54 protein-coding genes, 4 tRNA genes and 1 pseudogene (1 of these 59 running past the window's edge) are annotated in these 55,121 nt (G+C 66.5%); 45 read left to right on the forward strand and 14 right to left on the reverse strand.

All coding sequences use genetic code 11. The features are described 5' to 3' along the window. Together ACYQ2W_RS04495 and nadS are read left to right on the forward strand one after the other, a co-directional pair. On the forward strand, positions 1-368 hold a 368-nt coding region (locus tag ACYQ2W_RS04495), incomplete at its 5' end, for a type II toxin-antitoxin system RelE/ParE family toxin (RefSeq protein WP_459863656.1). After that, positions 361-648 (forward strand): NadS family protein, encoded by a 288-nt coding sequence (nadS, locus tag ACYQ2W_RS04500; protein ID WP_459863658.1) that lies wholly within the window; start codon positions 361-363, stop codon positions 646-648. The genes ACYQ2W_RS04495 and nadS, both read left to right, overlap by 8 nt. Before the next feature lie 770 nt (positions 649-1,418). Here nadS and ACYQ2W_RS04505 read toward each other — a convergent pair. Beyond that, entirely contained in the window at positions 1,419-1,892 is a 474-nt protein-coding gene (locus tag ACYQ2W_RS04505) for an NUDIX hydrolase (RefSeq protein ID WP_459863660.1), read from the reverse strand. 133 nt (positions 1,893-2,025) lie between these two features. Between ACYQ2W_RS04505 and ACYQ2W_RS04510 the strand changes: the two genes are divergently transcribed. The 29 genes and pseudogenes from ACYQ2W_RS04510 (at position 2,026) to ACYQ2W_RS04650 (ending at position 25,706) form a co-directional block, all read left to right on the forward strand. Continuing rightward, positions 2,026-2,102: transfer RNA gene (locus tag ACYQ2W_RS04510), tRNA-Pro, on the forward strand. Positions 2,103-2,153: 51 nt separating this feature from the next. After that, positions 2,154-2,230, forward strand: a tRNA-Arg gene (locus ACYQ2W_RS04515). Between the two features lie 33 nt (positions 2,231-2,263). Then, positions 2,264-2,339: transfer RNA gene (locus ACYQ2W_RS04520), tRNA-His, on the forward strand. 55 nt (positions 2,340-2,394) lie between these two features. Beyond that, a tRNA-Lys gene (locus tag ACYQ2W_RS04525) sits at positions 2,395-2,470 on the forward strand. A gap of 232 nt (positions 2,471-2,702) precedes the next feature. Beyond that, positions 2,703-3,038 carry a PilZ domain-containing protein gene (locus ACYQ2W_RS04530; RefSeq protein WP_459863662.1) on the forward strand — a complete coding sequence of 112 codons (336 nt, stop codon included), beginning with the start codon at positions 2,703-2,705 and terminating at the stop codon, positions 3,036-3,038. Positions 3,039-3,122: 84 nt separating this feature from the next. Continuing rightward, the gene (locus ACYQ2W_RS04535; protein ID WP_459863664.1) at positions 3,123-4,862 is read left to right on the forward strand and encodes a methyl-accepting chemotaxis protein; all 1,740 of its coding nucleotides are present in this window, start codon (positions 3,123-3,125) and stop codon (positions 4,860-4,862) included. Positions 4,863-5,233: 371 nt separating this feature from the next. Then, complete coding sequence (locus ACYQ2W_RS04540; protein WP_459863667.1) at positions 5,234-5,746, forward strand: flagellar basal body-associated FliL family protein; 513 nt, start codon at positions 5,234-5,236, stop codon at positions 5,744-5,746. 16 nt (positions 5,747-5,762) lie between these two features. Continuing rightward, on the forward strand, positions 5,763-6,740 hold the full coding sequence (fliM, locus tag ACYQ2W_RS04545; RefSeq protein WP_459863669.1) for a flagellar motor switch protein FliM: 978 nt from the start codon (positions 5,763-5,765) through the stop codon (positions 6,738-6,740). Positions 6,741-6,759: 19 nt separating this feature from the next. Continuing rightward, positions 6,760-7,206, forward strand: a complete 447-nt coding sequence (fliN, locus tag ACYQ2W_RS04550) for a flagellar motor switch protein FliN (protein ID WP_459863671.1) — start codon at positions 6,760-6,762, stop codon at positions 7,204-7,206. An 8-nt stretch (positions 7,207-7,214) separates the two neighbouring features. Continuing rightward, complete coding sequence (fliO, locus tag ACYQ2W_RS04555; RefSeq protein ID WP_459863673.1) at positions 7,215-7,748, forward strand: flagellar biosynthetic protein FliO; 534 nt, start codon at positions 7,215-7,217, stop codon at positions 7,746-7,748. Next, on the forward strand, positions 7,748-8,488 hold the full coding sequence (gene fliP / locus ACYQ2W_RS04560) for a flagellar type III secretion system pore protein FliP (protein ID WP_459863676.1): 741 nt from the start codon (positions 7,748-7,750) through the stop codon (positions 8,486-8,488). Before fliO ends, fliP begins: the two co-directional genes overlap by 1 nt. Before the next feature lie 12 nt (positions 8,489-8,500). Beyond that, on the forward strand, positions 8,501-8,770 hold the full coding sequence (locus tag ACYQ2W_RS04565; RefSeq protein ID WP_459863679.1) for a flagellar biosynthetic protein FliQ: 270 nt from the start codon (positions 8,501-8,503) through the stop codon (positions 8,768-8,770). 199 nt (positions 8,771-8,969) lie between these two features. Continuing rightward, positions 8,970-9,749, forward strand: a complete 780-nt coding sequence (gene fliR / locus ACYQ2W_RS04570) for a flagellar biosynthetic protein FliR (protein WP_459863681.1) — start codon at positions 8,970-8,972, stop codon at positions 9,747-9,749. 41 nt (positions 9,750-9,790) lie between these two features. Continuing rightward, positions 9,791-10,963, forward strand: a complete 1,173-nt coding sequence (flhB, locus tag ACYQ2W_RS04575; protein WP_459863683.1) for a flagellar biosynthesis protein FlhB — start codon at positions 9,791-9,793, stop codon at positions 10,961-10,963. Between the two features lie 190 nt (positions 10,964-11,153). Then, complete coding sequence (gene flhA / locus ACYQ2W_RS04580) at positions 11,154-13,265, forward strand: flagellar biosynthesis protein FlhA (RefSeq protein WP_459863685.1); 2,112 nt, start codon at positions 11,154-11,156, stop codon at positions 13,263-13,265. A 30-nt stretch (positions 13,266-13,295) separates the two neighbouring features. Further along, positions 13,296-14,591 carry a flagellar biosynthesis GTPase FlhF gene (gene flhF, locus ACYQ2W_RS04585; protein WP_459863687.1) on the forward strand — a complete coding sequence of 432 codons (1,296 nt, stop codon included), beginning with the start codon at positions 13,296-13,298 and terminating at the stop codon, positions 14,589-14,591. Then, a complete protein-coding gene (locus ACYQ2W_RS04590; protein WP_459863689.1) occupies positions 14,584-15,468 on the forward strand; it encodes a MinD/ParA family protein in 885 nt (294 codons plus the stop codon). The genes flhF and ACYQ2W_RS04590 overlap by 8 nt, the downstream gene beginning before the upstream one ends. After that, entirely contained in the window at positions 15,465-16,208 is a 744-nt protein-coding gene (locus ACYQ2W_RS04595; protein WP_459863692.1) for an RNA polymerase sigma factor FliA, read from the forward strand. Before ACYQ2W_RS04590 ends, ACYQ2W_RS04595 begins: the two co-directional genes overlap by 4 nt. Positions 16,209-16,338: 130 nt before the next feature. After that, the gene (gene cheY, locus ACYQ2W_RS04600; protein WP_459863694.1) at positions 16,339-16,710 is read left to right on the forward strand and encodes a chemotaxis response regulator CheY; all 372 of its coding nucleotides are present in this window, start codon (positions 16,339-16,341) and stop codon (positions 16,708-16,710) included. 37 nt (positions 16,711-16,747) lie between these two features. Then, positions 16,748-17,524 carry a protein phosphatase CheZ gene (locus tag ACYQ2W_RS04605; protein ID WP_459863696.1) on the forward strand — a complete coding sequence of 259 codons (777 nt, stop codon included), beginning with the start codon at positions 16,748-16,750 and terminating at the stop codon, positions 17,522-17,524. A gap of 12 nt (positions 17,525-17,536) precedes the next feature. Further along, entirely contained in the window at positions 17,537-19,663 is a 2,127-nt protein-coding gene (locus tag ACYQ2W_RS04610) for a chemotaxis protein CheA (RefSeq protein WP_459863698.1), read from the forward strand. A 106-nt stretch (positions 19,664-19,769) separates the two neighbouring features. Then, entirely contained in the window at positions 19,770-20,858 is a 1,089-nt protein-coding gene (locus ACYQ2W_RS04615) for a protein-glutamate methylesterase/protein-glutamine glutaminase (RefSeq protein ID WP_459863700.1), read from the forward strand. Positions 20,859-20,947: 89 nt separating this feature from the next. After that, entirely contained in the window at positions 20,948-21,688 is a 741-nt protein-coding gene (locus ACYQ2W_RS04620; protein WP_459863702.1) for a flagellar motor protein, read from the forward strand. Between the two features lie 21 nt (positions 21,689-21,709). Beyond that, a pseudogene (gene motD, locus ACYQ2W_RS04625) lies at positions 21,710-22,456 on the forward strand (flagellar motor protein MotD); the annotation flags it as partial. A 291-nt stretch (positions 22,457-22,747) separates the two neighbouring features. After that, the gene (locus ACYQ2W_RS04630) at positions 22,748-23,560 is read left to right on the forward strand and encodes a ParA family protein (protein WP_459863704.1); all 813 of its coding nucleotides are present in this window, start codon (positions 22,748-22,750) and stop codon (positions 23,558-23,560) included. Continuing rightward, entirely contained in the window at positions 23,557-24,288 is a 732-nt protein-coding gene (locus ACYQ2W_RS04635; protein WP_459863706.1) for a chemotaxis protein CheW, read from the forward strand. Before ACYQ2W_RS04630 ends, ACYQ2W_RS04635 begins: the two co-directional genes overlap by 4 nt. A gap of 254 nt (positions 24,289-24,542) precedes the next feature. Further along, positions 24,543-25,022, forward strand: coding sequence for a chemotaxis protein CheW (locus tag ACYQ2W_RS04640; RefSeq protein ID WP_459863708.1), 480 nt, complete (start codon positions 24,543-24,545; stop codon positions 25,020-25,022). Positions 25,023-25,117: 95 nt separating this feature from the next. Then, on the forward strand, positions 25,118-25,309 hold the full coding sequence (locus ACYQ2W_RS04645) for a hypothetical protein (RefSeq protein WP_459863710.1): 192 nt from the start codon (positions 25,118-25,120) through the stop codon (positions 25,307-25,309). Positions 25,310-25,322: 13 nt separating this feature from the next. Beyond that, entirely contained in the window at positions 25,323-25,706 is a 384-nt protein-coding gene (locus tag ACYQ2W_RS04650) for a DUF2802 domain-containing protein (RefSeq protein ID WP_459863712.1), read from the forward strand. Between the two features lie 216 nt (positions 25,707-25,922). Here the strand turns inward: ACYQ2W_RS04650 and ACYQ2W_RS04655 are convergent, their stop codons facing one another. After that, on the reverse strand, positions 25,923-26,273 hold the full coding sequence (locus tag ACYQ2W_RS04655) for an EscU/YscU/HrcU family type III secretion system export apparatus switch protein (protein WP_459863715.1): 351 nt from the start codon (positions 26,271-26,273) through the stop codon (positions 25,923-25,925). Beyond that, positions 26,270-27,904 carry a flagellar hook-length control protein FliK gene (fliK, locus tag ACYQ2W_RS04660; protein ID WP_459863717.1) on the reverse strand — a complete coding sequence of 545 codons (1,635 nt, stop codon included), beginning with the start codon at positions 27,902-27,904 and terminating at the stop codon, positions 26,270-26,272. Before fliK ends, ACYQ2W_RS04655 begins: the two co-directional genes overlap by 4 nt. Before the next feature lie 293 nt (positions 27,905-28,197). On the opposite strand from fliK, the gene ACYQ2W_RS04665 reads away from it, so the two are divergent. Beyond that, positions 28,198-29,010, forward strand: coding sequence for a pentapeptide repeat-containing protein (locus ACYQ2W_RS04665; protein ID WP_459863718.1), 813 nt, complete (start codon positions 28,198-28,200; stop codon positions 29,008-29,010). Between the two features lie 208 nt (positions 29,011-29,218). Here ACYQ2W_RS04665 and amrA read toward each other — a convergent pair whose 3' ends face one another. Together amrA and amrB are read right to left on the reverse strand one after the other, a co-directional pair. Next, positions 29,219-29,812 (reverse strand): AmmeMemoRadiSam system protein A, encoded by a 594-nt coding sequence (amrA, locus tag ACYQ2W_RS04670; RefSeq protein ID WP_459863719.1) that lies wholly within the window; start codon positions 29,810-29,812, stop codon positions 29,219-29,221. Continuing rightward, positions 29,799-30,584 carry an AmmeMemoRadiSam system protein B gene (amrB, locus tag ACYQ2W_RS04675; protein ID WP_459863721.1) on the reverse strand — a complete coding sequence of 262 codons (786 nt, stop codon included), beginning with the start codon at positions 30,582-30,584 and terminating at the stop codon, positions 29,799-29,801. Before amrB ends, amrA begins: the two co-directional genes overlap by 14 nt. Before the next feature lie 350 nt (positions 30,585-30,934). Between amrB and amrS the strand changes: the two genes are divergently transcribed. Continuing rightward, a complete protein-coding gene (gene amrS / locus ACYQ2W_RS04680) occupies positions 30,935-32,023 on the forward strand; it encodes an AmmeMemoRadiSam system radical SAM enzyme (RefSeq protein ID WP_459863723.1) in 1,089 nt (362 codons plus the stop codon). Positions 32,024-32,185: 162 nt separating this feature from the next. Continuing rightward, entirely contained in the window at positions 32,186-34,210 is a 2,025-nt protein-coding gene (locus ACYQ2W_RS04685; protein ID WP_459863725.1) for a YgiQ family radical SAM protein, read from the forward strand. Positions 34,211-34,319: 109 nt separating this feature from the next. On the opposite strand, the gene ACYQ2W_RS04690 is transcribed toward ACYQ2W_RS04685, so the two are convergent. The 3 genes from ACYQ2W_RS04690 to ACYQ2W_RS04700 all read right to left on the reverse strand — a co-directional run bounded on the left by ACYQ2W_RS04690 (position 34,320) and on the right by ACYQ2W_RS04700 (position 36,907). Then, positions 34,320-35,300, reverse strand: a complete 981-nt coding sequence (locus ACYQ2W_RS04690) for a GGDEF domain-containing protein (RefSeq protein ID WP_459863727.1) — start codon at positions 35,298-35,300, stop codon at positions 34,320-34,322. A gap of 430 nt (positions 35,301-35,730) precedes the next feature. Continuing rightward, positions 35,731-36,180, reverse strand: coding sequence for a hypothetical protein (locus tag ACYQ2W_RS04695; protein ID WP_459863729.1), 450 nt, complete (start codon positions 36,178-36,180; stop codon positions 35,731-35,733). A gap of 25 nt (positions 36,181-36,205) precedes the next feature. Continuing rightward, complete coding sequence (locus ACYQ2W_RS04700; RefSeq protein ID WP_459863731.1) at positions 36,206-36,907, reverse strand: response regulator transcription factor; 702 nt, start codon at positions 36,905-36,907, stop codon at positions 36,206-36,208. Between the two features lie 216 nt (positions 36,908-37,123). Between ACYQ2W_RS04700 and mazG the strand changes: the two genes are divergently transcribed. From mazG to ACYQ2W_RS04725, 5 genes are all read left to right on the forward strand, one after another. After that, a complete protein-coding gene (gene mazG, locus ACYQ2W_RS04705) occupies positions 37,124-37,942 on the forward strand; it encodes a nucleoside triphosphate pyrophosphohydrolase (protein ID WP_459863733.1) in 819 nt (272 codons plus the stop codon). A 63-nt stretch (positions 37,943-38,005) separates the two neighbouring features. Then, a complete protein-coding gene (locus ACYQ2W_RS04710; RefSeq protein WP_459863735.1) occupies positions 38,006-39,226 on the forward strand; it encodes a glycerate kinase type-2 family protein in 1,221 nt (406 codons plus the stop codon). A gap of 52 nt (positions 39,227-39,278) precedes the next feature. Beyond that, a complete protein-coding gene (locus tag ACYQ2W_RS04715; RefSeq protein ID WP_459863737.1) occupies positions 39,279-39,845 on the forward strand; it encodes a Uma2 family endonuclease in 567 nt (188 codons plus the stop codon). 130 nt (positions 39,846-39,975) lie between these two features. Continuing rightward, entirely contained in the window at positions 39,976-40,773 is a 798-nt protein-coding gene (locus ACYQ2W_RS04720) for a ferritin-like domain-containing protein (RefSeq protein WP_459863739.1), read from the forward strand. A 91-nt stretch (positions 40,774-40,864) separates the two neighbouring features. Next, on the forward strand, positions 40,865-41,512 hold the full coding sequence (locus ACYQ2W_RS04725) for a hypothetical protein (protein ID WP_459863741.1): 648 nt from the start codon (positions 40,865-40,867) through the stop codon (positions 41,510-41,512). A 58-nt stretch (positions 41,513-41,570) separates the two neighbouring features. On the opposite strand, the gene ACYQ2W_RS04730 is transcribed toward ACYQ2W_RS04725, so the two are convergent. Together ACYQ2W_RS04730 and ACYQ2W_RS04735 are read right to left on the reverse strand one after the other, a co-directional pair. Continuing rightward, positions 41,571-42,287 (reverse strand): UDP-2,3-diacylglucosamine diphosphatase, encoded by a 717-nt coding sequence (locus tag ACYQ2W_RS04730; RefSeq protein WP_459863743.1) that lies wholly within the window; start codon positions 42,285-42,287, stop codon positions 41,571-41,573. Between the two features lie 80 nt (positions 42,288-42,367). Next, a complete protein-coding gene (locus ACYQ2W_RS04735; protein WP_459863745.1) occupies positions 42,368-42,991 on the reverse strand; it encodes a peptidylprolyl isomerase in 624 nt (207 codons plus the stop codon). Between the two features lie 312 nt (positions 42,992-43,303). Here ACYQ2W_RS04735 and carA point away from each other — a divergent pair, with 312 nt between their 5' ends. The 4 genes from carA to greA all read left to right on the forward strand — a co-directional run bounded on the left by carA (position 43,304) and on the right by greA (position 48,625). After that, a complete protein-coding gene (gene carA, locus ACYQ2W_RS04740; RefSeq protein WP_459863747.1) occupies positions 43,304-44,446 on the forward strand; it encodes a glutamine-hydrolyzing carbamoyl-phosphate synthase small subunit in 1,143 nt (380 codons plus the stop codon). A 23-nt stretch (positions 44,447-44,469) separates the two neighbouring features. Continuing rightward, complete coding sequence (locus ACYQ2W_RS04745; RefSeq protein WP_459863749.1) at positions 44,470-44,865, forward strand: GxxExxY protein; 396 nt, start codon at positions 44,470-44,472, stop codon at positions 44,863-44,865. A 64-nt stretch (positions 44,866-44,929) separates the two neighbouring features. Next, positions 44,930-48,148, forward strand: coding sequence for a carbamoyl-phosphate synthase large subunit (gene carB / locus ACYQ2W_RS04750; protein ID WP_459863751.1), 3,219 nt, complete (start codon positions 44,930-44,932; stop codon positions 48,146-48,148). Beyond that, positions 48,149-48,625, forward strand: coding sequence for a transcription elongation factor GreA (gene greA / locus ACYQ2W_RS04755; protein WP_459863753.1), 477 nt, complete (start codon positions 48,149-48,151; stop codon positions 48,623-48,625). A 190-nt stretch (positions 48,626-48,815) separates the two neighbouring features. Here the strand turns inward: greA and ACYQ2W_RS04760 are convergent, their stop codons facing one another. Continuing rightward, positions 48,816-49,214, reverse strand: coding sequence for a type II toxin-antitoxin system HicB family antitoxin (locus ACYQ2W_RS04760; protein ID WP_459863755.1), 399 nt, complete (start codon positions 49,212-49,214; stop codon positions 48,816-48,818). Beyond that, a complete protein-coding gene (locus ACYQ2W_RS04765; RefSeq protein WP_459863757.1) occupies positions 49,211-49,456 on the reverse strand; it encodes a type II toxin-antitoxin system HicA family toxin in 246 nt (81 codons plus the stop codon). Before ACYQ2W_RS04765 ends, ACYQ2W_RS04760 begins: the two co-directional genes overlap by 4 nt. Positions 49,457-49,704: 248 nt before the next feature. Between ACYQ2W_RS04765 and ACYQ2W_RS04770 the strand changes: the two genes are divergently transcribed. After that, the gene (locus ACYQ2W_RS04770; RefSeq protein ID WP_459863759.1) at positions 49,705-50,313 is read left to right on the forward strand and encodes a DNA-3-methyladenine glycosylase I; all 609 of its coding nucleotides are present in this window, start codon (positions 49,705-49,707) and stop codon (positions 50,311-50,313) included. Between the two features lie 503 nt (positions 50,314-50,816). Further along, complete coding sequence (locus ACYQ2W_RS04775) at positions 50,817-53,597, forward strand: TIR domain-containing protein (protein WP_459863762.1); 2,781 nt, start codon at positions 50,817-50,819, stop codon at positions 53,595-53,597. A 308-nt stretch (positions 53,598-53,905) separates the two neighbouring features. On the opposite strand, the gene ACYQ2W_RS04780 is transcribed toward ACYQ2W_RS04775, so the two are convergent. Together ACYQ2W_RS04780 and ACYQ2W_RS04785 are read right to left on the reverse strand one after the other, a co-directional pair. Beyond that, positions 53,906-54,601, reverse strand: coding sequence for a DUF4336 domain-containing protein (locus tag ACYQ2W_RS04780; RefSeq protein ID WP_459863764.1), 696 nt, complete (start codon positions 54,599-54,601; stop codon positions 53,906-53,908). Then, positions 54,598-55,121 carry the 3' portion of a DUF4276 family protein gene (locus ACYQ2W_RS04785; protein WP_459863817.1) on the reverse strand. Its footprint extends 103 nt past the window's final position, so only the last 524 of its 627 coding nucleotides appear in the window; its start codon lies off the right edge, out of view — the gene reads right to left on this strand; the stop codon is at positions 54,598-54,600. Before ACYQ2W_RS04785 ends, ACYQ2W_RS04780 begins: the two co-directional genes overlap by 4 nt.

Here is a 55,121-nt window from a genome sequence, read left to right on the forward strand (position 1 = left end):
ATAATCCAATGGATTACTATAATGGGCTACATACCGTTGTCGAATTGCCTGAGTTTCAGCGCAGGGCGAGCGACCTCCTGTCGGAAGGGGCACGGCAAGGAATTATCGACTACCTCGCGGCCCATCCCCACGCGGGCGTGGTGATGAGCGGCACTGGCGGTGTCCGCAAGCTCCGTTGGGCAACGGGCAATACCGGCAAGAGTGGTGGGGCACGGGTGATCTATTTTTTCCACAACGCCACCCGGCCCCTCTTTCTGCTCACCCTGTTCGGCAAGAGCGAAAAGGAAAACCTCTCCAAGGCCGAACGCAACGAACTGGCGAAACTCACCACGCTCCTGGTGAGGCATTACGGTGGTACCCATGTCTGAAATGTTCGAAAGCATCAAACAGGGCCTGGAGGAGGCGGTCGCCTTTTCCAAGGGCGAATGCCCCCGGGCGGTCGTCCACGAATTCACCCCGCTGGACGTAAAGAACCTCCGCACCCGTTTGGATATGAGCCAGACCGAGTTCGCCGCCGCCTTCGGCATCAGCGTCAGTACCCTGCGCCACTGGGAACGCGGCGACCGTGCGCCCCATGGCCCTGCCCTGGTGCTGCTCAACGTCGTCAGCAAGGAGCCGCAGGCGGTTCTGCGTGCGCTGGCGCGATGAGGGGAGAGGGGCTGGCGGAAGGCGTTCGCAAGGTTGCCGTGGCGCAGTTGGCGAAGAGCGTGGCGATAGAGGCGGTTGCGGAGGCCGCCGGACTCTCCGTTGAGGAGATCGGGGTGCTGGAATCCGGTCTCGCGGTGGGATCTGGCGGAGAACCCGTCCGTGGATTCTGACGGCGTATCGCGGCGTTCGCTCCGCTGCCTTCGTTTTCGTCGGCGAAGCATCGCCGACCTACGGGCTGTAGGAGCGGCCCCGAGGCCGCGATTCTTCCCGGCCATCGCGGCCTTGGGGCCGCTCCTACAGTGTCCGGTGGGGTCGATCTCGGGAGTGGGGAAGCGGTGCGTTTGGGCACGGCGCCGATAATGCGTTCGCCCCCTTCATGCCCTTCATGGTCTGTAGGTGGCGCGGGTCTTGTTGCCCATGGAGCGGCGGATCGCCTCCTCGATCTGTTCGGCCTCGTCGGCCTGCGCCCGGGCGTAGGGGCGGAGGTGGTCGGTGGGGTGCAGCGGTTTGATCGGGGCGCATCAACAGGGACACCCATCTCAACCCGAGCACCCCAATTGCCAATAACCGAGGCTGTAGGAAATTTCGGATAGCCTATCAGGCTGAAGAAGAATTTGACGATCGTCCCTTGAAATTCTTTCCAATTCCTCAATTGCCTGTGAAAAATGCACGATCATGTGGCCGGTGTTGACACCATGACCCGCGCCCGAAGAACGCTCGTCTCACCGGAGGATACGTCCTTCTCTTTTTCCGGGCGCGTGGGGCGCGGATTACTGCGGGGGCGCGTCCGGCAGGGGAGCAAGGCCGTCGTGGAGCAGGGAGAGGGGGTAGCGGTGGCCGGCCAGGTAGTCGTCGACGCAGCGCAGGACCATCGGGCTGCGCAGTTGCGGGCCGCGCTCGGCGATCTCCTCGCGGCTCAGCCAGAGGGTGCGCAGGATCCCGTCGTCGAGGGGGCGGTCCGCCTGGTGGTCGTGGAGCGCGCCGTAGAAGGTGGCGCGCAGGTAGGTGCGTCCGCGCGGGGTGGTCCAGCGATAGAAGCCCACCAGGCCGGCGGGTTTGAAGTGCCAGGCGCTCTCCTCCAGGGTCTCGCGGATCACCGCCTGGATCAGGGTCTCGCCCTCCTCCAGGTGGCCGGCGGGCTGGTTGAGTACCAGCCCGCCGCCGGTGGAGCGCTCCTCCACCAGCAGGAAACGGTGGTCGCGTTCGGCGATGGTGGCGACGGTGACATGGGGTTTCCAGACCATGGATGCGATGTTACAGCCTGATGAAGGGGGGCGGAAGCGGCCCCCGGAAGAGGTGAATTTTCCGTTTGACCGGGAAAAACGATGTTGGTAGTATTCCGCGCCTGCCGTGAAGGGCTTACCGGCTACGGATACCCGGGGTATAGCGCAGTCTGGTAGCGCACCTGCTTTGGGAGCAGGGTGTCGGGGGTTCGAATCCCTCTACCCCGACCACATACCCCGCGCGCGGAGGGCTGCGCCCTCCGGGGTGATGGGTCAGAACATGCGCCCGTAGCTCAACCGGATAGAGCATCGGCCTTCTAAGCCGAGGGTTGCAGGTTCGAGTCCTGCCGGGCGCGCCATCTCTCCGGCAGGCGACAGGATTGGTTTCTATGGTGGGCGTAGCTCAGCTGGTAGAGCTCCGGTTTGTGGTACCGGCGGTCGTGGGTTCGAAACCCATCGCTCACCCCATATTTGAAACGGTTGAGTTGGTCGGGCGCTTGCGCTAAACTCGCCGTCCTCTTTCGGGCTGTTAGCTCAGTTGGTAGAGCAGGTGACTCTTAATCACTAGGTCCGGGGTTCGAGTCCCTGACAGCCCACCATCCATGGAAAGGCCCGTACCCCTTCGGTACGGGCCTTTTTCTTTGGCGCTCCCCGGGCGCGCCTTTCTCACCTCCGCTCTTCGACCCTTGTTTGCGTCGAATATACGTAGATCGGCGGGGTTTCTATCCGTATAGTTACCGGCTGGTACCACACTGCTGCACGTTGTCAGGGATTGGCGAGGGTGGCGCGGGTGGTCGTTGTGGCGGATGGCATTCGAGGTTTGATCAAGCGATGAGTGAGCGCAGAGCGGCTCCGCGGGTGCCAATCGACCGGCGGGTGGGGATTGTCCAGAGCGACGGTGAGGTGGTCTACGGGCGTGCCTCCGATCTCTCCATGGGGGGGGTGTCGGTGAAGTGTCGGCATAGCGCCGACGTGGGGCGGGCCTTCGATATCTTCTTCCAGCTCGACCACGGCGTGCGTGCGAGGCGCTTCGAGGCGCGGGCCAAGGTGGTCTATGTCCACTACATCGGCAACGAGCACCTGCATCGGCTGGGTATGCAGTTCCTGGAGTTCAAGGGGGATAGCCGGGAGATCCTCTCGCAGTTCGTCAGCGATCGGTTGAGGTAGGGCCGCGTCCGTCGTGCGTCGGACGATATATGGTATAAGGGCCCGCGTATTCGAGGTCGCTCATTTCAGAAGGCGCTACAGATAATGAAGAAGGTCGATTCCGTCGGTTTCCGCATCATCACCATCGTCGCCGCGCTGACGGTGTTGCTGATCGCCGTGTTGTTCACCGCCTACATCAAGGTCCAACAGGAGAGCGTCGTCGACGGTGAGGTGAGGGGGGCGCGCAATCTGATCCTGATGGCCGAATCGGTGCGCGAGGGGATGGCCGGCAAGTGGCGCATGGGGCTCTTCTCCACTGAGAAGTTGCGCGATCTCCAGTACACCTCGGAGAAGGACCGGCGCAACAAGATCCTTGCCGCGGTGCCGGTGGTGGCGGCGTGGGAGGCGGCCAAGGCGAAGGCGGCGGAGGGGGGCTTCGAGTTTCGCACCCCGCGGGCCGGTGCGCGCAACTCCGACAACGAGCCCGACGCGGTGGAGGCGCGGGCGCTCAAGTATTTCGAGAGCAACCGTTCGGCTTCCGAATACTACGTGGTTGACGAAGGTATGAATGCGGTGCGCTATTTCCGGCCGGTGCGCCTGGAGAAGCAGTGCATGGTGTGCCACGGTGACCCCGCCACCGCGAAGACGCTGTGGGGGCGTGACGACGGCAAGGATATCCTCGGTTATCCGATGGAGAACAAGCGCCCGGGGGATCTGCATGGCTCCTTCGAGGTGATCCGCCCGCTGACCGATGCGGATGCGGCGTTGCGCTCCCATCTGATGCAGGGGACGGTGATCGTGGTGGTGCTGCTGGTGCTCACCTTGTCGGTGATCTGGCTGCTGCTCAACCGGCAGGTCTCGCGGCCGATCCGCGAGTCGGTGGAGCGGATGGTGCGCGCCCAGGACGAGGGGGATTTGGCGTTCCGTCTCGACGAGCGTTCGAAGGGGGAGCTGGGTGATCTGGCGCGCGGCTTCAACCGCTTCCTTGCCCGCGTGCAGGGGGTGATGGGGGAGGTGGTCGGTTCCTCGGCGCAATTGGCGGCGGCGGCGGACCAGCTCCATGCGGTGACCCGTCAGACCAGTGCCGGGCTGGAGCGTCAGCACTCCGAGACCGATCAGGTGGCCACCGCCATGACCGAGATGTCGGCCACCGTGCAGGAGGTGGCGCGCAACACCGGTTCGGCGGCGGAAGCGGCCCATCAGGCGGAGAGCGAGGCGCAGAACGGGCGCCAGGTGGTCGACCAGACCATCGAGGCGATCGACCGGTTGGCCACCGAGGTGGAGAAGGCGGCGGGGGTGATCCACCAGTTGGAGACCGACAGCGCGGAGATCGGCACCATCCTCGACGTGATCAAGGGGATTGCCGAGCAGACCAACCTGCTGGCGCTGAACGCGGCGATCGAGGCGGCGCGGGCCGGCGAGCAGGGGCGCGGTTTCGCGGTGGTGGCCGACGAGGTGCGCACGCTCGCTTCGCGCACCCAGAAGTCGACCGAAGAGATCCAGCAGATGATCGAGAAGCTGCAGGCCGGCGCGGGGCAGGCGGTGAAGGTGATGGAGGAGGGGCGCGCCCAGGCGGAGTCGAGCGTGCGCCAGGCGGCGGCGGCCGGCGAGTCGCTGCAGACGATCACCCGGGCGGTCTCCACGATCACCGACATGAACACCCAGATCGCCTCGGCGGCGGAGGAGCAGACGGCGGTCGCCGAGGAGATGAACCGCAACGTGGTCAACATCACCAGCGTCGCCGACGAGACCGCCAACGGCGCCAGCCAGACCGCCTCGGCCAGCGAGCAGTTGGCGGGGTTGGCGCACAAGCTCCAGTCGCTGGTCGGCCAGTTCAAGATCTGAATCCGGTAGCCCGTCATATTCGTTGACAGATTGCCAGGCGCCTGTCGGGCGCACTGATATGCGCGGACCCTCGCCTCGGCGGGGGTTCGTTGTTTTTCGTCCCCTTGCCATGCCCCCCCCGCTCACGGGAGAATGCCGCATTTCCGCCGTCCCCGACCGGATGGCGTCAAACCTTCGGCGCAGAAGGGTGTCGAAGGCGTAATCAAGACCCAACTCAATGACGGAATTTCTTTCCCGCCCCCCGGCCGCGGCCCGCAGGGCTCGCGGCCGGGGGGCGGGAAAGAAATTCCGTTTGGCGCGACCATTGCTTCGTGGGGTAAGGCGCTTGAACCACCGGCCCCGCGGGGCCGTCTACGAAGAGGATCGGGAAGATGGCGGAAGATGAGATCCAGCCGGAAGGCGGCGGCAAGAACAAGAAGAAGCTGATCATCATCATTGCCGTGGTGGCGGTGGTGCTGCTCGTCAACGTGGTGGCGATGTTCTTCATCGTCCAGGCGATGAAGGGGGATGAGAAGGCGGCGGTGGCGGCGGCGGAGGCGGCCAAGCAGGAGACGCCGGCCAACGCCAAGCCCCATTACGTCTCCCTCGACCCGCCCTTCGTGGTCAATTTCGAGGATCAGAGTCTGGTGCGCTTCCTCCAGGTGACCGTGGAGGTGATGACCCGGGATCCGGCGATGGTGGCGGAGATCGAGCACCACATGCCGCGCATCCGCAACTCCCTGGTGCTGCTCTTCAGCAGTCAGAACTACCAGACCCTGAGCACCCGCGAAGGGAAGATCCAGATTCGCAAGCAGGCACTTACCGAGGTCCAGAGCATCCTCAAGGAGCGCACCGGCAAGCCGGGTGTGGAGGCGATCTACTTCACCAGTTTCGTGATGCAGTAAGAGCGAAGTGCACTAAATGGCCGTCAACGACCTTCTGTCGCAGGAAGAGATCGATGCCCTGCTCCACGGCGTCGACAGCGGCGATGTGGAGACCGAGGCGGAGGAGGAGCTCGAAGGCGAGGTCCGTGCCTACGACTTCGCCAGCCAGGACCGCATCGTCCGCGGTCGCATGCCGACCCTGGAGATGATCAACGAGCGGTTCGCACGCCACTACCGCATCAGTCTGTTCAGCATGCTGCGCCGCTCCGCGGAGATTGCGGTGGGCGGCGTGCAGATGGTCAAGTTCTCGGAGTACGTCCACAGCCTCTACGTGCCGACCAGTCTCAACCTGGTGCGGATCAAGCCGTTGCGCGGCACCGCGCTGTTCGTCATCGACCCGAAGCTGGTCTTCGTGGTGGTGGACAATTTCTTCGGCGGCGACGGTCGTTTCCACGCCAAGATCGAGGGGCGCGAGTTCACCCCCACCGAGCTGCGGGTGGTGCAGATGATGCTCCGTGAGGTGTTCAAGGACCTCAAGGAGGCGTGGGCGCCGGTCATGGACGTGGACTTCGAGTACATCAACTCGGAGGTCAACCCCCAGTTCGCCAACATCGTCAGCCCTACCGAGGTGGTGGTGGTCTCCACTCTCCACGTGGAGCTGGAGGGGGGCGGTGGGGACATGCACATCACCATGCCCTACTCCATGGTGGAGCCGATCCGCGAGCTGCTCGACGCCGGCATCCAGTCCGACCGTACCGATACCGACGAGCGCTGGACCACCGCGCTGCAGGAGGAGATGAAGGAGGCGGAGGTGCGGCTCTCCAGCATGTTGACCGAGACCACCCTGCGGCTCGGCGACATGGTCAACATGAAGGCGGGCGACGTGATCCCCATCGAGATGCCGGAGACGGTCACCATCCGCGCCGAGAACATCCCGATCTTCCGTGGGCGGTTGGGTGTCTCGCGGGGCAACATGGCGATCAAGGTGACCGAACGGGTAAAACTTCGCGAGTGAGCGAGAGGTTAAGTGGACCATGAGTGAAGAGATCGACGACGCGGCTCTGGCCGACGAGTGGGCCGCGGCGCTGGCCGAGGCCGGCGAGGAGGGGGACCCGGCCGCCGCCGACGCGTTGGCCGACATGCAGGCGCCGGCCCCGGAGGTGCAGCGGGCCCCGTTCGATGACCTGGAGCCGGATCCCGGCGCGGGGATCCCGGAGAACGACGTCAATCTGGATGTGATCATGGACATCCCGGTGACCATCTCCATGGAGGTGGGTTCCACCCACATCCCGATCCGCAACCTGTTGCAGCTCAATCAGGGCTCGGTGGTCGAGCTGGATCGGTTGGCCGGCGAGCCGCTGGACGTCACGGTCAACGGGACCCTGATCGCCCATGGCGAGGTGGTGGTGGTCAACGAGAAGTACGGTATCCGCCTCACCGATGTGATCAGTCCGCAGGAGCGGATCAAGAAGCTCAAGTAGGGGGCGTGATGAGTCGTCGCGGTTGGGTTGGCAGGGTGGCGGTGGCTGCGGTCGGTTGGCTGCTGGTCGCCGTGTGTTTTGCCGCCGAGCCGGTTTCCACGCCCGCCGCCGTTCGATCCGATGCCCCGGTAGCCGCCGTTCACGGGGCTGCCGAGGGTCGGACGAAGGCCTCTCCGGCACCGGCCCGCGTTGCCGATCCGCTGGCGGCCGGCAGCGTCCTCAATGTGGTGCTCAGCCTGCTGATGGTGCTTGCCGCCATCTGGGGCGTTGCGTGGGTGGTCCGCCGGATGAGTCTGTTTCAGGCGCCGGCCGGGGGGGCGTTGCGTCTGCTCGGCGGTCTCGCCGTGGGGCAGCGCGAGCGGGTGGTGCTGGTGCAGGTGGGTGATACCCAACTGTTGATCGGGGTGGCCCCCGGGGAGGTGCGTGCCCTGCACGTACTGGAGAAGCCGGTGGAGGTTCCGCCGGTGGTCGGTGAGGGGTTCGCCGAGCGGCTCGCTCAGGTCATCGGCCAGCGCGCGGCGCAGCGGCGGGAGGCGGAGTGATGATCCGCTGGATTCTGCTCCTGTCGCTGCTGCTCCTGCCCGCGGAGTGGGCGTGGGCGCGGCCGGCGATCGATGCGGTGATGGTGACCACCGATCCCAACGGTGGCCAAACCTACTCGATGACCATCCAGGCCCTGGCGGTCCTCACCATCCTCGGCCTGCTGCCGTCGATCCTGATCATGATGACCGCCTTTACCCGGATCGTCATCGTGCTCGCGATCGTCCGCCAGGCGTCGGGGCTGAACAGCGCCCCCAACAATCAGGTGCTGGTGGGGATCGCCCTGTTTCTCACCTTCTTCGTCATGAGCCCGGTGTTCGATCAGGCCTATACCGATGGGGTGGCCCCCTACCTGGACGAGAAGATCGGGGTGGAGGAGGCGGTCAAGCGGGCGGCGGTGCCGTTCCGCGCCTTCATGCTGGGGCAGACCCGGGAGAAGGAGCTGGAGACCTTCGGTCGCATCTCCGGCCGCCAGGACATGAACGGCCCGGACGATGTTCCCTGGTCGGTGCTGATCCCGGCCTTCGTCACCAGCGAGATGAAGACCGCCTTCCAGATGGGTTTCATGATCTTCATCCCGTTCCTGGTGATCGACCTCGTGGTCGCCTCCACGCTGATGGCGATGGGCATGATGATGCTCTCGCCGATGATGATCTCGATCCCGTTCAAGATCATGCTGTTCGTGCTGGTGGACGGCTGGATGCTGATCGTCAGCACCCTGGCCCAGAGCTTCTACATCTAGGGAGCTGCCAGGATGACCCCCGAATCGGTGCTCGCGATCTTCCAGCAGACGATCCATCTGATCGCCCTGCTGCTGGCGATGATCCTGCTGCCGTCGCTGGTGGTCGGCATCCTCATCAGCATGTTCCAGGCGGCCACCCAGATCAATGAGATGACGCTGACCTTCATCCCCAAGCTGCTGGTGACCATGGCGGCGCTGAGTTACTTCGGTCCGCGGATGCTGCAGATGTTGACCGAATTCTTCCAGGGGCTGATCCAGAACCTGCTGTTCGTGATCCAGTAGGGCGGGGCGTGGTAACGGCTCACCCCATCAAGAGACTCAACCGCAGATTAACGCAGATTTCCGCAGATTGGGCCGAGAACACATCTGCGAAAATCTGCGTTAATCTGCGGTTCAATCAGAAGGGCGAGCCGTTACGCCGCGTGATGATGGATGGTCCCTTCCGCACCCCGTGGAGACGCCGGGACGGCGCGGCACACCGATGAACTTCAGTACCCCCGAGATCGCCGCCTGGGTCGGCTCCTTCATGTGGCCGTTCGCCCGGATCTCGGCGCTGGTGGCGACGATGCCGCTGTTCGGCACCGACTTCGCGCCGATGCGGGTGCGTCTCTACCTGGCCTTGGCGCTGACCCTGGGGATCGTTCCGACGCTGCCGCCGATGCCGCAGATCGACGCGTTGAGCGGCGAGGGGGTGATGGTGATCGCCCAGCAGTTGGTGATCGGCGTCAGCATGGGTTTCTTCTTCCAGCTGATCTTCGCCGGTTTCATCATCGGCGGCCAGACCATCGCGATGAAGATCGGCCTCGGCTTCTCCACCATGGTGGATCCGATCGCCGGCTCCCAGGTGCCGGTGCTGGGGATGCTCTACACCATCCTGGTGGGGCTGCTGTTTCTCGCCTTCGATGGCCACCTGATGGTCTTCGAACTGCTCGCCGACAGCTTCCGTCTCCTGCCGGTGGGTACCGAGGGGATCGGACGCGAGGGGTTCTGGGAGGTGGTGGCCTTCTCCGGGCGGATGTTCCGTATCGCCCTGATGATGGCGATCACCGTGATCGCCTCATTGTTGGTGGTGATGCTCGCCTTCGGTGTGGTGACCAAGGCCGCCCCCCAGTTCAACATCTTTTCGGTGGGCATGCCGATCTTCATGATGATCGGATTCGTGGTGATCACCATTACCCTGCCGGACGTGGTGCCCCACTTCGTCGAGGAGATGCGGGCGGCGCTGGAGACGGCGCGCAAGGTGGTCAGCGGGATTCCGTGAACGGCCGCCTGTCGGGGCCCCAACGTTGAGAGAGTGATGCTATGGCCGAGAACTCCGACGGCCAGGACAAATCAGAAGAGCCCACGGGAAAACGGCTTTCCGACTCCCGTTCCAAGGGGCAGGTGCCGCGCTCCAAGGAGCTTTCCACCATGGCGATGATGTTGGCCGGGGCCAGCGCCATGCTGCTGGTCGGCGACCAGATCATCGGCATGCTCACCGAGCTGATGCGCTGGGGGTTCCAGCCGGAGCGCGCCCAGCTGTTCAGCGAGGAGGCGATGGTCGGGGCGCTGATGGGGGCGCTGCTCAGGGCCCTCGAGGGGATGAGTCTGTTCTTCGTCCTGATGGCGGTGGTGGCGGTGATTTCCAGCATCGCCCTCAGCGGCTGGGTCTGGTCCACCCAGGCGCTGGGTTTCAAGTTCAGCAAGCTCAACCCGATCAGCGGCCTGAAACGGCTGTTCGGTGTCAATGGGTTGATGGAGCTGGGCAAGTCGATGATCAAGTTCGTCCTGATCATGTCCATCGCCGTTGCCTGGTTGTGGCACATCGAGCCGCAGGTCCTCGGTCTGGGGCGGGAGACGGTGGAGGGGGCGCTGGCCCATACCGCCGATCTGCTCTTCTGGAGCTTCCTGCTGTTCGCCTCGTCGCTGATCATCCTGGTGGTGGTGGATGTTCCCTACCAGCTGTGGAACCACAAGCGCCAGCTGAAGATGACCAAGCAGGAGGTGAAGGAGGAGCACAAGAACGCCGAGGGCAGCCCCGAGGTGAAGGGGCGGATCCGCCGGTTGCAGATGGAGGCGGCGATCCGCCGGATGATGGCGGCAGTGCCCGAGGCCGATGTGATAGTGACCAACCCGACCCACTATGCGGTGGCGCTCAAGTACGACCCGGACAAGATGCGTGCCCCGCTCCTGGTGGCCAAGGGGGCGGACCTGGTGGCCGCGCGTATCCGCGCCGAGGCGGAGGAGCACGGTGTGCCGATCCTGCAGGCCCCGCCGCTGGCCCGCGCGGTCTACTTCAGCACCGAGCTGGACCGCGAGATTCCGGTGGGGCTCTACATGGCGGTGGCCCAGATCCTCGCTTACGTCTTCCAACTGAAGAAGGGGGAGACCCCGGCGGACCCCCGCGAGTTCGTGCCCAACCTGCCGATCCCCGAGGAGTTTCTGCGCGACCGCCCCGGCCGCGAGCCCGGCCCCGGCGAGGAGCCGCTCCAGTGAAGCGCGGAAAGCAGATTGGTCCGCAAATGAACGCAAATGAACGCGAAATCGAGAGGCGGGATGGATCGTTGAGCTCACCCGGATCGCGTTGCCCTCGTGGCGATCGGTACGCGATGTGCATCTCCTCTCATTATTTGCGTTTATTCGCGTTCATTTGCGGACCCATCCTTAATAGAGGCGCGCTCGCGGGATGAATTTCAAGGAGATCATGCGGCGGATGATGGAGGCGGGGCGGGGCGGTCTGGCCGCGCCGTTGCTGGTGATCGCCATGCTGGCGATGGTCACCGTGCCGATGCCGCCGTTCCTGCTCGACCTCTTCTTCACCTTCAACATCATCTTCTCCCTGGTGGTGCTGTTGGTGGTGATCTATGTGCTGCGGCCGATGGAGTTCGAGGTCTTTCCCACCATCCTGCTGGTGGCGACGCTGCTGCGGCTGGCACTGAACGTCGCCTCCACCCGCGTCATCCTGCTGGAGGGCCACGCCGGCGGTGACGCGGCGGGCAAGGTGATCGAGTCCTTCGGCAATTTCGTCATGGGCGGCAACTTCGCCGTCGGCCTGGTGGTCTTCCTGATCCTCACCATCGTCAACTTCGTGGTGGTGACCAAGGGTGCCGGGCGCGTATCCGAGGTGACCGCGCGCTTCACCCTCGATGCCATGCCGGGCAAGCAGATGGCGATCGACGCCGACCTCAACTCCGGCTTCATCACCCAGGAGGAGGCGAAGGAGCGGCGTGAGGACATCGCCCGGGAATCCGACTTCTACGGTTCCATGGATGGCGCCTCCAAGTTCGTCCGCGGCGACGCGGTGGCCGGCATCCTGATCCTGGCGATCAATATCATCGGTGGTCTGGGGATCGGCATCATCCAGCATGACCTGCCCTTCTCCCAGGCGCTCCAGCTCTATGTGCTGCTGACCATCGGTGACGGTCTGGTGGCGCAGATCCCCTCGCTGATCCTCTCCATCGGCACCGCCATCGTCGTCACCCGCTCCACCGACAAGCAGGCGATGGGCGAGAAGGTGTTCGGCCAGATGTTCGCCAACCCGCGGGCGCTGGGGGTGGCGGCGGGGCTGATGGGGGTGATGGGCATCATTCCGGGCATGCCCAACGTCGCCTTCCTTACCATGGCGAGCGCCGCCGGTGGCGCGGCCTACATGATCCACAAGCGCAAGCGCGACGAGCAGATGTTGCTGGAGGCCCCGCAGGCCCAGGCGGCGCTGCCCGAGCCGGGCGCGGAGACGGCCCCGCGCGAGCTCTCCTGGGACGACGTGATGCCGGTGGACATCGTCGGCCTGGAGGTGGGCTACCGGCTGATCCCGCTGGTGGACAAGAGCCAGGGGGGCGAGCTGATGGCGCGGATCAAGGGGGTGCGCAAGAAGCTCTCCCAGGAGCTGGGTTTCCTGATCCAGCCAGTGCATATCCGCGACAATCTCGACCTCGCCCCCAACGCCTACCGGATCACCCTGATGGGGGTGCCGATGGGCGAGGCGGAGGTGCACCCGGATCGGGAGCTGGCCATCAATCCAGGTCAGGTGTTCGGCCAGGTCAATGGTATCGCCACCAAGGATCCGGCCTTCGGGCTGGACGCGGTGTGGATCGAGGCGGGGCAGAAGGACGACGCCCAGAGCATGGGCTACACCGTGGTCGATGCGGCCACCGTGGTCGCCACCCACCTCTCCCATGTGCTCCAGGAGCACGCCGCCGAGCTGCTTGGCCACGAGGAGGTGCAGCAACTGCTCGATGGGCTGGCCAAGTTGGCGCCGAAACTGGTGGAGGGGCTGGTGCCGAAGACGCTGCAGCTCGGCACGGTGGTCAAGGTGTTGCAGAACCTGCTGGCGGAGCGGGTGCCGATCCGCGATCTGCGCAGCATCGCCGAAACTTTGGCGGAACACGCCGGCAGGAGTCAGGATCCCGTCGCGCTGACCGGGGTGGTGCGCATTGCGCTGCGTCGGCAGATCGTCCAGGACATCGTCGGCATGGAGCCGGAGCTGCCGGTGATCACCCTCGACCCTACCCTGGAGCAGATCTTGCTCAAGGCGCTGCAAGGCTCCGGGGAGGGGATGGGGATCGAGCCGGGCCTGGCGGAGCGCATGCACAAGGCGTTGGCGGACGCCGCCCAGCGTCAGGAGGTGGCGGGGCAGCCCGCCGTCGCGCTGGTCGCCGGCGGTATCCGGTTGTGGATGGCCCGCTTCGTGCATCACTCCATCCCGAGTCTCGCCGTACTCGCCTACGAAGAGATTCCGGACAACAAACAGATCAAAGTGGTCGCCAACGTCGGACAGGCCGCCATCAACGGCGGTTGAAGCGCCACCGGGTAGAACGAGGACCGCCTCATGAAGATCAAGCGCTATTTCGCCCCCACCATGCGGGAGGCCATCCGTCTGGTTCGCCAGGAGCAGGGGGCCGATGCGGTGATTCTCTCCAACCGGCCGGTGTCCGGAGGGGTCGAGATCGTCGCCGCGGTGGATTATGATGAGGCGCTGCTCAATCCGCAGCCGGAGCAGGTCGCGGCCGAGGCGCCGCTGCTCGATTCGCCGGTGGCGAAGGTGCCGAGCACCCGGGAGAGCGGGGTGGCGGTCGACGGCAAGGCGCGGGCCCGGGTGTTGGCGGAACGGACCTTGCCGGAATCCCGTCCGCGGGCGGTCGCCGAGCCCGAGGCGCCGCGCGTCCCGGCCCCCGAGCGGGTAGAGTGGAGTCAGGAGCCGACCCTGGTGGAGATGCGCAAGGAGATGAAGAGTCTGCGCGGGATGCTGGAGAGCCAGCTTTCCGGTCTGGCATGGCGGGAGTTGAAGGAGGGGCAGCCGGTGCGTGCCGACCTCCTCCAGCGGCTGATGACCCTCGGTTTGGAGGTGCCGCTGAGCAAGCAGATTGCCGCAATGGTGCCTTCGGACGCCGATGCGGACCACGTCTGGCGTCAGGGGCTGGCCCGGTTGGCCGCGCAGCTCCAGGTGACCGGTGACGATATTTTGACAAATGGCGGTGTGGTGGCGCTGGTGGGTCCCACCGGCGTGGGCAAGACCACCACCGTCGCCAAGCTGGCGGCCCGTTTCGCCCTGCGTCACGGCCGCCGCCATGTGGCCCTGGTGACCACCGACAGCTACCGGATCGGTGCCCACGAGCAGCTGCGGACCTACGGCCGTCTGCTCGGTATCACGGTCCACGTGGCCAGCAACCGGGATGAACTGCGTAGCACCCTGGCGGAGTTGAAGGACAAGAAATTGGTGCTGATCGATACCGCAGGCATGAGCCAGCGCGACATGCGGCTCTCCGAGCAGACCGCCACGCTTCGCGGCGTCGGTCCGGTGAAGAGCTATCTGGTGCTCTCGGCCGCCGCCCAGACCGCCGCCCTTGATCAGGCGGCCCGCGCCTTCCGCAAGGTGGAGCTGTCCGGCTGCATCTTTACCAAGCTGGACGAGGCGGCGACCCTCGGCGGGGCCCTCTCGGTGGCGATCCGCCATCGCTTGCCGGTCGCCTACCTCGGTGACGGTCAGCGGGTGCCGGAGGATATGCACCCGGCGCGGGCCCACAATCTGGTCAATCGCGGTGTCATGATGATGCAGGAGAATGCCCAGGCGATGGAGGAGGAGAGTCTGGCCATGGCCTATGCGGGGAATGTGCTCCATGTCTGAGATCCCGCTCGATCAGGCCGCCGGCCTGCGCCGCATCGCCCGTCCCAAACCGGTGCGGGTGATCGCCGTGGCCAGCGGCAAGGGGGGCGTCGGCAAGACCAACGTCTCGGTCAATACCTCGGTGGCTCTGGCCGCCCTGGGCCAGCAGGTGCTGCTGATGGACGCCGACCTGGGGTTGGCCAACGTCGACCTGCTGCTCGGCCTGCAGCCCCGCTACAACCTCTCCCACGTGCTTGCCGGCGAACGTACCCTGGAGGAGATCATGATGTCGGGGCCGGCCGGTCTGCACATCATTCCCGCCACCTCCGGCATCCAGCACATGGCCGAGCTCAGTCCGGCGGAGCATATCGGCATCATCCGCGCCTTCAGCGAGCTCTCCATGCCGGTGGACATCCTGGTGGTGGATACCGCCGCCGGCATCTCCGACGCGGTGATCAGTTTTACCCGGGCGGCTCATGAGGTGCTGGTGGTGGTGTGCGACGAGCCGGCCTCGATCACCGACGCCTACGCCCTGATGAAGGTGCTCAATCGCGACTACGGCATCTTCCGCTTCCGCGTTTTGGCCAACATGGCGCGCAGTGCCCAGGAGGGGCGTGATCTGTTTCTCAAGCTCTCCCGGGTGGCGGAGCGCTTCCTGGACGTGACGCTGGATTTTGTCGGGACAATCCCGCATGATGAATACCTGCGGAAAGCCGTGCAAAAACAGCGGGCTGTGGTCGAAGCCTTCCCCCGCTCACGGGCCGCTGCGGCGTTCAGGAACGTCGCCCAGAGGGTGGCCGGCTGGCCGCCGCCCAGCGAGGCGCGCGGCCATCTGGAGTTTTTCGTCGAACGGTTGATCAGCGCGACAACCGGGGAGGGCGTGGAATTATTGCCATGAAGGATGTCGCGACGTATGCTGCCCAGCAAAAAGCGGCCAGCCGCGATGAGCTGGTGGAGCGTCATGCGCCGCTGGTCAAGCGTATCGCCTACCATTTGATCAGCCGCCTTCCACCCAATGTGCAGGTGGAGGACCTGATCCAGTCAGGGATGGTGGGTTTGCTGGAGGCGGCGCGCAACTATGATGCCGGTCAGGGGGCCAGTTTCGAGACCTACGCCGGCATCCGCATCCGCGGCGCGATGCTCGACGACATCCGCAAGACCGACTGGGCCCCCCGTTCGGTGCATCGCAAGGCCCGCCAAGTGGCGGAGGTGGTGCACGAGATCGAGAATGCCAAGGGGCGCGACGCCAAGGACAGCGAGGTGGCCGAGGCGCTCGGCATCTCCCTCGACGAGTACCACCAGATCGTCGCCGATGCCAGCAACAGCAAGGTGTTCAGCTTCGACGAGATCTTCGCCACCGGCGAGACCGAGCAGAAGGAACGGATAATGGGCCACCTCCCCTCGCCCTACGAGGGGATTCAGGAGGCCGATTTCCAGCAGGACCTGGCCACGGCGATCGGGGGCCTGCCGGAGCGGGAGCGACTGGTGATGTCGCTCTACTATGACGACGAGCTCAACCTGCGGGAGATCGGGGAAGTGCTGGGGGTGAGCGAGTCGCGTGTGTGCCAGATACACGGCCAGGCGATGGTCCGCCTGCGGGCGCGGCTCGCCGACTGGTTGAGCGGCCCGGAGGCTTGATCTTCCTTGAACGGCAGATCAAGCCTCCGGGCCGAACGTTCGTTTGGAGGGACGATTCGTCGGCCCGCCGAAAGCAAACAGACGGTTAGGTGGAACCGATCCACCAGCGGAGGTTGTCTTGGATAAGAACATGAAGATCCTCATCGTGGACGATTTCTCCACGATGCGCCGCATCGTCAAGAATCTGCTGCGGGATCTCGGCTTCAACAACACCCACGAGGCGGATGACGGGCTCACCGCGCTGCCGATGCTCCAGTCCGGGGATTTCGACTTCCTGGTGACCGACTGGAACATGCCGGGCATGCAGGGGATCGATCTGCTGAAGGCGGTGCGCGCCGATCCCAGGCTGGCGCAGCTGCCGGTCCTGATGGTGACCGCCGAGTCGAAGCGCGAGCAGATCGTCGAGGCGGCCCAGGCGGGTGTCAACGGCTACATCGTCAAGCCCTTCACGGCGCAGACCCTGAAAGAGAAGATCGAACGAATCTTCGAGCGCATGGGTTGAACCCGCGCCGCCCCCCTGAATCGCGAAGGGTACCCGGATGAGCGACCTTTACCTGTCCGATAAAGAGCTTGCCCTGGAGCGCGCGCGCTCCCTGGTCAGCCAAATAGAAGTGGGCAACGAACCCGAGATCTCCCGTCTGCTCGATGAACTCGACCGCATGCGGGAGAACAATATCTTCAAGGAGCTGGGCAAACTGACCCGCGAGCTTCACGACGCCCTGAAGAACTTCCACCTCGACTCCCACCTCTCCGATCTGGCGGAGAAGGATATCCCGGACGCCAAGGATCGGCTGAACTACGTCATCACCATGACCGAGCAGGCCGCCCATCGCACCCTCAACGCGGTGGAGGAGAGTCTGCCGCTCTCCGAGCAGATCGAAAAGCGGGCCGGCGAGCTCTCCGGGCAGTGGGAGCGTTTCCTGCGCAAGGAGATGAAGGCGGAGGAGTTCCGCAATCTGAGTCGCGATCTCGCGACCTTCCTCAACGACGTGGCCGGCGACTCCTCGCGGATCCACGGCAATCTCTCCGACGTGCTGATGGCCCAGGACTTCCAGGATCTTACCGGCCAGGTGATTCGCCGGGTCATCACCCTGGTCCAGGACGTGGAAGAGAGTCTGGTGGGGATCATCCGGCTGGCCGGTCAATCCTCCGTCGCCTCTCCCGTCGCCGTCCCGGTTGCCGCGGCGGTGGAGGCGGAGGTGCCGTCGGAGGAGACGGTGGGCGCCCACGGGCCGGCGGTACCCGGGGTGGATCATGGCGATGTGGTCTCCGGTCAGGACGACGTGGATGAGCTGCTCGCCAGTCTCGGCTTCTGAGGATAAAAAATAATGGCGGTTGATCTCGAAGACGACATCGTTCAAGACTTCCTGGTCGAGGCTGGGGAGATCCTCGAACGGCTCAATGAGCAGTTGGTCGAGCTGGAGCAGAGCCCTGACGACACCGACCTGCTCAACGCGATCTTCCGCGGCTTCCACACCATCAAGGGCGGGGCCGGCTTTCTCAACCTGGAGAATCTGGTAACCGTCTGCCACCGTTCGGAGGACGTCTTCAATCTGCTGCGTCAGGGGCAGTTGCACCTCGATGCCGATATGATGGACATCTTCCTGCAGGTGCTGGATGTCCTCAATTCCCAGTTCGACGAGGTACGTGGCGGTAACGATCCCAGTGCCGCCACACCGCAGTTGATCGGTGATCTGGAGCGGCTGCTCAACCCCAATGCCGCCCCGCCGCCTGCGCCCGCCCCCGTCGCTCCGGCAGCGGTGCCCGAGGCGCCTGCCGCGGCCCCGGCCTCCGGCGGCGAGGCGGGTGGCGACATCACCGATCAGGAGTTCGAGGCGCTGCTCGATCAGCTCGATGGAACGCCCGCGGCGGCGGCCCCTGCCGCGCCGGTGGCCCCGGCGGCCGCGGCGGAGTCCGACGAGATCACCGAGGAGGAGTTCGAGGCGCTGCTCGATCAGCTTCACGGCGAGGGTCGGGGGCCGACTCCGGTCGTCGGCGAGGAGGCCCCTCCTGCGCCGGCGCAGCCGGCCGCCCCGGCGCCCGCCGCCGCGGGGTCCGAAGAGATTACCGAGGCGGAGTTCGAGGCACTGCTGGATCAGCTCCATGGCGAAGGGAAGGGGCCCACCGCCACGGCGACTATGGCCGTGCCCGCCGCTCCTCCGGCCGCCCCGGCTGCGGTGCCGGCCGAGCCGCCACCCGCCGCCGCGGCCCCCCCGAAGCCTCCGGCCAAGGCGCCGCCCGGCCGCCCGGCGACCGGGGGCAAACCGACGGGGGATCAGTCCGAGGCCACCGTCCGCGTCGACACCAAGCGCCTCGACGACATCATGAACCTGGTGGGCGAGCTGGTGTTGGTGCGCAACCGCATGTCCACGCTGCGTTCGACCTTCGGCGACGACGAGGTCTCGAAGGTGGTGGCCAACCTGGATCTGGTCACCGCCGATCTCCAGTCCGCGGTGATGAAGACTCGCATGCAGCCGATCAAGAAGGTGTTCGGCCGCTTCCCGCGGGTGGTGCGCGACCTCGCTCGCAGCCTCAAGAAAGAGGTCCAGCTGGAGCTCCAGGGCGAAGAGACCGAGGTGGACAAGAATCTGGTGGAGGCGTTGGCCGATCCCCTGGTCCATCTGGTGCGCAACGCCGTCGACCACGGCGTCGAGGGGCCCGAGGAGCGCGAGGCGGCCGGCAAGAAGCGGGTCGGTCACGTGGTGCTCGCCGCCGATCAGGAGGGGGACCACATCCTGCTCACCATCTCCGACGACGGCAAGGGGATGGATCCCGACATCCTGCGTTCCAAGGCGGTGGAGAAGGGGCTGATGGACGAGGATGCCGCCGGCCGCCTCTCCGACCAGGAGGCGTTCAGCCTGATCTTCGCCCCCGGCTTCTCCACCAAGACCGAGATCTCCGACGTCTCCGGCCGCGGCGTCGGCATGGACGTGGTGAAGACCCGCATCACCCAGTTGAACGGCTCCATCGAGATCGACTCCCGCAAGGGCAAGGGGAGTACGTTGCGGATCAAGGTGCCGCTGACCCTGGCGATCATGCCCACGCTGATGGTGGTGCTCGGCAAGCAGACCTTCGCGTTACCGTTGGCCTCAGTCAGCGAGATTTTCGATCTGGACCTGAGTAAGACCAATGTCGTCGACGGCCAGCCGGTGGTGCTGGTGCGGGACAAGACCCTGCCGCTGTTCTACCTGCGCAAATGGCTGGTCAAGGGCGCGGAGCATACCGAGTACAAGAAGGGAGATACCGGCCATGTGGTGGTGGTCCAGGCGGGGAATCAGCGGATCGGCTTCGTCGTCGACCACCTGATCGGTCAGGAGGAGGTGGTGATCAAGCCCCTCGGCGCGTTGCTCCAGGGGCAGGCTGGGATGGCCGGCGCGACGATTACCGGCGACGGCGGCATCGCCTTGATCCTCGACGTGCCGAGCCTGCTCAAGGCTTACGCTGGCAAGTTTTGATCGGCGCGCGTAGATAGCGCGCGCCTCCGAGTGAATCGGAACGGAAGCAGCCCCTCCGGCATCGCCGGCAGGGGCTGATTGGTTGGATGTTTTCAGGAGTCGCTTGATGACGGTGCGTGTTCTCGTGGTGGACGATTCCGGTTTTTTCCGGAGACGTTTGAGCGAGATCCTCAATGCCGACCCCCGGTTGGAGGTGATCGGCGCCGCGGTGGATGGAAAGGACGCGCTGGAGAAGACCCAGCAACTGCGCCCCGACGTCATCACTATGGATATCGAGATGCCGGTGATGGACGGGATCACCGCCGTGCGCAAGATCATGGCGACGCGGCCGACCCCGATCCTGATGTTCTCCTCGCTCACCTTCGAGGGGGCCCAGGCGACCCTCGACGCCCTCGATGCCGGCGCCCTCGATTTCCTGCCGAAGCGTTTCGAGGATATCGCCCGCGATCGTGAGGAGGGCAAGCAGACGCTGCGTGATCGGGTGGTGGCGATCGCCCGCCGGCCGCTCTCATCGGTGCGCCCGGCTGCCGTGCCGCGCCGGCCGGTAGCGCCGCTAAGCCGACCGGTGCCGGCGGTGACTACCCCGACGGTCGCTTCCCACCCGCCGCTCGCTGCCCGCCGCCGCGGCAGCTACCAACTGGTGGCGATCGGCACCTCCACGGGCGGGCCGGTGGCCCTGCAGGAGGTGCTCACCAAGCTGCCGGGCAGCTTCCCGCTGCCGCTGCTGCTGATCCAGCACATGCCCGCCAGTTTCACCGCCGCCTTCGCCCAGCGGCTCAACCAGCTGTGCGCCATCGAGGTGCGCGAGGCGGCCGATGGTGACGAGCTGAGGCCGGCCCTTGCCCTGCTCGCTCCGGGGGGGCGGCAGATGGTGGTGGAGCGGGTGGCCGGACGCCATCTGGTGCGCATTACCGACAGTGAACCGGACCAGCATTATCGGCCCTGCGTCGACATCACCTTCCGTTCCGCTGCCAAGCTCTTCCCCGGGCGGGTCCTTTCGGTGATCCTCACCGGGATGGGGGCCGACGGGAGAGAGGGGGCCCGCGAGCTGAAGGCGGGGGGCTCCACCGTATGGGCCCAGGACGAGGCGACCAGCGTCGTCTACGGTATGCCGATGGCGGTCAAGGAGGCCGGTTTGACCGATCGGGTGTTGCCGCTGCAAGAGGTGGGGCCGAATCTGGCGGAGAGTGTTTGAATACAGGCGACGCGTGACGGGGCGGAGAGGGGGCGGAAGCGCAGTTTGACGCGTCACCCGTTACGCGTCGCTTAATCAGAGGGGTGGCGATGGACATCAACTCGATACTCGGCATTCTCTTCGCTTTCGGTGCCATCCTCGGCGGTAATTTTCTGGAGGGCGGTCACCTCTCGTCGTTGATGCAGTTCACCGCCTTCATCATCGTCGGCGGCGGGACGGTCTCCGCCTGCATGGTGCAGATGCCGTTACGTCAGTTCCTCGGCGGCTGGAAGATGCTCGGCTGGGTCTTCATGCCGCCGAAGCTCAATCCGGCGGAGGCGATCGAGAAGATCGTCGGGTGGTCCAACATCGCCCGCAAGGAGGGATTGCTGGGACTGGAGGCGATCTCCGAGAACGAGCCCGACCTGTTCGCCCGCAAGGGTCTCCAACTGCTGGTGGACGGCTCCGAGCCGGAGATGATCCGCGGCATCCTGGAAGTGGACATCTCCACCAAGGAGCACCACTCCCTGAGTTCGGCGAAGATGTTCGAGGCGATGGGAGGCTACGCCCCGACCATCGGCATCCTGGGGGCGGTGATGGGACTGATCCACGTGATGAACAACCTGGCCGATCCGAGTAAGCTCGGCGGCGGCATCGCGGTGGCCTTCGTCGCCACCATCTACGGCGTGGGCTCGGCCAACCTCTTCTTCCTCCCCTTCGCCAACAAGCTGAAGGGGGTGATCAACGCCCAGACCCGCTACCAGGAGATGATCATGGAGGGGGTGATCTCGATCGCCGAGGGGGAGAACCCGCGCAATATCGAGACCAAGTTGCAGGGGTATATCTATTAATCGGGCTGAACGGGTGAACGCATGGCACGCAAGAAGCCACCGGAGGAGCACGAGAACCACGAACGGTGGTTGGTCTCCTATGCGGATTTCATCACCCTGTTGTTCGCCTTTTTCGTGGTGATGTATGCCATTTCTTCGATCAATGAGGGGAAATACCGGGTGCTCTCCGAGTCGCTGATCACCGCGTTCAAGGAGCCGCCGCAGCGGTTTGTGCCGATCCAGTCGAGCGAGGCCTCCCACGGGGGGCAGGGAATCCTCCAGCACTCCAGCATCCGGGTGCCGATGCCGCGTAGCACCGACGAGTCCTACCGTTCGATGCGGGAAGCGAGGGCGCAGGCGTTGAAGAAGATCTCCGAGGAGATTGAACGGGCGGTCTCGCCGCTGATCCGTGCGGGGGTGATCGACGTGCGCCGCTCGGAGTCGTGGATCGAGGTGGAGATCAAGGCCAAGGTGCTGTTCGCCAGCGCCAGCGCCGATCTCACCGACGAGGCGGTGCCGATCCTCTCCAGTCTGGCGGAGATCGTCAAGGGAACCCCCTATCGGGTCAACGTGGAGGGGTTCACCGACAACGAGCCGATCTACACCGCCCGCTTCCCATCCAACTGGGAACTCTCCGCCCAGCGGGCGGGGGCGGTGGTGCGGCTGTTCGAGGAGCGGCAGGTGGACCCGGCGAAGATGGCGGTGATCGGCCACGGGGCACAGCGCCCGAAGGTGTCCAATGACACCCCCGAGGGGCGGGAGAAGAATCGCCGGGTGGTGCTGGTGATCGCCTCCGACGAGGAGGAGCGGCGGCGCCTGGAGGCGGAGCGGGCTGCCCAACTGGATCAGGAGATGGAGGCGGCGCGCAACGAGCGGGCCGCCGCGCAGGAGCCGGAGAAGGCACCGGCGAAAGCCGAGGCCCTGCCACCGCCGCCGATCCCGATCCTGTCGGAGCCGGTCGTGCATTACAACCCGGACGGCTCACCCGTGGATGTGACCGAGCGGGCGGTGACCGACGTGGGGATCTTCCCGGTGATCAAGCCGCCGATCGTTATTCAATCCCACGAGGGGACCCAATAGATGAAGGTTTGGACGGTCGCCAATCAGAAGGGTGGCGTGGGCAAGACCACCACCGCGGTGACCCTGGGGGGATTGATGGCCGCCGGCGGCCACAACACCCTGCTGGTGGATCTCGACCCCCACGGTTCGCTCACCTCGTATTTCGGCTACGATCCGGACAATATCGAGGCGAGTGTCTACACCCTGTTCCAACGGGTCGGCGCCCGTCGCCGCCTGGAGCCGGCCAACACGGTGCGCCCGACCAATTTCGACAACATCGATCTGATGCCCGCCTCCCCGGCGCTCGCTACCCTCGACCGTCAATTGGGGGCCCAGGAGGGGATGGGGCTGGTGTTGGCTCGGGCGCTCAACGAGCTTAGCGTCACCTACACCCGGGTGCTGATCGACTGTCCGCCGATGCTCGGGGTGCTGATGGTCAACGCCCTGGCCGCCTGCAATCGGCTGGTGATCCCGGTGCAGACCGAGTTCCTGGCGATCAAGGGGCTGGAGCGGATGGTGCGTACCCTGACCATGATCCGCCGGGCACGGCGGATGAACCTGCCCCACACCATCGTGCCGACGATGTTCGACGAGGGCGCGCGGCCGGCGATCATGAGCTTGAAGGTGCTGCGCGAGGGGTATCCGCCGGAGGATCTGTGGGATTCGGCGATTCCGGTGGACAGCTTCTTTCGCGACGCGAGCCGCGGCGGCGTGCCCCTGCCGCAACTGCTGCCCAACGCCAAGGGGGTGGTCGCCTACCGCCGGCTGTGGGAGTTCCTGGAGGGGCTGGACGATGAACGGGCAAAGAGGAAGGGGGAGGCCGCCGCCGTATGAGCCGCAATCCGACTACTGAACAGCGTGAGGGGCGGGGGACCCTGGTCGAGCAGCAATTGGCGCTGGGGGTCTACCTGGAGGCGCTGCTGCGCGACCCTCAGTTGGAGCAGCGGGTGGAGGCCCCCGCGCCCGCCGCGCCGGCCACCGCCCCGGCGCTGGAGACCCCGGTCGCTCCGCCGGCCCCGGTGGTGAGCCAGGTGGCCGCCGCGGTGGAGGCGGTGCGCCGATCCGAAGCGGGGGTGCCCGATTGGGCGGCCAATACCTCATTCCAGTGCCTGTTGTTCAAGGTGTGGGGGCTGACCCTGTCGGTGCCCCTGGTCAAACTCTACGGGGTGCTCACCTGGCCCGAGAGCCTCACCCCGGTGTTCGGCCACGCCGACTGGTTCATGGGGCTGGTGCGCAGTCAGGACAAGAACATCCAGGTGATGGACACCGCCCAGCTGGTGCTGCCGCCGCACAAGCTGGAGTCGCTGCGTGCCGACCAGGAGCGGCAGTTCCGCAACATCATCCTGATCGACGAGGGGCGTTGCGGGCTGGCCTGTGACGAGGTGGCCCAGGTGATTACCCTGCGCGAGGGGGACGTGCAGTGGCGCAGCGCGGAAGGCAAGCGCCCATGGCTCGCCGGTACCGTACGCGAGCACATGTGTGCGCTGTTGGAGGTGGACGAGTTCATCCGCATGATCCGCGCGATCAAGAGCGACGCCGACCTGGAGGCGTTCAATGAGTGACGGCGAGGGACGGGGTGGCCGGGAGTGCGGAGTTCTCTCTTTTCCGGTTCGTAGTGGGCTTCGACGATCCTTCGTCCAAACCTGTAAATCCCGAAAATCCCGTTGACCCTGTCCATTTCTCATCGCTGAAATAGGCTAATGTAGTCAACGAGCCCGATGTGCGCGATACGCTATGCTTTCAGAATGGCGCAAACGTTGGCAGAATGAGAGGATATCGCTCTCTCCCGGTTACAGAATGATAAGGAAACGACCTTATGAACCAGAACGTCGAACGGAGCAATGATCCGGTCCTGCGCTGGGTGACCTTCCGTCTCGCCGAAGAGACCTACGGGGTCAACGTCATGCAGGTGCAGGAGGTGCTCCGCGTCACCGAGATCGCCCCGGTGCCGGGCGCCCCGCACTATGTGCTCGGCATCATCAACCTGCGCGGCAACGTCGTTACCGTCATCGACACCCGCACCCGCTTCGGCCTCGAGCCGAAGGAGATCGACGACTCTTCACGGATCGTCATCATCGAGGCGGAGAACAAGCAGGTGGTGGGCATCCTGGTGGACAGCGTCTCGGAGGTGGTGGACCTGCGCTCCTCGGAGATGGAGGCAGCCCCCAACGTCGGTACCGAGGAGAGCGCCCAGTTCATCCAGGGCGTGGCCAGCGTCGGCGGCGACCTGCTGATCCTGGTGGACCTCAACAAACTGCTCAGCGACGAGGAGTGGATGGAGGTCGCGAGCCTGTAGGCTAAAGTCTCCGCCATGGTCGGCCGCTAATATGACCGGAAGGGGAGATCGTCTCCGATCCTCCCCACGGGTAGCGGTTCTGCCGGGAGGTGACCATGGCCCGTGACGACCTCATTTCTCCGCCGCAACCGATCCCCTACGGTCGGCCGATGGGCCCGGTCGGTGATCGGGAGCATCCGCAGGAGCCGCGGCGGCGCCCGCCGCCCCGTCGTCGGCGTTCCGATGAGGAGGACGAGCCTCCTCGCCGCCGTCCCGGCGAATCCCACTGGATCGACGAATACGTCTGACCTTCCGAATCCCATGACCCACTGGCTCCTCCTGCTCGGCGCCGCCGTCGTGATGCTCGCCTTTCTGGTGGTCTTCCTGATGCTGCGGCTGCGGTTGCGTGAGCAGGAGGACGAGCGGCTGCGCCAGGAGGTGCAGCGGTTGCGTGACGATCTGGGGGCGCTGTGCAGTGGCGCGGTGGGGGTGAGCGAACGGGTCGCCCGGATCGAGCAGAAGCTGCAACGGGTGAGCGAACGCCAGGAGCAGATGGAGTTCTCCACCGTCGAGAGCCAACCCTACGATCAGGCGGTGGAGCTGGCGCGCAAGGGTGCCACCGCCGAAGAGCTGGTCGCGCACTGCGGCCTCACCAAGGGCGAGGCGGACCTGGTGGTGATGATGCACCGCATGGATGTCGGCTGAACCAAGTCTTCCCAGGTTACGACGCTCCGTGTGGTAACCGTTGTCTTCGGACGCTCCGCGTCCCGTTTTTCCTGCGGATGGTTCGGATGCGGCGCCGACGCGGAGCGTCCAGGGTGAAGTCCTCCGCGGCGCGAAGGCCGGGTTGCCGCGTGGCGCGTGGTAACCCGAGGTGGTTCCGGTAGACGTCTGATTGGGTCCTCTGCGATGCAAACGGGGTCAGACGAAGTCGTCGCCGGGTGGGGCGGGGGCGGGGCGGAGGTCGAGGGTGACGCCGGCCTCGTGGGGGCGATCGGGACGGGGCGGCATGCGGCCGGAGACCAGGTAGGCGAAGGCGATCACCTCCGCCACTGCGAGATAGAGGGCTGGCGGAATCTGGTTTCCCAGGTCGATCTGCGCCAGCACCTCGCTGAGGATCGGGTCCTCATGCAGCGGTATCTCGTTCTCCCTGGCCAGTTGCAGGATCTGTTCGGCCAGTTCGCCGGTTCCCTTGGCGGTCACCTTCGGCGCGCCGCGGCCGTCGTACTCCAGGGCGACGGCGATCTCCGGCGGTGTCTGCTTGTCCTTCATGCCTTCAGGTCCAGCAGGTTGAGTTTCATCGGGATCGCCGGCTGGTCGGCGGCGGGCGGTTCTCCGGTGCGCGCCGCCAGACGTCCCACCTTGAGACCGCAGTCGTTGAAGTTGCGCTGGAGAAGCGGCAGATTGCGCTCGATGGCCGTGGTGGCCTCCTCCCGCTCGCTCCAGAAGAGGGTGGAGACCGATTCGTCCTCGCCCAGGGTGACGCGCGCCTCCATCGGTCCCAGCTTGCCGAGGTCGAGGGCGAGACTCACCGACCAGCTCTTCGCCCCCTTGCGGGCCCGCTTGGCGCCGCGGCTCTCGATCCGCACCTGCACCATATCCACCGACTCACCGTTGCGCACCGGGATCTCCAGCATCCATTGCTGGTTGGCGTCGGCGTCGGTGCGCACCGAGGAGAGCTGGCCCAACTGGACCCTGGCCAGGGCGCTCTGGGTCTGTTTGACCAGCTCACTGCGCAACTGCTGCAGGTCGTCGGCCGTCGCCAGGGAGGGCTGGGCCGGCGGTTGGGCGCGCAGCGGGGCGTTGGGCAGCGGGGGCGGTGGGCGGTGAGTGCCGCCCGGGTCGGCGGGGGGCGCCGGTGTCGTCGGTGGGCGCGGGCCGCTCTCCCGCCCCGTGCTGCCGGGGTCGAGGCTGCGCAGGCCGGTGAGCAGCTTCAGCAGCGCCGTCTTCAGGTCGTTCTGCAGCGCCGCACTCGTCGCCTCGCCAGCGCCGCTGCGAACCGCCTGGGCGAGCTTCGCTTCGAGGAACACGCCGCTCTCCTGGATCGCCTGGCGTACCCCCTGTTCGGTGACCAGATTGCGCAGCTCGGGCAACTGCTGGAGAAAACGCTCGGCGAGCTGGTTGAACTCTCGCGGTGTCGGCATCGGCAGCTCGCCGCGGGCCAGCGCCTGGAGATTGGCGAGCAGCGGCGGCAGCCCCCCCTGCTGGGGCAGCGCCTGACGGATGCCGGTGGAGACCAGATCGGCGAGCCGCGGGGTGTTCATCAGGCGCAGCACCAGCAGGTCGCGCAGCCGCTCCACCTGGAGGTCCAACTGCTGTCCCTGCTGCAACGGGATCGGGGTCTGCAACTGGAGGATCTGGTTGCCGATGCGCAGGCTCACCTGCCCCCCCTCGGTGCTGAGTACCGTGGCGCGCACCGCCTGGCCGTCCTGTAGCGTGGTGGCGGCGGCGGTGCCGGTGAGGGTGACGCCGCCGGCGGGGGCGTTGGCGCCGGTGGGGGCGGTCTGCATGGTCTCTCCGGGGAGGGGATCGGCGAAGCTCACCGCCATTATCGGCCACGCCGCGCCGTTGATGAACCCGCCGTAGGCGATCAGCAGCACGCGGGGGCCGGCGACTACCGCGGCCACCCGCTGGGCGGCCGCGGCCCCGTCCTCCCGCGGCGGACCGGCCTCGGGCAACTGTTCGGCGCTGGGGGGGACCAGCATCCGCAGCAGGATCTGCTGACGCAGCTGCTCCACCTGGACGGCGAGGCGGCGCAGGGCGTCGTTCGCCTCCTCCCGCGGACGTTGCGGGGTGGTGGAGGTGCCCTCCGTCGGCGGCGGCGCCGTCTCGGCGGCCGGGAGGGGCGTGGAGGCGGGTGCGGGGGCGGCGTTGGGCGCGGCGTTGGGCGCGGCGGTTTCCATGTTTTCTCGGCACGGGGATTTTGCTAACGTCACAAAAGGACGCGAAGAGAGGTACCTTACCCCAAAACCCGCTGCTCTCGTGGCCTGTCTTCGATCTTGCGGCAAGCGTTGCGTAGCGGGCGACGCGCCCCTCGTTTGGCCGCGGGACGTGCAGGGATGCCCAAGCGCCGCGGGAAGCAGGAAACCGGGAGCGACCCTCGAAGACGAACCACGATCCGGCGCGATTTTGGGGTAATGTATCTCTCCCGTTTCCCCAACCCTATCGGCCGCGTCGCAGGATTCATGACTCCGCCATGCATGACGACTCAGAAATGCAGCACTGGTTCACCCGCCGCAGCGGCGAGGTGGCGGGGCCGTTCCCCACCGCCTGGCTGGTGCGCCAGGTGCGCAAGGGGCAGGTGGGGGCCACCGACCAGGTGAGCCGGGATGGGGCCGACTGGCGGGCGGTGGGCAGCGTGCAGCCCTTTGCCGGTGCGGCGATCCAGGCCCTCAAGGCGGGGCGCCATCCGCTCAGCGAGGAGGAGGAGGAGCGGCGCGAGCAGGCACGTCAGGAGCTGCTGGAGGCGGAGCGGCGCGCAGGTTCCAACCTCGTCGGCATGGTGGTCGGCGCCCTGGTGTTGCTCTCGCTGCTCGGCGGGTTCGGCTATGCGTTCCTGTTCGGCGTCGATACCGCGCCGCCGCGGGTGGCCGACTGCAACGCCCCGCCCGCCGCCGGGGTGGTATGGGAGAGCTGCTCGCTGGCCGGGCTGCAGGGGGATGACGCCGACCTGCGCGAGCTCCTCGCCCGCAACGTCGACCTCCAGCGGGCGAGCCTGCGCCGCGCCCGTCTCGACGACGGCGACCTCTCCTATGCCAACCTCACCGGCGCCGACCTCGGTTTCGCCACCCTGCGCAACGCCCGCTTGGTGGGTGCGACGCTCACCGGTACCTCCCTTGCGTTCGGCGACCTGAGCGGTGCCGACCTCTCCTACGCCAATCTGCGCGGCGCCCGCCTGGAGAAGGCGGTGCTGGCGGGGGCCCGCCTCGACAAGGCGATCTGGCCCGACGGCACCCTCTGCGCCCCCGGCTCCGTCGGCACCTGCAACCCCTTGCCCGCGGCTCCGTAGAGGTTTGGGACATTTAACGCAGAGAACGCGAAGACGCTGAGAACGCAAAGGTAAGGAACGCGGGGACGGGGGGTGTCGGCGTTTGTGGGGGGGGCTAATTTTGTAGGTCCGATGCCGGAATTTCCCAACGTCCTATATTCTCTTTCCTCTTCTCTGCGTTCTCCGCGTCTCTGCGTCCTCCGCGTTTCCCATCCCCTGCTGAAAAGAACTACTCGCCGAAGGATTCGGTGGTGTAGCGGGAGACGCGCAGGGTGTCGGACCAGTGGTCGGGAGGGAGGCCGGCCTTCTGCTTGAGGTGGCGGAGGAACTGCTCCGGGGTGGGGAGCTGTTCCCACACCGAGGGGAGGAAGGTGCCGCGGCGGCCGTGATCCTCGAGGATCAGGCCGTCGACACCTGGGCGGAGCTGACCGAGCAGGTCGCTCTCCGAGGTGAAACACATCGGTTCGGCCGGCTGCAGGATCGACACGTGGATCTCCAGTGCCTGGAACTCGGCCGGGGAGAGCGGCGGGAAGCGGGGGTCGGAGAAGGCCGCGGAGCGGGCGTTGCTCGCCAGGTCGTTGACCAGCGGCCGGTGCGCCTCCAGGGTGCCGATGCAGCCGCGCAGCTCGCCGCCGATGGTGAGGGTGACGAAACTGGCCCGCTCCGCGCGTAGCGCCTCCGGGTAGTCCTCCGGGTCCACCACGAAGGGTCGGGCGCGGCCGTTGGTCAGGGCGTGGGCGATGGCGTCGCGGACCAGGCGCAGCATCGTCGCCCGCTGCTGCGGGTCGTAGCGCGGTCCGTGGTTCGGTTCAGTGGAAGACATAGGCGCCGTACCCCACCACCTGGTCCTTGGAACCGGCGGTATCGCCGGAGTTGCGCAGGTCGAGGGTCTCGACCTGCATCCCCTTGCGTTTGGCTACCACCAGCAGCCCTTTGACCGGATGGCGCCCGCACGCGCCGTCGTCGTCGATCGCCGCGGGTTCCAGGGCCTCGATGGCGTCGGAGGTGGCGCGGTCCATCCGTTGTGCGGTGGCGTAGTCGTGGTAATGGCTGAGGTCCGAGCTGACCACGATCAGCGTCTCGGGACCGCCCCACAGCCGCTCCAGCACCTCCGCCACCTCTTCCGGGGTGGCGTCGCCCACCACCAGCGGGATCAGCGTGAAACTGCCCAGCACCTCCTGCAGGAAGGGGAGGTGGACCTCCAGGCTGTGCTCCAGGGCGTGGGCCTGGTCGAGGCGGCGCACCTGCGGAAGCCGCTCCAGTTCCTCCACCGCGGTGCGCTCCACCGCCACCTCGCCGAGCGGCGTGGCGAAGTACTCAGCGCCGCTGGTGGCCAGCCCCGGGAAGCCGACCCGGTGGGAAGGGCCGAGCAGCACCACTCGGCTGATTCTCCCGCGGGCGGCGCGCAGCCGGGCGTAGACCGAGGCGGCGATGGGGCCGGAGTAGACGTAGCCGGCGTGGGGAGCGATCAGCGCCTTCGGCGCGGGGCCGGTGTCGTCCACCGTGTCGAGGTAGCGCAGCACGTCCCGGTGCAGGGTCGCGGCATCGCCGGGATAGAACATCCCGGCCACCGCGGGGTGACGGGTCTGGGTCATCGATGAGGTCCTGTCGCGTGTTCTTCCGAGAGTATAGCGGGGCGTCCAACAAGAGAAGAATGGACAGGATCGACAGGTCCGGGTGAGGCCATAAGAGGAGAGCAGGGTGCCGTCCTGGAGCGGTGGTACTCCGCACCGGCTGCCCCGTACAAAGGTTGCCTCGCCCCTCCACCCGAGTCCCGAACAAAACCTGTTAATCCTGCAAATCCTGTCCAATTCTTCTCTTCCGGTCGGAGTACGGTCGTATCCGAGTGGCACCGCCCCTCTTCCGCTCTTTTCAACAACCCGTCGATCCTGTCCATCCCCCGTCGATTACTATTATTGGTAAGGGTTCCCGTGGGAGAGCGATCATGCACGCCGTTCCGTCCGGCGACCATCCCGGCCGCTATTGGCACCGCCTCGACGACGGGCGGCTGCAGTGCGACCTCTGCCCCCGCGACTGCACGCTGAAGGAGGGGCAGCAGGGGCTCTGTTTCGTCCGCGAGGCTCGCGACGGGAAGATGGTGCTCACCACCTACGGCCGTTCCTCGGGCTACTGCATCGACCCCATCGAGAAGAAGCCCCTCAACCATTTCCTCCCCGGCACCCCGGTGCTCTCCTTCGGCACCGCGGGCTGCAATCTCACCTGCAAGTTCTGCCAGAACTGGGACATGAGCAAGGCCCGCGAGATGGACGTGCTGGCCGACCACGCCCCGCCTGAGACCATCGCCCGGGTGGCCCGAGAGTCGGGTTGCCGCTCGGTGGCCTACACCTACAACGACCCGGTGATCTTCCTGGAGTACGCGGTGGACACCGCGCGGGCCTGCCGCGAACTGGGGGTGAAGTCGGTGGCGGTCACCGCCGGCTACATCCACGAGGAGCCTCGCCGCGAGTTCTTCCGCTGGATGGACGCGGCCAACGTGGACCTGAAGGCGTTCAGCGACCGCTTCTACCGCAAGCTCTGCGGTGCCCGTCTGGAGACGGTACTCGATACCCTGCGCTACCTGCGCAACGAGACCGGGGTGTGGCTGGAGCTCACCACGCTGCTGATCCCGGGGGAGAACGACGCCGAGGAGGAGCTCGATGCGATGACCCGCTGGGTGGTGGCGGAGCTGGGTCCCGAGGTGCCGATGCACTTCACCGCCTTCCACCCCTCGTGGAAGATGCTCGACACCCCCCACACCCCGCCGGAGACCCTCACCCGCGCCCGGCGGATCGCCCTCGACAACGGCGTGCGCTACGCCTACACCGGCAACGTCCACGACAAGTCGGGCGAGAGCACCTACTGCCACCACTGCGGTCAGCGGCTGATCGGCCGCGACTGGTATCAACTCTCCGACTGGAACCTGACCGCCGACGGCCGCTGCAACCGGTGTGGCACCCCCTGCGCCGGCCATTTCGATCCGCGGCCGGGTGACTGGGGCGCGCGCCGCATGCCGGTTCGGCTGGCCGATTACTGAGGGGCACGCGGTAACTGCCCCTGTGGGTGAACCGCGGATTTCCGCAGATTGCACTGAGCATTCATCTGCGTTGATCCGCGGTTGAATCTCTTTGTGGGGTGAGCGGTTACGGCGGGCGCTACGGTATACTGTGCGGTCCCCTCTCTTCCGCCGGTTTTCCCCATGCACGCCGCCCCCAACCTCTTCTCCCACCGCCCCTACTGGGCGCAGCGTTTCGGCACCGCGCCGTTCCTGCCGATGTCCCGCGACGAGATGGCCGCGCTCGGCTGGGACGCCTGCGACGTGATCCTGGTCACCGGCGACGCCTACGTCGACCATCCGAGCTTCGGCATGGCGCTGGTCGGCCGGCTGCTGGAGGCCCACGGCTTCCGGGTGGGGATCATCAGCCAGCCGGCGTGGGAGGACGCCGAGCCGTTCCGGGCGTTGGGCCGCCCCAACCTCTTCTTCGGCATCACCGCCGGCAACATGGACTCGATGGTCAACCGCTACACCGCGGACCGCAAGATCCGCTCCGACGACGCCTACACGCCGGGCGGTGAGGGGGGGCGGCGACCGGACCGTTCGGTACTGGTCTACGCCCAGCGGACGCGGGAGGCGTTCAAGGGGGTGCCGATCGTCATCGGCGGGATCGAGGCGAGCCTGCGCCGGCTGGCCCATTACGACTACTGGTCGGACAAGGTGCGCCGTTCCATCGTGGTCGACGCGAAGGCCGATCTGCTGCTCTACGGCAATGCCGAGCGGGCGCTGGTGGAGCTGGCCCATCGGCTCGCCCGCGGCGAGCCGATCGACGCCATCCGCGACCTGCGCGGGACGGCCTTCGTCGCCAAGGGGCTGCCGGAGGGGTGGCGCGAACTGGACGGGCGCGACCCGGAGGTGGCGGTGAAGGGGGCCCACGAGCGCACGGTGGTGCGGCTGCCCGGCTACGAACAGGTGCGCGGAGACGAGGCGCTCTACGCCCACGCCTCGCGCACCCTCCATCTGGAGACCAATCCGGGCAACGCACGCGCCCTGGTGCAGGATCAGGGAGGCGGGCGGGACGTCTGGCTCAATCCGCCGCCGATCCCGTTGACCACGAAAGAGATGGATCGCCTCTACGAACTGCCCTACCGGCGACGGCCGCACCCGGCCTATGAGGGAAAGAGGATTCCCGCCTATGAGATGATCCGCTTCTCCATCACCATCATGCGCGGCTGCTTCGGCGGCTGCACCTTCTGCTCGATCACCGAGCACGAGGGGCGGATCATCCAGAACCGATCGGAGGGGTCGGTCCTCCACGAGATCGAGGCCATCCGCGATACGGTGCCCGGTTTCACCGGCTCCATCTCCGACCTTGGCGGGCCTACCGCCAACATGTACCGACTGGCCTGCAAGGATCCGCAGGTGGAGGCGGCCTGCCGCCGGCTCTCCTGCGTCTTCCCCGACATCTGCCCCAGCCTCTCCACCGACCATGGCCCGCTCACCGCGCTCTACCGCAAGGCCCGCGCGCTGCCGGGGGTGAAACGGGTGCTGATCGGCTCGGGGGTGCGCTACGACCTGGCGGTGCGCGACCCGGAGTACGTCAAGGAGCTGGTCACCCACCATGTGGGCGGCTACTTGAAGATCGCCCCGGAGCATACCGAAAAGGGGCCGCTGGAGCTGATGATGAAGCCGGGGATCGGCGTCTATCACAAGTTCAAGGAGCTGTTCGACCGCTTCTCGGCGGAGGCGGGCAAGGAGCAGTACCTGATCCCCTACTTCATCGCCGCCCACCCCGGCACCACCGACGAGGACATGCTCAACCTGGCGCTGTGGCTGAAACAGAACGGCTTCCGCCCCGACCAGGTGCAGGCCTTCCTGCCCACCCCGATGGCGCTGGCCACCACCATGTACCACACCGCCCGCAACCCGCTGCGGCGGATCCGCCGCGAGGCGCTGATCGCCTCACCCAAGGGGTTGCGCCAGCGGCGCCTGCACAAGGCCTTCCTGCGCTACCACGACCCCGACAACTGGCCGTTGCTGCGCGAGGCGCTGAAGGCGATGGGGCGCGCCGACCTGATCGGCAACGGCAAACGCCACCTGGTGCCGTCGTTCCAGCCCGCCGGCACCGGCGGCCGTCCGGAGGGCACTCGTGGCGCGGTGGTCAAGAAGAAACGGGTAGTCACAGCGAAGTCTAGGCGCGGTAGTTCGCCTGGACGGCGGAAGAGGTAACGCGGAGAACGCGAAGACGCAGAGAACGCGGAGAAGAGGAGCATGGCGAGTTCCATTTCTTCTCTGCGTTCTCTGCGTCTTTGCGCCCTCTGCGTTTTCTTCCAGAGCCTCAAGCGGAGACCCGATTGCGACCGGCGTGTTTGGCGCGGTAGAGGGCCGCGTCGGCGTCGGCGATGAGGGTCTCGCTGTCCTGGTCGGGGGCGAGTTGGGAGAGTCCCAGGGAGATGGTGATGGAGGGGAGAGGGGAGTCGTCGGCACACCGCAGCGGCTGCTGCTCCACCGCTTCGCGCAGGCGCTCGGCGACACCGAACGCCTCCTCGGCGCCGGTATCGGCGAGCACCACCAGGAACTCCTCGCCGCCGTAGCGGGCGGCCACGTCGTTGGGTCGCAGGTGCCGGGTGAGGGTCTGGCCGAGGGCGCGCAGCGCCTGATCGCCGGCCTGGTGGCCGTGGGTATCGTTGAAGCGCTTGAAGTGGTCCACGTCCACCATCAGCACCGACAGGATGTGGCCACTCTGATGGCAACGGGAGACCAGTCGCGGCAGCACCTCGTCGATCCAACGCCGGTTGTGCAGCCCGGTCAGCGAGTCCACCTTGGCGTACTGCTCGTAGATCTGCTGCAACTCCTGGCTGACCGCGATGGTCACGTTGCCGCTGCGCAACCGCCCGGAGAGCAGATAGAGCAGGTTGCGCGCCACCGCATGGGAGTTGTTGATCAGCGACCAGAGCACGTCCTGGGGCAGCACCAGCAGCAGGCATGGTTCGTTGGCGATGACGAAGGCCGACGCGCTCTTCTGCTCCAGCGCCGACATCTCCCCGGCGCACTCGCCCACCTGGAGAACGGTCAGGCAGGGGGCGTCCTTTTCGTCGAGATGCACGCGCAGACTCCCGCGCAGCAGGACGTAGACCTCCTGGTGTTCGACGCCGGGGGTGATCAGCAGGGTCTCGGCCGCCACTTCACGCACCGGACAGTGGTTGAGCAGACCGAGGATGGCGTTGAGATCGGCGCCGCGGAACAGCAGCAGCTGGCCGATCGCCTCCTCGCTCATGGCGAGGTCGGCGAAGGTGTTGGTGTCGTCGGGTGGGGTCATGGCCGGTCCGGCTCGCCTGAACCAGCGCTAAGGGCCCGCGAAAGAATGACTTCCTGTTTTGGGGTGTCGAGGCGCCCGTCCGGCAAGGCGCGCAAAGGGGCGCATACTTGCCGTATGCAACCCTTTGCGCAACGCCGCCGGGCGGAACGGATCGGCGTTCCGAAACAGGAAGTTATTCTTTCGCGGGCCCTATGAGCGCCGTGGGGTGGGGAGGGCGTCAAATGGGAAAGGCGGCAGGCGACGGGTGACGGATGACCGGTTCCGGTTACGACGCTCCGCGTCGTAACCGGCTGCCCTTGGACGCTCTGCGTCCTGTTTCGATCGCCATCGTTCCGGTCACCGCCGCGCCGACGCGGAGCGTCAAGCGTGTAGGCCTCGGTTACCACGCGGAGCGTGGTAACCGGGGATGGGTTCGGTCGGAGTCGAACCGTCATTTCTTTCGCGGTCGCGCCTGGAAGTGGGTGATCGCCGGCATCAGCCGCTGATAGGGGATCCCCTCCACCGAGCCGTATTCACCCAGCGCCTTCTGCACCACGGCGTAGACGTCGTCGACCCGCGTTGCCCCTTCCCGCTCGGGGTGGACCAGGCTCTGCAGGCCGAACAGCGCGCCGCACTCGATCTTGATCCGCTTGCCATGGGGGAGGGGCGCGTCGGTGTTGCCCAGCTTGAGGGCGAAGCGGGCGTTGTGCAGGGTGGTGTCGTAAAGCGACTCGCACACCTTCTGCGCCCCTTCGTGGGCGCAGCCGATCCCCTCCCGTTCGGCGATGTAGATGCGCCGCACTTGGGAACAGGTGAGGCACTGGCGCAGCAGCCCCCGCTCGAACGGACATTCGAGGGGGTTCACGTCGTGATAGGTGGAGTGGTATTCGCGCTCTTCCATAGGGATCGAGGGATTGGGAAGGAGGTCAGTCGGTGCCGCCGTCGAGGGCGCACTCCATCCGGCTCAATTCGTCGCGCTGCGCATCGGTGAGCTCCTGCAGGCGGATATGCACCTCCACCATCTCCGCATCCAGCGCCAGCCCCTCTGCCTGGAGGGTGGTGACCGCGCCGCGGAAGTTGGAGCCGCTGTTCCCCCCCTGTTCCAACTGCAGCGCCACCTCCTCGAAAATGTGTGGCGGGAACTTGTGGCGGGAGATGGCGACGATGAGCAGGTCCCGGGTCAGCGCCTTGACGCTCCCTTTGACCAGTTGGTTGCGGTAGTGCAGGCTCGCCTTGCACTCCACCGCCTGCGGCTCCGGCCGCTTCTCCACCAAGCTGTAGACCTTGGTGCGCAGCCGTTCCAGGGTGAAGGGCTTGATGATGTAGCCGTCGGCGCCGAGGCGGATGGCGGTGACCACGCACTCCTTGTCGTCCTTGGCGGTGACCATGACGAAAGGGGTGTCGCGCAGGCGGGGGTTCTGCTTGGCCCAGGCGAGCAGCTTGTCGCCGTTGACGTCGGGCAGCATCCAGTCGCACAGCACCAGATCGTAGCGGTAGCTGTCCAGGCACACCTTGGCCGAGGCGACGTCCATCGCGTCGTCCACCTCGAATCCCTTGCTCAGACCAGCGCGAACCAGCTCGACGATGTTGGGGTCGTCGTCGATCACCAGGAGTCGGGGTTTGTCCATGTTTAATGTTTAAGTATCAATCTTGGCGGCCGTGAAGCATGGCTATCGCGTTGAAATGGGGGCGGTATCGACGGAATCAATCCCGCTTGCCCTGGCCGTTACCCACGGATGGCCGAATGGTGGGTAAGAGGCAGGGCTTATTTTGAAACCTTAGCAGGCCAGGCGGTAATTTTCCCTCCTTGCGACCCCTCGGGGGGCTACGGATAATCCCTCTCCATGAACGATATGACACGATTGCTGGAGATCATGGCGGCCCTGCGCGATCCGCAAGGGGGGTGCCCGTGGGATCGGGAGCAGAGCTTCGCCACCATCGTCCCCCATACTCTGGAGGAGGCCTACGAGGTGGCCGAGACCATCGAGCAGGGGGATTTCGGCGAGCTGCGCGGCGAGCTGGGGGACCTGCTGTTCCAGGTGGTCTTCTACGCCCAACTGGCCAAGGAGCAGGGCCTGTTCGAGTTCGCCGACGTGGTGGCGGGGATCGAGGAGAAGCTGGTGCGCCGTCACCCCCACGTCTTCGGCCAGGAGCAGGTCGCCGATGCCGCCGAGCAGAGCGAGGCCTGGGAGCGTCACAAGGCCGCCGAGCGGGCGGCGAAGGCGGCCCGCGAGGCGCGCCCGGAGAGCGTGCTCGACGGGGTGAGCAGCGCGTTGCCGGCACTGACCCGCGCCCCGAAGTTGCAGAAGCGCGCCTCCCGCGTCGGCTTCGACTGGCCGCGGGCGGTGGACGTGCTGGACAAGATCGAGGAGGAGATCGGCGAGTTGCGCGTCGAGCTGGAGGCCGGGGACACCGCCCGTGCCCGCGAGGAGGTGGGGGATCTGCTGTTCGCGGTGACCAACCTCGCCCGCCACGTGGAGATCGATCCGGAATCGGCGCTGCGCCATACCAACGCCAAATTCGAGCGCCGCTTCCGTGCGGTGGAGGCGAAGCTGGCGGAGCGCGGGGTGACCCCCCACGAGGCAACGCTCGATGAGATGGATGCGCTGTGGGAGGCGGTCAAGGCCGAAGAGAAGGAGTTTTCCGCCAATGCACGCAAGTAAACGGGAATCAAAGGGCTATTTTCCTATTTGCCTCCATTTGCGTTCATTTGCGGACACGATCTTATGAACGACCCGAAACGCGATCTGCTCGATATCTACCAGGCCGCACTGCAGGCGGTGGAGGGGCGACGGGTGGTGGCGGAGGCGCTACGTGCCGACGCCCCGGATGGCGAGATCCATCTGATCGCCATCGGCAAGGCGGCCGCCTCCATGGCGCTGGGGGCCTTCGACGTCCTGGGGCGGCGCATCCGCCGTGCCTTGGTGGTGAGCAAGCGCGATCACGGCGACCCGGAGCTGGAGCAGTGGCCGGTGGAGTACCGGGAGGCGGGCCACCCGCTGCCCGACCTCCGCTCACTGGAGGCGGGGGCGGCGCTGGCGGTGTTCCTCGACGAGGTACCGCCGAAGGGGGAGCTGCTCTTCCTGCTTTCGGGAGGCAGTTCGGCGTTGGTCGAGACGCTGCCGGAAGGCGTCGAGTTGGAAGCCTTGGAGCGGGCCAACCAGTGGCTGCTCGCCGCGGGGTTGGCGATCGGCGAGATCAACACGGTGCGCCGGGCCCTCTCGACGATCAAGGGGGGGCGGTTGGCGGCGCGCCTCGGCGGTCGGCCAACGCTCGGCCTGCTGATCTCCGACGTCCCCGGCGACGACCCGGCGGTGATCGGCTCCGGGCTGCTCGCCCCGTCACCGCCGCGTCCGCTGCCGGCGTTGCCCGAGTGGCTGGCGGCGTGGATCGAGCGCGCCCCGCCGCCGCCGGCGGCGGGCGCCCCTTGCTTCGATGCCATCGAACTGCGGGTGGTGGCCACCCTGGAGCAGGCGAAGGCCGCCGCCGCCCGGCGGGCCGCGACGCTGGGCTATCCGGTGCGGCTCCACCAGGGGCCGATCCACGGTGACGCGACGGAGGCGGGTCACGGGTTGGCGCTGTTCCTCGCCAACGCCTCCTCCGGTGTTCATGTCTGGGGCGGCGAGACCACGGTGCGGCTGCCGCCGGAGCCGGGCCGCGGCGGTCGCTGCCAGCAGTTGGCGTTGGCCGCCGCCCTCGGCTTTCAACACCGCGACGACATCACCTTCCTCGCCGCGGGGAGCGACGGTGGCGACGGCCCCGGCGAGGTGGCCGGCGCGCTGGTCGATGGCGCCACCGTGGCGCAAGGGGAACTGCATACCCGTGCCGCGGAGTACCACCTGGAGCGGTGCGATGCCGGTAGCTTCCTGGAGGCGGCCGACGCGCTGATCGACACCGGGCCGACCGGCACCAACGTGATGGATTTGATGATCGGCCTGAAGCGGTGACGGGGGGTGGGGTGCGCTATCATCATGTCCGGTTGATTGGGGAGAGGTCGTCATGTCCGTGCCCGACAAGGTCCGTTACATCGAGGTCGAGGAGTATCTGGAAGGGGAGCTGCGCTCCGAGGTGCGTCACGAGTACGTGGACGGACAGGTGTTCGCCATGGCCGGGGCGGGGGAGCGGCACAACCGGATTGCCGGCAATCTCTTCTTTCACCTGCGTGCGGCCGCCCGCGGCGGGCCGTGCGGGGTCTTCGTCAACGACATGAAGGCGCGTATCGACAGCCGCAATATCTTCTACTATCCGGATGTGATGTTGGTCTGCGACCCGGCGGACGACGAGGAGTACCTCAAGCGCTGCCCCTGCCTGATCGCCGAGGTGGCCTCGCCCTCCACCTGGATGACCGACCGCCGCGAGAAACTCTTCGCCTACCGGGATCTCCCCTCGCTGCGCTACTACCTGCTGGTCTCCGCCGAGCGGCGCGAGGTGGAGTATTTCGTGCGGGAGGAGGATGGCGGTTGGGCGACGGCGCGATTGGAGGAGGGGGAGGTGCTGGAGGTCGCCTGCAACGATTACTGCGCCGAGCTGCGCCTCGCCGATCTCTACGAAGACGTCCGCCTATAGGGCGGGCCGCGCCCGCCGCGGCGTTGATGGAATCCACCTGCGTCGTGCCCCCTGAGGCGTCGTCGGCGGCCACGGGCCGCACTCTGCCATTTGCGTTCATTTGCGTTGATTTGCGGGCCCTCTCTTCTCCATGACCGACCTCTACCGACTCGCCGAAGCCGCCCTCCGTTCCCGTGATCCGGCCGAAAAACTGGCCCTGACCCGCGAGGCGTCGGGGTTGTGGGAGGAGGGGGCGCTGGTGCTGGGTGGCGGCGAGCCCGCGCCCATCGACCACCCCGGCCGGCCGGCCCGGCCGGAGCTGGTGCCGCCGCTGAAGGTGCCGAAGCGCAAGCCCGGCTCGGTCGCCGGCCGCGCGGCGCAGATCCACGCGCTGGCGCACATCGAACTCAATGCGGTCAATCTCGCCTGGGATGCGGTCCACCGTTTCCGCGGCCTGCCGCGCGCCTACTACGACGACTGGGTGCAAGTGGCGCTGGAAGAGGCGCACCACTTCGAGATCCTGCGCGACCGGTTGCGCGAGCTGGGTTTCGACTACGGCGATTTCGCCGCCCACGACGGGCTGTGGGAGATGGCACGCAAGACCGCCCACGATCCGATGGCGCGGATGGCGATGGTGCCGCGGGTGCTGGAGGCGCGCGCGCTGGAGGCGGTGCCGCTGATGATCGCCAAGTTGCAGCGGGTGGAGGATTTCGCCACTGCCGGCCTGCTGGAGCTGATCATGCGTGATGAGATCGGCCACGTCGCCGCCGGCTCGCGCTGGTTCAAGCACCACTGCGCCGCCCGCGGGGTGGAGGCGGAGAGCGCCTACCGCGGACTGCTCCACGACTACCGCTTCGAGCACATCAAGGGCCCCCTCAACCGCGAAGCCCGCCTCGCCGCCGGTTTCACCACCGCCGAATTGGATGCCCTGGAGCGGGCGTCGGCGTAGTCGTTTCCTTCTCAGCCATCCGATGACCCCGAACCCTATGAAACCCAGTTTACTTCGCGTTTCTCTATTCGTCCTGATGTCGATTTCTTCCATGACCTCCTCCGCGCTAGCGGAGGAGGTGAGCAAGTTGGTGCTGCGGATCTTCGAGCCCGGTGTGGAGCCTTACTACAGTCGCTATCTGGTGGACGCCGACTGGTTGCGGATCGACGAGGGGGCGTGGTCGCCGCAGTACATCCTGCTCGATCGTCGGCAGGGGGCGATCTACAGCGTCGACGACGAGGCGGAATCGATCATGGTGATCGAACGCAGGGCGGTGGAGACGCCGTCGCCGCTCGCGCTGGCGTATCGGGTCGAGGCGGAGCCGCAGCTCGCCTACGGGGTGGCCGGGATCGCCGGCGAGGGGCACCAGGTGACGGTCGATGGCCAACGCTGTCAGACGGTCGCCTCCCTGCCGGGGCTGTTGCCGGAGGCGACCCGCGCCCTCGCGGAGTACCGCACGCTGCTCGCCGGGGAGCACGCCCGCACCGTCGGGGCGATCCCGCCGGAACTGCTCGACGGCTGCGACCTGGCACTCAACATCTACCATGCCGCCGATCACTTGCAGTGGGGAATGCCGCTGGAGGTGTGGGAGGTGCGCGGTTACCGGCAACAGCTGATCGACTTCGAGACCGGCTTCGCGCCGGAGCCGCAGTGGCACGCGCTGCCCGAGGGGTACTCCCGCTTCTCGCCCGGCTCTTGATCGCAGGCGGGTTTCCGTCTGCGTGGCAGGAACGGTGGGCGCTCGATCGAGGGTTCCGCTATCCGTACCGTTCCAGCCGGCAGCCATCGGCGGTGCAGGCGAGCAGGCTCCCTCGCTCCTGCCAATCGGCCACCACGTAGCGCTCGCCCCAGGGGGCGGGGTGGATCCCCTGGCGGTGGATGTGGCCGTGGATCATTCGCCGCGCACCGTACCGTTCCACCATTTCGGCCGCCGCTTGCGGGTTGACGTCCATCTCCTCACGGCTCTTGCCGTAAGTCTCCTCCCTGCTCTTCTCCCGCAGTCCGGCGGCCATGGCGCGGCGTTCGCTCAGCGGTTTGGCGAGGAAGTCGGCGGTCCACTGCGGTGAGCGGCAGAGCTTGCGGAACGCCTGGTACTTGTGGTCGTCGGTGCACAGCAGGTCACCGTGGGTGAGCAGTGTTGGTGTCCCGTGGAGGTCGATCAGCGTCGGCTCCTCCAGCAGCGTCAACCCGCCCGCCTCGGCGAGACCGGGGCCGGCGAGAAAGTCGCGGTTGCCCGGGAGCAGGGCGACCTCGGTACCCGATTCCGCCAGCCGCCGCAGGCCGGCCAGTGCCGTGTGGTATGCCGGCGTATCGTCGTCGTCCCCCAGCCACACCTCGAACAGATCGCCGAGGATGTAGAGCGCCTCCGCTCCCGCCGCCCGCTCGGCGAGGAAGCGGTGGAACAGGGCGAGGGGCGCAGGCCGCCCCGGGTCCAGGTGGAGGTCTGCGACGAACAGGGCTTCGTCGTTCGTCATGGAGAGCCCGGGGGGAAACGGACAGGTGTCACGGGGTGGGAAAGCACTCTCATTCTGACCTGTCAATCCTGCAAATCCTGTTAATCCTGTCCATTTCTTCCCTCTTCATTCCCCGTCGCTTCCGTTTCGGCGGGCTCTTCGCCGATCAGCCGCGCCTTCTCGATGAAGACCGGCTCCACCGGCACGTCGCTGCGGTAGTTGCGGTTGGCGGTGGGCCGGCTCTCGATGGCGGTGACCGTCTCCATGCCGTCGACCACCCGGCCGAAGACGCAGTAGCCCCAGCCGCGCGGGGTCTTGTTCTTGAAGTCGAGCGCGGCGTTGGTCACCGTGTTGATGAAGAACTGGGAGGTGGCCGAATCGGGGTCGCCGGTGCGCGCCATGGCGATGGTGCCGCGCTCGTTGGAGAGGCCGTTGTCGGCCTCGTTGGCGATCGGCGCGCGGGTCGTCTTCTTCTCCATCTGCTCGGTCAGCCCGCCGCCCTGGATCATGAAGCCGCGGATCACCCGGTGGAACAGGGTCCCCTCGTAGAAGCCGCTCTTCACGTAGCCGAGGAAGTTCTCCACCGTCTTCGGCGCCTTGGCGGGGTAGAGCTCCAGTACGATCGGCCCGAGCGAGGTGGTCAGCTCCACCCGGGGGTTGGCCGCCTGGGCGGTCGAGGTGAGGGCCAGCAGCAGGCCCGCGGCAAGGACGGCAATCCGGTTCATCGGTCGGTGGCTCCCTAATGATCTGGTCGGTATCGGCTTTCGGTGTGTGGCTGGTGGCGGTGCCGGGCGCTTGGCGCAGGTGGAACGTGCCGCCGCCGGGGCCATCATAGGCCGCGGCGGCGGCGGCGTGAACCCGATCGGCGGCGGGGATGGGCCTTCATGGACAGAGCCGCCGTCGCTCCATTAGAATACGGCGGTTATTTTCGAGCGCGCCCCAATGTGGTGCGCGTCCGTCCGCCTGACCGAACGGGACGAGCCACGGGCAACGCCGGCGCTCCTCCCGTTTTGTCTGTCTACTCGTTGGAGGTCGTTTTGAGGCAGCCCGCCTTGTTGGTTCTGGAGGACGGCACCGTCTTCCGGGGTGAATCCATCGGAGCCGCGGGGCAGACCGTCGGCGAGGTGGTCTTCAACACCGCCATGACCGGCTACCAGGAGATCCTCACCGATCCCTCCTATTGCCGTCAGATCGTCACCCTTACCTATCCCCACATCGGCAACACCGGTGTGACCGAGGTGGACGGGGAGTCCTCCGCGGTCCACGCCGCCGGTCTGATCATCCGCGATCTGCCGCGGCGGCACAGCAACTGGCGCAGCCAGGAGTCGCTGTCGGACTACCTCGTCCGCCACGGCATCGTCGGCATCGCCGACATCGATACCCGCAAGCTGACCCGCATCCTGCGCGAGAAGGGGGCCCAGAACGGCTGCCTGGTGGCCGGCGCGGAGATCGACGAGACGGCCGCCCTGGAGGCGGCCCGCGCCTTCCCCGGACTGAAGGGGATGGACTTGGCCAAGGAGGTGACCGTCGCCGAGCGTTACGAGTGGGACCAGGGCGAGTGGGGGTTGGAGAACGAGCTGGCCGGCGACCCCCACCCGGTGCCCGCCGAGCGCCCCTACCACGTGGTCGCCTACGACTACGGGGTGAAGCGCAACATCCTGCGCATGCTCGCCCAGCGTGGTTGCAGGCTCACCGTGGTGCCGGCGCAGACCCCGGCCGACGAGGTGCTGGCGCTGAACCCCGACGGGGTGTTCCTCTCCAACGGCCCCGGGGATCCGGAGCCGTGCGACTACGCCATCGAGGCGATCCGCACCATCGTCGATACCGGTACCCCCACCTTCGGCATCTGTCTCGGCCACCAGTTGCTGGGCCTGGCCAGCGGCGCCAAGACGGTGAAGATGAAGTTCGGCCACCACGGCGCCAACCATCCGGTGCAGGATTCGGCGACCGGCCGGGTGATGATCACCTCCCAGAACCACGGCTTCGCGGTGGACGAGGCGACCCTGCCAGCCAACCTGGAGGCGACCCACCGCTCGCTCTTCGACGGCTCCCTGCAAGGCATCCACCGCACCGACCGGCCCGCCTTCAGCTTCCAGGGCCACCCCGAGGCGAGCCCCGGCCCCCACGACGTGGCGCCGCTCTTCGACCATTTCATCGAGCTGATCGCGGAGAAGAAGTAAGATTTTTCCGCAAATGAACGCGAATGAACGCGAATCAGAAGAAAAGGATTTCGGAGCGGGTTATTGGTGCGGCGTACGAAGTGAGCAATACGCTGGGAAGCGGGTTTCTCGAATCGGTTTACGAAGGGGCGCTCTGCACGGAGTTTTTCGAGCAGGGGATTCGGTTCGAGCGGCAGAAACCGTTGGATGTGATTTACAAAGGGAACGTGGTAGGGAACTACGTTGCCGATTTGGTGGTGGAGGATCGCTTGATCGTGGAGTTGAAGGCGGTGTCGGCATTGACGCCAGTCCACGAGTCCCAAGTGATGAACTACCTGAGGGCGACCGGATTGGGCGTAGGGCTTTTGCTCAATTTCGGTACACCGAAGTTAGGTATTCGCCGTATCGTCTGGAAACATGACGACGCGGTAAGGATCTGAGGAAGCATTCGCGTTCATTCGCGTTCATTTGCGGACTCTCTTCTTCTTTTTGCGGATGAATTAAATGCCGAAGCGCACAGACATCAACAGCATCCTCATCATCGGCGCGGGTCCCATCGTCATCGGGCAGGCGTGCGAGTTCGACTACTCCGGCGCCCAGGCCTGCAAGGCGTTGCGCGAGGAGGGTTACCGGGTGATCCTGGTCAACTCCAACCCCGCCACCATCATGACCGACCCCGGCACCGCGGATGCGGTCTACATCGAACCGGTCCACTGGAAGGCGGTGGCGGCGATCATCGAGAAGGAGCGCCCCGACGCGGTGCTGCCCACCATGGGCGGGCAGACCGCGCTCAACTGCGCGCTCGACCTCGATCGCGAAGGGGTGCTGGAAAAGTTCGGCGTCGAGATGATCGGCGCCAAGGCCGACGCCATCGACATGGCCGAGGACCGCGACCGCTTCCGCAAGGCGATGACCGAGATCGGTCTGGAGCAGCCCCGCTCGGCGATCGCCCACTCCCTGGAGGAGGCGCTCCAGGTGCAGGCGCAGATCGGCTTCCCGACGATCATCCGCCCCTCCTTCACCCTCGGCGGCTCCGGCGGCGGCATCGCCTACAACAAGGAGGAGTTCGTCGAGATCTGCGAGCGCGGCCTCGACCTCTCGCCGACCAACGAGCTGCTGATCGAGGAGTCGGTGCTCGGCTGGAAGGAGTATGAGATGGAGGTGGTTCGCGACAAGGCGGACAACTGCATCATCATCTGCTCGATCGAGAACTTCGACCCGATGGGCGTGCACACCGGCGACTCGATCACCGTCGCCCCGGCGCAGACCCTGACCGACAAGGAGTACCAGATCCTGCGCGACGCCTCGATCGCGGTGCTGCGCAAGATCGGCGTCGAGACCGGCGGCTCCAACGTCCAGTTCGGCATCAATCCGGAGAACGGCCGGATGGTGATCATCGAGATGAACCCGCGGGTCTCCCGCTCCTCGGCGCTCGCCTCCAAGGCCACCGGTTTCCCGATCGCCAAGGTGGCCGCCAAGCTGGCCATCGGCTACACCCTGGACGAACTGAAGAACGACATCACCGGCGGTGTCACCCCCGCCTCCTTCGAGCCGTCGATCGACTACGTGGTGACCAAGATCCCGCGCTTCACCTTCGAGAAGTTCCCCCGGGCCAATTCGCGGCTGACCACCCAGATGAAGTCGGTGGGCGAGGTGATGGCCATCGGCCGCACCCAGCAGGAGTCGCTGCAGAAGGCGCTGCGCGGCCTGGAGATGGGCTGGGACGGCCTCAACGAGCGCATCCACCCCGAGGACGAGGAGGGGCTGGAGACGATCAAGCATGAGCTGCGCGAACCGGGCCCGGAGCGCATCCTGTTCGTCGCCGATGCCTTCCGCGTCGGGCTCTCGGTGGATGAGATCCACGACCTCTCCAAGATCGACCCCTGGTTCCTGGTGCAGATCGAGGAGCTGGTCGAGCTGGAGAAGGAGGTGGTATCGCTCGGCCGCGAGGGGATGGACGAGGAGTTCGTGCGCATGCTCAAGCGCAAGGGCTTCTCCGACCGCCGCCTGGCCAAGCTGCTCGGCGTCTCCGAGGACTGGTTCCGCAAGCTGCGCCACGACCACGGCATCCGTCCGGTCTACAAGCGGGTCGATACCTGCGCCGCCGAGTTTGCATCGAGCACCGCTTATCTCTACTCCACCTACGAGGAGGAGTGCGAGGCGCACCCCACCGAGCGCGAGAAGATCGTGGTCCTCGGCGGCGGCCCCAACCGCATCGGCCAGGGCATCGAGTTCGACTACTGCTGCGTCCACGCCGCCCAGGCCTGCCGGGAGGACGGCTACGAGACGATCATGGTCAACTGCAACCCGGAGACCGTCTCCACCGACTACGACACCTCCGACCGTCTCTACTTCGAGCCGCTCACCTTGGAGGACGTGCTGGAGATCCTCCACGTCGAGAACCCCAAGGGGGTGATCGTGCAGTACGGCGGCCAGACCCCGCTGAAGCTGGCCCGCCCGCTGGAGGCGGCCGGCGCGCCGATCATCGGCACCACCCCCGACTCCATCGACCTGGCCGAGGACCGCGAGCGCTTCCAGAAGCTGCTCGACCGGCTCGGCCTGCTGCAGCCGCCGAACCGCACCGCGGTGGAGGCGGAGCAGGCGGTCAAGCTGGCCGAGGAGATCGGCTACCCGCTGGTGGTGCGCCCCTCCTACGTGCTCGGCGGCCGGGCGATGGAGATCGTCTACCAGGAGGAGGATCTGCGCCGTTACATGCGCGAGGCGGTGCAGGTCTCCAACGATTCGCCGGTGCTGCTCGACCGCTTCCTCGACGACGCGATCGAGGTGGACGTCGATCTGGTCTCCGACGGCGAGAACGTCATCGTCGGCGGCATCATGGAACACATCGAGCAGGCCGGCGTCCACTCCGGCGACTCCGCCTGCTCGCTGCCCACCTACACCCTCACCGACGAGGCCAAGGCCGAGCTGCGCAAGCAGGTGGCGGCGATGGCCAAGGGGCTCGGGGTGGTCGGCCTGATGAACACCCAGTTCGCCATCCAGCAGGGCCGCATCTACGTGCTGGAGGTGAACCCGCGCGCCTCGCGCACGGTGCCCTTCGTCTCCAAGGTGACCGGCCAGCCGCTGGCCAAGATCGCCGCCCGCTGCATGACCGGCCGGAGCCTGATCGAGCAGGGGGTGACCCGCGAGGTGGAGCCGCCGTACTATGCGGTGAAGGAGGCGGTCTTCCCGTTCATCAAGTTCCCCGGCGTCGACCCGCTGCTCGGCCCCGAGATGAAGTCCACCGGCGAGGTGATGGGCGTCGGCCGCACCTTCGGCGAGGCCTTCGCCAAGGCCCAGTGGGGCGCCGGTGCCAAGCTGCCCACCGCCGGCAAGGTGCTGATCAGCGTGCGCGAGGCGGACAAGCGGCGCGCCGTCGAGGTGGCGCGCAAGCTGGTGGCGCAGGGCTTCGAGGTGGTCGCCACCCGCGGCACCGCCGCCGTGCTGGAGGCGGGGGGAGTGCCCTGCGCGGCGGTCAACAAGGTGGCCGAGGGGCGCCCGCACACGGTGGACATGATCAAGAACGACGAGTTCTCGATGATCATCAACACCACCGAGGGCAAGCAGGCGATCTCGGATTCCTTCGACATCCGCCGCTTCGCCCTGCAGCACAAGGTGACCTACACCACCACCATCGCCGGCGCCGAGGCTGCCGCGCTGGCCTTCGGCGGCTTCGATCGGACCGCCGTCTATCGACTACAGGATCTGCATGGGGAGTTGGCATAGATGAGCAAGGTACCTCTGACCGTACGCGGTGCCGAGATGATGCGCACCGAACTGGAAGAGTTGAAGCGGGTCAAGCGCCCGGCGGTGATCCAGGCGATCGCCGAGGCGCGCGCCCACGGCGATCTCAAGGAGAATGCCGAGTACCACGCCGCCCGCGAGCAGCAGGGCTTCATCGAGGGGCGGATCAAGGAGCTGGAGGCGAAGCTTTCCAACGCCCAGATCATCGACCCCACCGCGGTCAACGCCAACGGCAAGGTGATCTTCGGCTGCACCGTCGACCTGGTGGATGTGGAGAGCGACGAGGAGATGACCTACCAGTTGGTGGGCGAGGACGAGGCCGACATCAAACAGGGGCGCATCTCGATCAGCTCGCCGATCGCCCGCGCCCTGATCGGCAAGGAGGAGGGGGACATCGCCGCGGTGCAGGCGCCGGGCGGGGTGCGCGAGTACGAGATCGCCGAGGTGCGTTACGAATAGGCGCCACTTGCCGCCGACCACGAAAAAGGGGCCGTTCGGCCCCTTTTTCGTGGTCGGCGGCAAGTGGCGCCTAAATTGGGGCATGTAGGTCGGGGCTACCGCCCCGACGGAACGGAAGCAGCGGGCGTGGGGTTGCTGGAGCGCATCCGATCGCTCCATGCCGCGCGGCCGGATTCGGCGCGACCCACCCTCAGTCGTGGCGCTCGTGCCGACCCAACCCCTCCGCCAACAACATCGTCACCAGCGTATTCAGCGACGTCCCCTCCGCCTTCGCCCTGGCCACCAGACTGGCGTGGAGACTGCGAGGCAGCCGCTGCATCATCCGCACCGGCTCCGCCGACTCGCCATGACGGGTCGGCTTGGGAATCGGCTTGCCCATCTGCGCCCGCGCCGACACCCAGGCGGAAAAGGCGTCGCGGGCGTTGGCGACCGCCTCCGCCTCATCCTCGCCGTCGGAGATGCAGCCGGGGAGATCGGGAAAGGTCACCAGATAACCCCCTCCATCCTCTTCGGAGAGCGGCTCCACCCAATGGGGGTAGGCCTCGAACGGATAGGGTGGATCCACATGGGGGACGACGATTTCGCTCATGACCGCAGTTTCTCCACTTTGTCGATCAGCGCCACGAAGCGACGCACGTAGACCGGTTTGATCGGACGGTGAGCGGGAACGCACAGGTCCTCCTCAACGCCGGGAAACGAGAAAACATGGTGGCTGCCACCCTCGTTGCGCCAGTCGACGCCGTGGTGGCGGGCAATCGACTTCAGATCCTCGATTCGCCAGTCGCGCGGGTTGTTGCGCATTTTGGTGAGGATTTTGTCGCGGATGCCCATTGATTGATAGTGTCGTATATGACACTGCCCGTCAAACGTGGAGCCAGCGGCATTCGGTAGGATGGGCAAAGGAGCAGGGCGACGTGCCCATCGGATGTAGGCAGCGGGATTTATCGCGGCAACACTGTCTTTGATGGACCCGCTACGCTTGTTGCGCAGGAAAGAACCAAGCGGAAAAAGCCGGCCAACGGCAGCAAATTTTTGTACGCTGGGAGCCCATTCCGCAACCTCCCAAAAAGGATAGGGCCATGACCACCACCACCGAGGGACCCGACGGCCGGCCGCGCTGCCACTGGTGCTCCGCCGCCCCGGAGTTTTTCGCCTACCACGACACCGAATGGGGCTTCCCGGTCGCCGACGACCGGCGGCTGTTCGAGAAGCTCTGCCTGGAGAGTTTCCAGTCCGGCCTCAGCTGGCGCACCATCCTCGCCAAGCGCGAGAACTTCCGCGCAGCCTTCCACCATTTCGACTTCGAACGGGTCGCCGCTTTCGACCAGCGCGACGTCGAACGCCTGCTCCAGGACGCCGGCATCGTCCGCCACCGCGGCAAGATCGAGGCGGTGATCAACAACGCCCAGCGGGCCTGCGAACTGGTCGAGCGGGAGGGCTCCCTGGCCGCCTTCATCTGGGGCTACGAGCCTAGTCCTGCGACGCTTGCCGAACCGCAGACCGCCTCCACCTCCGCCGAATCGGTGGCGCTCTCCAAGGAGTTGAAGAAGCGGGGGTGGAAGTTCGTCGGGCCGACCACGGTGTATGCGTTCATGCAGGCGATGGGGTTGGTCAATGATCATGTGGCGGGGTGTGTGACCCGGGCAGAGGTCGAGCGGGCCCGTGAGGGGTTCGATCGCCCCGCATAGTGGCTGGAATAGGGTGTCCAGCGGTCGTCGCAAATCTTTCGGCGGCACTGTCGATCCGGCTGGCACGGCGCCTGAGATAGGAACCGTAGGTCGCCGCTACCGCGGCGACGCAAACGGGGGCAACGAAGCAAAATCTCGTGTCGTACTGTCCGAATGGAACGTCCCACGCTGACCGGAGCGCGGAAGTTGCATCCCCGTGCGATCCGGTAATACGACTTCGACGGGGGGTGGACGCGGAGTTTCACGCCTCGCCTCTGAAATGCAGAGCGGTTGATGATCGCGTAATCCGCCGGATCGGAGCCGATTCCGGCGTAGGCGCCTTCGTTCCCCGCGGATTACGCTATCGCTAATCCGCCCTACGGGGTGCGGTGGCCTCAATTAAGGGACGTTTCGCGCCGAGCACTATCGCATCGCCGGTCGTGATGGATTCGGAAGATCAGTCAGGGCAGGGCGAAGCGGGTTGTCGGCGCGCCGCCCGGATGAACGTAGGCAAGGAGCGGACATTGGATCGCGGAGCATTTCGAGAGGAGGTCCGCCAGCGGTTGGAAGGCCTGCCGCGGGGATTGGTGGTGGCGTTTGCGGCACGCGCCGCGCTGCGGGCATTGCCGGTGTTGGCGAAGGAGCGTCGGGACGGCGGGCCGTTCCTTTGGTTTTGGCCGGCGGAATGGCGTGAGAAGCACTTGCTGGCAGTGCTCCGGGGCATGCAGGTGGCCTGGGGACACTACGCCGACGCCGCCTACGCCGCCGCCGCCGACGCCGCCGTCGACGCCGCCTACGCCGCCGCCGCCGCCGCCGACGCCGCCTACGCCGCCGCCGCCGCCGCCGCCGCCGCCGACGCCGCCGTCGCCGCCGCCGCCGCCTACGCCGCCTACGCCGCCGCCGCCGACGCCGCCGCCGACGCCGCCGCCGACGCCGCCTACGCCGCCTACGCCGCCGCCGACGCCGCCGCCGCCGCCGCCGACGCCGCCGCCGACGCCGCCGCGTCAGCATTGCTCCCCGAACTCGTAAGTCTTGCCCCGGACAGTGACGTAGCCGCTTATCTCGCCGCACCCTGCCCTATCCTGCCCGAACTCTCCTCCCTTCACGCGGAATTCATGATCTCCCTCCGTGCCCTGGGTAGCGGCTTCGACTACTGGGCGGAGTGGTATGAGGATCGGGTCGCCGGTCGCCCATGGGATCCGGAGGTGATACGTCGGAGTGTCGAACTCTCCAAGGAACTACTGGCCCAGCCCCCTGAGAAAACCAACGCTTACCTCAAGGCGATACGCGATAGGAATTTGGTGACCCCCCTCAATCGGGTGCGGGCGCTCTTCATCGGTTACGGTGCCGCCGGCAAGACCTCGGTGATTCGCCGTCTGCACGGCGAGGCGGTGGTGGCGGGCAAGGAGAAGATGACCCCCGGTATCGCCATCCGCGAGTGGCCGCTGCCCGGTTCCGAGATCAAGGCGCTGCTGTGGGACTTCGGCGGTCAGGTGATGGCCCACGCCACCCATCAGTTTTTTCTTCGCGAGCGCTGTGTCTACGTGGTGGTGCTGGACGGTCGTACCGACGTCCCCGGCAACGAGCAGGCGGAGTATTGGTTGGAGCACGTGCGCGCCTTCGGTGCCGAGGCGCCGGTGCTGCTGGTGGGCAACAAGGTGGACCAGGCGCCGGTCCATCTGGACATGCAGCGGCTGCGGGAGCGTTATTCCAATATCGTCGGTTTCTATCCGCTCTCCTGTGTCGAGCAGGATCGGTTCCGTCCCGACTACGAGGTTTTTCTGCGGGACTTCATCGCGCAGCTCCAAGGCGTGGGGACCCATCAAGTACACTTCCCCACCGCCCACGCCGCGGTGCTGGAGGCGTTGCGCGGCGAGGAGAGTGCACAGCGCACCTTCCTCGCTCGCACGGAGTTCGAGGCGCTGTGCGAGCGCCACGGGGTGGTCGCCGAGGGGGATCTGGATCGTGCCTGGCTGCTGGATCTGTTGGACAAGCTGGGGGTGATCGTCCACTTCCGTCAGATCGAATGGTTGGACGGTTACGTGCTCAACCCCCGCTGGCTCACCTACGGCGTCTACACCCTGCTCTACGCCAACGCCAGTCGCCAGGGACGCATGACCGAGGGGGAGATCATCCGCCTGCTCCAGGCCAAGCCGGTGGTCGACGAGTTGGGCAACCGGCTGGAGTATCCGCCGGACAAGTGCCGCTTCATCATCGACGCCATGGAGCAGTTCCAGCTCTGCTACCGCCTGCCGGAGGATCGCGCCACCGTGGTGATCCCCGATCTGCTGCCCTCGGACCAGCCGGCGGAGCTGGCCTTCGGCGGGGCGGGGGCGATGGCCTTCGATTTCGACTTCGAGGGGTTGCTGCCTCGTCACTTGATGCCCGCCCTGATCGTCCAGCGCCACCACGAGATCGCCGGTGAGCTGGTGTGGCAGCAGGGCGTTCGGCTGACCGGCGCAGACGGGGAGGCCGAGGCGCTGATCCAGGCCGACTACCACGACCGGCGCCTCTCGCTGCGGGTGAGCGGTGCTCAGGCGGGGCGTTACTTCGCCGCCCTTCACGATCAGGTGATGGGGATGCTGAAACGGATGCCCAAGCTCCGTTTCGACGAGTGGGTGGTGTTGCCGGGCGCGCTCTACGACACCCGGCGTCGCGCCGCGTTTCGTGACCTGTTGGCGTTGGAGGCGGCGGGGGAGCCGGTCTACACCTGCCGCCATGGGCGCTTTCCGCTGAGTGAGCTGCTGGGAGGAATGCCGATGGAGTTTCGGGAGAGACAGCCGGAGGTGTCGCAGGTTCGCCGTTCCCGGGCGATGCGCTCCGCGGATAGGGAGGGTGCCCCGTTGCTGTTCATCTCCTATGCCCACGAAGATCGGGCGTTGGTCGATCAATTGCACAAGCGCCTGAAGCCGTTGCAGCGCAGCGGGAAGATCCGCACCTGGCACGACCGGGACATCCCGCCCGGCGAGGCGTGGGAAGCGGAGATCGATCGCAACCTGGAAGAGGCTGACGTGATCCTGTTGCTGGTCAGTTCCGATTTCATCGCCTCCGATTATTGTTGGGGGAAAGAGGTGAATCGGGCGATGGAGCGCCATCGGGCCGGCGACGCGCGGGTGGTGCCGGTGATCCTCCGCCCCGACGCCACCTGGCAGGAGGCGCCTTTCGGCGAACTCCAGGCCGTGCCGGAGGAAGGAATACCGGTCACCCAGTGGGAAGACGCGGACGAGGCGTGGGCGAATGTCGTCAAGGGGGTTCAGCGGGCGGTCCTGGCGGTGAATGGCGGGATGCCCGATTTCCTGCCGTAGTCAGCCGGTATCTCTTGTCGCCCCCCTGCGGTGGACGTCGATTCTCTTGTTGTGACGGGATGGATTCCCTCCACGCTTCCGGTTGTCGTGAATCGATACCAAATGGAGCCGTAGGTCGGCGCTGCCGCGCCGACGCGAACGGAGGCACCATCGGTAAATCTTGTGCGGTGCCATCCGAGTGCGAGTGGCGTTCCGGAAGACCTTCCCGGTCCAAACCCCGCTGCTTCCGTTTGCGTCGGCGCGGTAGCGCCGACCTACGGTGAGGCGTGCGCCTCCCGGTGCTCGGTGAATCGGCGGTCGCGGCGGCGTCAGCCGAGCCAGCGGAAGGCCCGTTCGAAGAACGCCTTGCCCCCGCCGCGGACGCACCGCCCATGGGAGAGCACGATGTTCTCGAACTCCCACTCCAGGATCCGCGCCAGCGACTCCCGCGCCCGTTGCCGGCTGCCCAGGCGGAAGCTCACCCGCCAGTCGACGGGCATCCTCCCGTGGGGGGCGAGGATGCCGGCAAAACGGGCGAGCAGCCGTTGAGGGCGGCTCAGGGTGGCGGGGTCGAAGTTCTCGATCAGGTCGGTGAGGATCAGGGTCCGCGACGGGCGGTGGAGGAACACCGCCTCCTCCATCGCCGGGCTACCGCGGAAGATCGTCTGGTCGAGGGTTGCCGCCCACGCGGGTGGGGGCCGCTCCTCCAGTTCGGCGTCGAAGCGCAGGTCGCCGCGCTTCTCGCGCAGGCCGGGGGAGGACCAGCTGGTCGCCTCGGGGTAGGCCGCCAGCCACTCCGCCAGGAACAGGTGGTGGAGCTTGTTGGGGGAGACCAGGTGGCGCACCTCGCCGAGTCCGGCCAGCGCCTCGCGCAGGCCGTCGCCGATCCGCTCCGGCGAGTGGATCCACAGCCCGCCGTCCGCCAGCCGGACCACCGTCATGCGGGTGGGGAAGGGAAAGCCGTAGAAGCTCACCGTCTCCCCCTCGTAGGTCCAGATTCCTTCGCCGGCCGGTTGGAGTGTCATGGCGTCTCCCGGGGAGGTTCCGCAGGGGATTGCCTCGACGCGGCAAGGAGGTCAGTCTGCCGGGACCACTCGTCGCAGAGCTTGCGGAACGAGCGGCTGCCGTCGTGGGCCTGTTGCAGGTCCATCAGCGCGGCGAAGGCGGGTTGGTCGGTCTTCGGCCGGTAGGAGTTGCCGGCCATGCGTGCGGCGAGCCACCCCTTGGCATCCCGCGGGCTCTCCGCGTCGACCGCTTCGCTCCGTTCGAACGAGAAACCCCGTTTTCCGTCCAGCGACGGGGCGGCGGCGATGAACCACGCCTCGAATTCCCGGTTGGCCAACACCACCGAGACGGCGCGGTGGGGCAGCAGGGATTGCGCCCGCCGCAGGGTCTCGGGGCCCAGCTCGGCGGGGCAGTCGTCGTCGGCATCGAGCAGCACTAGCACCCATCCCGCCTCGCCGCACTTGGCGGCGGCCAGCAGCAGGCGGCGGCGGAACTCCTCGTCCTTGTGCAGAAAACGATCCCGGCGGACGCGGATCGGTG

The sequence above is a fragment of the Endothiovibrio diazotrophicus genome (genome assembly GCF_054657215.1).

Coding starts and splice junctions, on each gene's coding strand:
- nadS (WP_459863658.1), top strand. CDS start 361: ATGTCTGAAATGTTCGAAAGCATCAAACAGGGCCTGGAGGAGGCGGTC.
- ACYQ2W_RS04505 (WP_459863660.1), bottom strand. CDS start 1,892: ATGGTCTGGAAACCCCATGTCACCGTCGCCACCATCGCCGAACGCGAC.
- ACYQ2W_RS04530 (WP_459863662.1), top strand. CDS start 2,703: ATGAGTGAGCGCAGAGCGGCTCCGCGGGTGCCAATCGACCGGCGGGTG.
- ACYQ2W_RS04535 (WP_459863664.1), top strand. CDS start 3,123: ATGAAGAAGGTCGATTCCGTCGGTTTCCGCATCATCACCATCGTCGCC.
- ACYQ2W_RS04540 (WP_459863667.1), top strand. CDS start 5,234: ATGGCGGAAGATGAGATCCAGCCGGAAGGCGGCGGCAAGAACAAGAAG.
- fliM (WP_459863669.1), top strand. CDS start 5,763: ATGGCCGTCAACGACCTTCTGTCGCAGGAAGAGATCGATGCCCTGCTC.
- fliN (WP_459863671.1), top strand. CDS start 6,760: ATGAGTGAAGAGATCGACGACGCGGCTCTGGCCGACGAGTGGGCCGCG.
- fliO (WP_459863673.1), top strand. CDS start 7,215: ATGAGTCGTCGCGGTTGGGTTGGCAGGGTGGCGGTGGCTGCGGTCGGT.
- fliP (WP_459863676.1), top strand. CDS start 7,748: ATGATCCGCTGGATTCTGCTCCTGTCGCTGCTGCTCCTGCCCGCGGAG.
- ACYQ2W_RS04565 (WP_459863679.1), top strand. CDS start 8,501: ATGACCCCCGAATCGGTGCTCGCGATCTTCCAGCAGACGATCCATCTG.
- fliR (WP_459863681.1), top strand. CDS start 8,970: ATGAACTTCAGTACCCCCGAGATCGCCGCCTGGGTCGGCTCCTTCATG.
- flhB (WP_459863683.1), top strand. CDS start 9,791: ATGGCCGAGAACTCCGACGGCCAGGACAAATCAGAAGAGCCCACGGGA.
- flhA (WP_459863685.1), top strand. CDS start 11,154: ATGAATTTCAAGGAGATCATGCGGCGGATGATGGAGGCGGGGCGGGGC.
- flhF (WP_459863687.1), top strand. CDS start 13,296: ATGAAGATCAAGCGCTATTTCGCCCCCACCATGCGGGAGGCCATCCGT.
- ACYQ2W_RS04590 (WP_459863689.1), top strand. CDS start 14,584: ATGTCTGAGATCCCGCTCGATCAGGCCGCCGGCCTGCGCCGCATCGCC.
- ACYQ2W_RS04595 (WP_459863692.1), top strand. CDS start 15,465: ATGAAGGATGTCGCGACGTATGCTGCCCAGCAAAAAGCGGCCAGCCGC.
- cheY (WP_459863694.1), top strand. CDS start 16,339: ATGAAGATCCTCATCGTGGACGATTTCTCCACGATGCGCCGCATCGTC.
- ACYQ2W_RS04605 (WP_459863696.1), top strand. CDS start 16,748: ATGAGCGACCTTTACCTGTCCGATAAAGAGCTTGCCCTGGAGCGCGCG.
- ACYQ2W_RS04610 (WP_459863698.1), top strand. CDS start 17,537: ATGGCGGTTGATCTCGAAGACGACATCGTTCAAGACTTCCTGGTCGAG.
- ACYQ2W_RS04615 (WP_459863700.1), top strand. CDS start 19,770: ATGACGGTGCGTGTTCTCGTGGTGGACGATTCCGGTTTTTTCCGGAGA.
- ACYQ2W_RS04620 (WP_459863702.1), top strand. CDS start 20,948: ATGGACATCAACTCGATACTCGGCATTCTCTTCGCTTTCGGTGCCATC.
- ACYQ2W_RS04630 (WP_459863704.1), top strand. CDS start 22,748: ATGAAGGTTTGGACGGTCGCCAATCAGAAGGGTGGCGTGGGCAAGACC.
- ACYQ2W_RS04635 (WP_459863706.1), top strand. CDS start 23,557: ATGAGCCGCAATCCGACTACTGAACAGCGTGAGGGGCGGGGGACCCTG.
- ACYQ2W_RS04640 (WP_459863708.1), top strand. CDS start 24,543: ATGAACCAGAACGTCGAACGGAGCAATGATCCGGTCCTGCGCTGGGTG.
- ACYQ2W_RS04645 (WP_459863710.1), top strand. CDS start 25,118: ATGGCCCGTGACGACCTCATTTCTCCGCCGCAACCGATCCCCTACGGT.
- ACYQ2W_RS04650 (WP_459863712.1), top strand. CDS start 25,323: ATGACCCACTGGCTCCTCCTGCTCGGCGCCGCCGTCGTGATGCTCGCC.
- ACYQ2W_RS04655 (WP_459863715.1), bottom strand. CDS start 26,273: ATGAAGGACAAGCAGACACCGCCGGAGATCGCCGTCGCCCTGGAGTAC.
- fliK (WP_459863717.1), bottom strand. CDS start 27,904: ATGGAAACCGCCGCGCCCAACGCCGCGCCCAACGCCGCCCCCGCACCC.
- ACYQ2W_RS04665 (WP_459863718.1), top strand. CDS start 28,198: ATGCATGACGACTCAGAAATGCAGCACTGGTTCACCCGCCGCAGCGGC.
- amrA (WP_459863719.1), bottom strand. CDS start 29,812: ATGTCTTCCACTGAACCGAACCACGGACCGCGCTACGACCCGCAGCAG.
- amrB (WP_459863721.1), bottom strand. CDS start 30,584: ATGACCCAGACCCGTCACCCCGCGGTGGCCGGGATGTTCTATCCCGGC.
- amrS (WP_459863723.1), top strand. CDS start 30,935: ATGCACGCCGTTCCGTCCGGCGACCATCCCGGCCGCTATTGGCACCGC.
- ACYQ2W_RS04685 (WP_459863725.1), top strand. CDS start 32,186: ATGCACGCCGCCCCCAACCTCTTCTCCCACCGCCCCTACTGGGCGCAG.
- ACYQ2W_RS04690 (WP_459863727.1), bottom strand. CDS start 35,300: ATGACCCCACCCGACGACACCAACACCTTCGCCGACCTCGCCATGAGC.
- ACYQ2W_RS04695 (WP_459863729.1), bottom strand. CDS start 36,180: ATGGAAGAGCGCGAATACCACTCCACCTATCACGACGTGAACCCCCTC.
- ACYQ2W_RS04700 (WP_459863731.1), bottom strand. CDS start 36,907: ATGGACAAACCCCGACTCCTGGTGATCGACGACGACCCCAACATCGTC.
- mazG (WP_459863733.1), top strand. CDS start 37,124: ATGAACGATATGACACGATTGCTGGAGATCATGGCGGCCCTGCGCGAT.
- ACYQ2W_RS04710 (WP_459863735.1), top strand. CDS start 38,006: ATGAACGACCCGAAACGCGATCTGCTCGATATCTACCAGGCCGCACTG.
- ACYQ2W_RS04715 (WP_459863737.1), top strand. CDS start 39,279: ATGTCCGTGCCCGACAAGGTCCGTTACATCGAGGTCGAGGAGTATCTG.
- ACYQ2W_RS04720 (WP_459863739.1), top strand. CDS start 39,976: ATGACCGACCTCTACCGACTCGCCGAAGCCGCCCTCCGTTCCCGTGAT.
- ACYQ2W_RS04725 (WP_459863741.1), top strand. CDS start 40,865: ATGACCTCCTCCGCGCTAGCGGAGGAGGTGAGCAAGTTGGTGCTGCGG.
- ACYQ2W_RS04730 (WP_459863743.1), bottom strand. CDS start 42,287: ATGACGAACGACGAAGCCCTGTTCGTCGCAGACCTCCACCTGGACCCG.
- ACYQ2W_RS04735 (WP_459863745.1), bottom strand. CDS start 42,991: ATGAACCGGATTGCCGTCCTTGCCGCGGGCCTGCTGCTGGCCCTCACC.
- ACYQ2W_RS04745 (WP_459863749.1), top strand. CDS start 44,470: ATGAACGCGAATCAGAAGAAAAGGATTTCGGAGCGGGTTATTGGTGCG.
- carB (WP_459863751.1), top strand. CDS start 44,930: ATGCCGAAGCGCACAGACATCAACAGCATCCTCATCATCGGCGCGGGT.
- greA (WP_459863753.1), top strand. CDS start 48,149: ATGAGCAAGGTACCTCTGACCGTACGCGGTGCCGAGATGATGCGCACC.
- ACYQ2W_RS04760 (WP_459863755.1), bottom strand. CDS start 49,214: ATGAGCGAAATCGTCGTCCCCCATGTGGATCCACCCTATCCGTTCGAG.
- ACYQ2W_RS04765 (WP_459863757.1), bottom strand. CDS start 49,456: ATGGGCATCCGCGACAAAATCCTCACCAAAATGCGCAACAACCCGCGC.
- ACYQ2W_RS04770 (WP_459863759.1), top strand. CDS start 49,705: ATGACCACCACCACCGAGGGACCCGACGGCCGGCCGCGCTGCCACTGG.
- ACYQ2W_RS04780 (WP_459863764.1), bottom strand. CDS start 54,601: ATGACACTCCAACCGGCCGGCGAAGGAATCTGGACCTACGAGGGGGAG.